We start from the raw sequence: 57671 nt of genomic DNA, 5'->3' as shown, positions 1-57671 counted from the left end.
GCAACAGCGTGGCCAATACCATGGAACGAATCGGCTTCATCGAGGGGCTCCGTCAGGTTTGCGACAGCGGTGGCCGGGTCTTGTATTCGACCGTTCCCACCGGAACTCGCGCCCAGCGGAATGGGCGGACTGTAGCAAACCGTCCGGATTTTTCAAAGGATCAGAATTGCCGAGGCGCGGCGCTTGCGCGGCGTGCGCGCTGTCGTGATGCGCAACGGCGGGAGATGCCGGCGCGAAGGCGAACCTCGCGAAACCGCTCGCGATGCGCGAGCAATTGCCCGATCGCAGTGGAAGCCCTGAGGTCCATCATTCTGAGTCGATGAGCGACGCTTGATCTTAAGTGTGCGCAGAGTATCAGACTGAATCGGGAACCGAAACTAGGCCCGGCCGGCTCTTGCCACTGCCTTTTCGGGGCAGGCCGGCCCAATGAACGCGTGCCGCGGCGCCGGGACGCCCGACGCCGCACCACTGCCAACCCGGTGCAACAGCCCCTAGCGCTCCACCGGATGCGGCTCCTTCCGCTTGTTAGCAACCCGCACCGCATCGAAGTAAGCCGAATTGGGCGGCCGCTTCAGATAACGCCCCGCGCCGCGCACCGCGCGCAATTCACCGTCGGTCCACGCGAGCGCGCCGCGCGTGAGCGTATGCATCGCGATGCCCTGCACCGTCATCCCTTCGAACACGTTGAAGTCGACCTTCTGATGATGCGTGTTCACGGAAATCGTTTTGCTAGCGTTCGGGTCCCACACCACGAGGTCGGCGTCCGCGCCGACACGCACCGCGCCTTTACGCGGATACAGGTTGAAAATCTGCGCGGCATTGGTCGACGTGATGCGCACGAATTCATTCGGCGTGAGACGCCCCGAATTCACGCCGTGATGCCAGAGCACCGCCATGCGATCCTCGACACCGCCGCAGCCGTTCGGAATCTTCGTGAAGTCCTCGCGGCCCATCGCCTTCTGCGACGCGCAGAACACGCAGTGATCGGTCGCCGTGGTGTGCAGTTGGCCCGCCTGCAAGCCACGCCACAATGCCTCGCGATGTTCGGCCGAGCGAAACGGCGGGCTCATCACGTGCGCGGCCGCGCGGGTCCAGTCGGGATCGCGGTACACGGCTTCATCGATCACCAGATGGCCCGGCAACACTTCGCCGAACACGCGCAAGCCCTCGCTGCGCGCACGCGCGATCGCATCGACCGCGTCTTTCGCGGACACGTGCACGATGTACACCGGCACGCCCAGCACCTGCGCGATGCGGATCGCGCGGTTGGCCGCTTCACCTTCAACTTCGGGCGGCCGCGATAACGGATGCGCCTCCGGACCCTTGAAGCCTTTGGCCAGCAACTGGCGCTGCAACTGGAACACCAGCTCGCCGTTTTCCGCATGCACGGTGGGCAGCGCGCCGAGTTCGAGCGAACGCGAGAAGCTGTTCACCAGCACTTCGTCGTCGGCCATGATCGCGTTCTTGTAGGCCATGAAGTGCTTGAAGCTCGATACGCCGTGTTCATGCACGAGCGTGCCCATGTCGCGATAGACCGACTCGTCCCACCACGTCACCGCAACGTGAAAGCCGTAGTCCGCCGACGCCTTCTCCGCCCAGCCGCGCCATTCGTTGAACGCTTCCATCAGCGGTTGCTTCGGACTCGGAATCACGAAGTCGATGATGCTGGTCGTGCCGCCCGACAAACCCGCCGCCGTGCCCGTATAGAAATCGTCGCTCGCGGTAGTGCCCATGAATGGCAATTCCATGTGCGTGTGCGGGTCGATGCCGCCGGGCATCACGTACTGCCCGCCCGCATCGACGATCGTCGCGCCCGCCGGCGCCTCCAGGTGCGCGCCGATCTGCAGGATCGTGCCGCCGTCTTGCGGGTCCGCACACAACACGTCCGCACGATATGTGTTCTCCGCGTCGATAATCGTGCCGCCGCGAATCAGGGTCGTCATGTTGCCGCCTCCTTATGAACTGCTGGTTTCGATGTTGCGTACTTCATCCGTACTCAGGCGCTCGCCACGCGTGCGCTCGGTCCCTTGCTCAGCTTCATCCACGCGCTGTATACGATCGACGCCAACGCGAGTCCGACGAACCACGCGTACGTATAGAGCATGTTGAAGATTGCCGGTACGTTCGGAAACGACGCCGGAAACGCGGTGTGCAGGAAGCCCGGCAGATTCGGCAGCACGCCGACGATCAACGCGACCACCGCGCCGATGTTCCAGCCGCCGGTGTAGCTGTATTCGCCCTGCTCGTCGAACAGTTCGCGCGTGTCGAGCCGGGTGCCGCGAATCAGAAAGTAGTCGACCATCAGGATGCCGGCCACCGGACCAAGCAACGCCGAGTAACCGACCAGCCACGTGAAGATATAGCCTTGCGTGGTGGCGAGAATCTTCCACGGCATCATCACGATCGCGATGGTCGCGGTGATCATGCCGCCCACACGATACGAAATGCCCTTCGGCCACAGGCTCGAAAAATCGTAGGCGGGGCCCACGAGATTCGCCGCCAGATTGCACGACATCGTGTCGAGCGTCAGGATGATCAGCGCGACGCCGACGCCGATGCCGGTCATGCGGCTCGTCAAGTCGATCGGGTCCCAGATCGCCTTACCGTAGATCACCACGGTCGCCGACGTCACCACCACCGAGATCACCGAGAGCAAAGCCATCGGCACCGGCAAGCCGATCGTCTGGCCGATGATCTGGTCGCGCTGCGTTTTCGCGAAGCGCGTGAAGTCGGGGATATTCAGCGCGAGCGTCGCCCAGAAGCCGACCATCGCGGTGAGGCTCGGCCAGAAAGTCACCCAGAACAGGCCTTCCTTCTTGCCGCCCGGCACGAATTGCGACGGCGCCGACAGCATCGAGCCGAGGCCGCCCGCCTTCGAGGTCGCCCACCACACGAGCGCGACGCACATCACGATCTTGATCGGCGCGGACCAGCTTTCGAGCCGGCGGATCGCTTCGGTGCCGTGCACGATGAAGTAGATCTGCAGCGCCCAGAACACGAGGAAGCACGCGAGTTGCGCGAGCGAGATGTCGAGAAACGGCAGCGCCTCGCCATGCAGCGCGTTGCCGGTGAGAATGTTCAGCAGCGTATAGATCGCGCTGCCGCCGAGCCAGGTCTGAATCCCGTACCAACCGCACGCGACGATCGCCCGCAGCAAGGCCGGCAGTTTTGCGCCGCTCGTGCCGAACGACGAGCGCACCAGCACCGCATAGGGAATGCCGTGCTTCGCGCCCGCGTGACCGATCAACAGCATCGGCACCAGTACGATCAGGTTGCCGAGCAGCACGGTGACGACCGCCTGCCACGGCGACATGCCCTGCTCCGTCAAGCCGGCGGCGAGCATGTACGACGCGATGTTCATCACCATCCCCACCCACAGCGCGGCGAAGTGATACCACCGCCAGGTGCGCTGCGCGGGACCGGTCGGCGCAAGGTCGTCGTTGTAAAGACCGCTGCCCTGCGCGCCGGCCGCGAACTGCGGATCGACGGAATGCGCTGTCTGCTTCATCGAAAGATCTCCACTGGATCGTTGAGGCCCTTGCGGCTTCTGCTGGCGCGTCGGGCCTTTGGGGAAAGACAGGTTCGGTACGGCGCTGCGTTGTTATGGCTGCTTCGTGTGTCAGGCTGCCTTGGCGGTATGCGCGGGCGCGGGCGCATCTGAATGCGCTGCGGCTTCAGCGGTTTCTGCTGCCTCTGCCGGCGCGTTTTGCGCCACACCCACCCGCGCCGGATTGTTCGGATGCGTGGTCCAGTTCGCGTACCCGCCGTTATCCACGCGCTCCATCGTGATGCACTGCTCGACCGGGCACACATGCATACACAGATTGCACCCGACACATTCGGAGTCCATCACTTCAAAATGCCGGACGCCATCTTTTTCTTTCATGATCGCCTGATGAGCCGTGTCTTCGCAGGCGATATGGCACAGCCCGCATTGAATGCACTTGTCCTGATCGATGCGCGCCTTGATGTCGTACTTGAGGTTCAGGAACTTCCAGTCGGTGACGTTGGGCACCGCGCGGCCGCGAATGTCGTCGAGCGTCGCGTAGCCTTTTTCGTCCATCCAGTTCGACAGGCCATCGGCGAGATCGTCGACGATGCGAAAGCCGTAATGCATCGCGGCCGTGCACACCTGCACGCTGCCCGCGCCGAGCACGATGAACTCGGCGGCGTCGCGCCACGTCGAAATGCCGCCGATGCCGGAGATCGGCAGATTCGGCGTCTCTACATCGCGCGCGATTTCCGCGACCATGTTCAGCGCGATCGGCTTCACCGCCGGCCCGCAGTAGCCGCCATGGGTGCCTTTGCCGTCGACCATCGGCAGCGGCGACATCGCGTCGAGATCCACCGCGACGATCGAGTTGATCGTGTTGATCAGCGACACGCCATCCGCGCCGCCTTTATAGGCCGCACGCGAGCCCAATCGAATGTCGCTGATGTTCGGCGTGAGCTTCACGAGGCATGGCAGCTTCGTGCCTTCCTTGACCCAGCGCGTGACCATCTCGACATACTCGGGCACCTGGCCCACCGCCGCGCCCATGCCGCGCTCGCTCATGCCATGCGGACAACCGAAATTCAATTCGACCGCGTCGGCGCCGGTGTCTTCGACGAGCGGCAGGATCCACTTCCAGTCGCGCTCATTGCACGGCACCATCAGCGACACGATCATCGCGCGCTCGGGCCAGTCGCGTTTGACTTGCGCGATCTCGCGCAGGTTGACGTCGAGCGGACGGTCGGTGATCAGCTCGATGTTGTTCAGGCCCGCGATGCGCTGGCCGTTCCATTGCACCGCGCCGTAGCGCGAGCTGACGTTCACCACATGCGGGTCGAGGCCGAGCGTTTTCCACACCACGCCGCCCCAGCCCGCTTCGAACGCGCGGTTCACGTTGTAGGCTTTGTCGGTCGGCGGCGCGGAAGCGAGCCAGAAGGGATTCGGCGAAGTGATGCCGGCAATCGTACAGCGCAGATCGGCCATGTTCGGCTCCTTGGGGACTGCTGTGTTTTGTCTGGTTGCTCAGGCGTGAATCGAGCGGTTCTATGCGACTCTATGCAGCCTTTGCGGCAGTGCGGGCGAACTGCGCGTCGATCGCGGCGGCGGCCACCTTGCCGTCCTGCACCGCCTGCACGGTCAGGTCGACACCGCCGGTCGCAGCACAATCGCCGCCCGCCCATACACCGGCAAGCGAAGTCTGCCCGTTCGCATCGACCGCGATGCGGCTGCCGTCGAGCGTCAACAATTCGCGTTCGACACCCACCGCGACCAGCGTTTGCCCGATCGCCTTGAGCACCATGTCGGCTTCGACCACGAAGCGTTCCTTTGCACCGTCGCGTGAAGTGCGCTCGAACTCGACACCCGTGATCACGCCGTCCGCGCCGAGCAAACGCACCGGGCTCGCATGCGTGACGAGCGTGACGCCGCAGGTTTGCGCGAAGTCGCGCTCGGCCCAGGTCGCGCTCATCGACTCGACGCCGCGCCGGTACACCATCGTCACCGAGGTCGCACCGAGCTTGCGGCTTTGCACCGCCGCATCCACAGCCGTATTGCCGCCACCGATCACGACGACGCGGCGGCCCACCGGCACCGTGCCGAGGTCGCTCGCGCTGCGAAGCTGTTCGATGAAGTCCACCGCGTTCATCACGCCGCTCAGGTCCTCGCCGTCCATGGCGAGCGCGCGCACGCCGGTAAGGCCGATCGCGAGGAACACCGCGTCGTGCTGCTGGCGCAATGTCGCAAGCTGAACATCGCGTCCCAGCGCGACGCCATGCTCGATCTCGATGCCGCCGACCGAGCACAGCCATGCCACTTCACGTTGTGCAAAATCGTCGACGGTCTTGTACGCTGCGATCCCGTATTCGTTCAGGCCGCCGGCTTTTTCGCGGGCGTCGTAGATCGTCACGCGATGACCCGCGAGCGCCAGCCGATGCGCACATGCAAGCCCCGCCGGCCCCGCGCCGACCACCGCGATATGCCGCCCGGTTTCGGAGGCGCGCTTGAAGAGCGGTTCGCCGCGTGCCATCGCGTGATCGGTTGCATGCCGCTGCAACGCGCCGATCGCCACCGGCTTCGCGTCCTGATGATTACGCACGCACGCGCCTTCGCACAGAATCTCGGTCGGGCAAACGCGCGCGCACATGCCGCCGAGCGGATTGGCCGACAGAATGTCCACCGCCGCGCCCTTCAGATTGCCGTTGCTGATCTTGCGAATGAAGCTCGGAATATCGATCCGCGTCGGGCACGCATTCACGCACGGCGCGTCGTAGCAGTAGTGACAGCGGCTCGCTGCCGCGGCCGCCGCGCTCGGGTCGAGCAAGGGCGCGATGTCGGAAAACTCGCATGAGAGCTGCTCGGGCGACAGGCGCTGGGCCGCAATGTCGCCGGTTTGCTTGATGGCCATACACGTTCCTTCTTCGATGTGAGGACGTAGCCGTACCTGCCGGCTGCGCTGAAGCGGAGCCGGGACGGCATGTTTTATGGGCACTACGGGTAAGGCGAGTAAAAAGCGACTGCAACCGCTAGGGCGTCATGAAACCGGCTCGCACGCTCGCTCCAGCATCGCGTGCAGCAACACGTTGGCGCCCGCTTCGATCCATTCGACGGTGGCGTCCTCGATTTCGTTGTGGCTGATCCCGTCGACGCACGGCACGAACACCATCGAAGTCGGCGCGACTTGCGACAGATAACACGCGTCGTGTCCGGCGCCTGACACCATGTCGCGATGCGAATAGCCGAAGCGCTCCGCGGCCGCGCGCACGGACTTCACGCAGGCGGCGTCGAAGGCGACCGGCGCGTAGTAAAAGATCTGTTCGAGTTCGGTTTCAAGCCCAATGCCGTCCGCGATTTCGGCCACGCCCTTGCGCAACGCGGTATCCATCTTCGCGAGCACCGCGTCATCGGGATGACGGAAGTCGACGGTGAAGAACACGCGGCCTGGAATCACGTTGCGCGAGTTCGGATGAACCTGCATCATGCCGACCGTCGCGCAGCCGAACGGCGCGTTATCGAGCCCGATGCGATTGACCAGGTCGACCACGCGCGCGGCGCCGAGCAACGCGTCGCGACGGCACGGCATCGGGGTCGGGCCCGCGTGCGCTTCCTGGCCGGTCAGCGTGATCTCATACCAGCGCTGGCCTTGCGCATCGGTCACGACGCCAATGGTTTTTTGCTCGGCCTCGAGAATCGGCCCCTGTTCGATGTGCAGTTCGAACGCCGCATGCAACGGCCGGCCGCCGCACGGCACATCGCCCGCATAGCCGATGCGCTTCAGTTCCTCGCCGATGGTCTTGCCGTCGACGTCCTTGCGCGACAGGCCGTAGTCCAGCGTGAACACGCCGGCGAACACGCCTGAGGCGACCATCGCCGGCGCGAAGCGCGAGCCTTCCTCGTTGGTCCAGATCACCACCTCGACCGGGTGCTCGGTCTCGATACCGTGATCGTTCAGACTCCGAATCACTTCAAGACCGCCCAGCACGCCGTAGATACCGTCGAAGCGGCCGCCGGTCGGCTGCGAGTCCGCATGCGAACCGGTCATTACCGGCAGCGCGGCAGGATTGCGCCCGGCGCGGCGCATGAAGACGTTGCCCATCTGATCGACCGTGACCGTGCAGCCGGCTTCCTTCGCCCAACTCACGATCAGATCGCGCCCCTCTTTGTCGAGGTCGGTAAGCGCGAGGCGGCAGACGCCGCCTTTGGGCGTCGCGCCGATTTTCGCCATCGTCATCAGGCTGTCCCACAGGCGTTTGCCATCGACCTTGATCGAGGTCGCGAGTTCTGCGCCCCCCGAGGGGGCATTCTTCTGAACCTGCTTCAGTGCTTCGGATACCGCGCTCATTCGTCTCGCTCCTTTCGGTGAACCGACATGAAACTGGTGCATCGGCGGCGGGTTTTGGGGCGTGCCCGCACGGCGGCGGTGCACGTTCGATGCGCCCGGTCGCCACTCATACAGAGGGCTAACCCTGGTCATCGCCCGCTCTCTCAATCCTGTCCAGTTGGACAGGTTGTAGCTGATTAAGCCCGCCAAATCAATGCCTTTTGTTCGATGACAAGCATAGCGAGAAGCGTGCCATTGCACTGCAGCACGACTGAACCGCACGCAAAAAAATGCGCGTGTGGACACCGCATCAACCGACTAGAATGAAGCGCGACGCGGCGCAGATGCCGCCGAAGGCGAATATGAGAGACGACGACGTGGCGGCCGGCATCATGGAAAACGACGAAACGCGCGCGCCTTTGCGGCGGCGCAAGGCGCACATTCGCGAGTCGAACGAAGCGCATCTGCTGGCGTGCGCCGAGGCGGTTTTCGCCGAACGAGGACTCGACGGCGCGAGCACCGCGATGATCGCGGAGCGTGCAGGCTTACCGAAAGCCAACGTGCATTACTACTTCCCGACCAAGCTCGCGCTATACCGGCGCGTGCTCGAAGACCTGTTCGAAGACTGGCACAAAGCGGCCGACACGTTCGAATGCAGCGACGACCCGGTCGAGGCACTCGGCGGATACGTGCGCGCGAAAATGGAGTTGTCGCGCCGCCGGCCGCTCGGCTCGAAGGTGTGGGCGAGCGAGATCATCCACGGCGCGGAGCACATGGAAGACATTCTCACGGGGCGCGTGAAGCCGTGGCTCGACAGCCGGGTCAAAGTGATCGACGACTGGATTGCGCGCGGCCTGCTCGCGCCGGTGAATGCGCAAACGTTGATGTACATGATCTGGGCCACCACCCAGCATTACGCCGACTTCGACGCGCAGATTCGCGCGCTCAAAGGCAAGCGCGCGCTGACGCAGAAAGCGTTCGACGCAACCACCGAGGAAGTGGTGCAACTGGTGATACGCGCCTGCGGTGCGGTGTCGCCTTCGCAGCACGAGGACGGGTCCGATCCGTCACGATGAAACACGAACGAAGGCCCTGCGAATCTTGCCGACTCGCGGGGCCTTCGTTGACTGTCTTCTCGTATCGGCGAACTGCGCGGGCGCTTCAGTTTCAGTACGTCTCCAGATGCAGCCGCCCTTCCCGCTTCAGCTTCGCCCACAGCGCTTCCCAATCCACCTGATGCTGCTCGCCGATCTCCTTGAGCGCTTGCAGCACACCGTCTTCCATGCCCTTCAAACCGCACACGTAGATATGCGTGTTGTCGTCCTTGAGCATGTTCGCGACATCGACCGCGCGCTCGCGCATCGCGTCCTGCACGTAGCGTTTCACCTGACCCGGCGTGCGTGAAAAGGCCAGATTCGTGTCGATGAAATCCTTCGGCAGATTCGTCAACGGCCCGAAGTACGGCAACTCTTCCTTGGTCCGCGCGCCGAAGAACAGCATCAGCTTGCCGGTCGCGCCTTTCAGACGCCTGCGCCGGCGATACTCTGTCATCGCGCGCATCGGCGCGGAGCCCGTGCCCGTGCAGATCATCAGCAGATGCGAGTTCGGATGATTCGGCATCAGGAAGGTGCCGCCGAACGGGCCGATCACGTTGACCACGTCGCCCTTCTTCAGATCGCACAGGTAGTTCGAGCACACGCCGTCGATCGCGTCGCCATGTTGCTGCGACACCCGCTTGACTGTCAGCGACACGTTGTTGTAGCCGGGGCGCTCGCCGTCGCGCGGACTCGCCACCGAATACTGACGCGCGTGATGCGTGCGGCCATCGGCGCTCGCGCCGGGCGGCAGAATGCCGATCGATTGTCCTTCCAGAACCGGAAACGGCATCGAGCCGAAATCGAGCACGATGTGATGAATGTCGCTATCCGTCGTGCTGTCGGTGAGCCGGTAGTTGCCGACCACCGTCGCGGTGGTCGGCGCCTTGTGCGTGTAGAGATTCACGTACGGCTTCGCGGCCGACCACGGCGGCACGACCGAGCCGCGCACCGTGTCCACTTCGATTCCGCTCGCGTCCGCGGGCGTGTCGCCCGATGCGCCCGCGCCCGACGCTTCATCCGCGGCGGGCACCGCCATGGTGTTCTGCTCCGGCAGCACGTCCCACGTGAACTGCTCTTCGATCGGATACGCGTCGGCCTTCAGCACGGTGCGCCAGTTGTCGATCGCGCCAGTGGGGCACGGCGGCACGCACGCCATGCAGCCGTTGCAGATATCCGCCTTGACCACATAATTGTTGTCGTCGTGCGTGATCGCATCGACCGGGCAAGTCTCTTCGCAGGTATTGCAGCGAATGCAGATTTCCGGATCGATCAGATGCTGCCTGAGAACTTCGATCGATACTGGGCCGTTCATCACTTCCTCCACCATGGTGTGCGGCGCGTCGCGTGCTCCGCGCCTGCCGTGCGTTCAGTTAAAGCGCACGTATTCGAAATCGATCGGCTGACGGTTCACGCCCATCGCGGGCGGCGCAATCCAGTTAGCGAACTTGCCCGCTTCGGTGACGCGGCCCATCAGCGACGCGACGAATGCGCGGTCTTCCGGCGACGCTAGCCACTTCGCCTCGTTGGCCGCCCATTCGGCTTCGCTGATCACGCGGCCATCGGGCGACACGCGCGTGCCCGCGAAGGTGCCGATCTGCCGGTTGAACGCTTTATGCGGCACCGTCATGCGGAAGTCGATGCCGGCCTTTTCGAGCACCTTGTTCCAGCGCCCCACGCCCGCCACCGAATCCTTGATGTAGTCGTCGCGCAGCACTTCGTTCATCGCGTTGAGCATCGGCACTTCGCGCTCGACCAGCTTGCCGTCCTGCACGTCGAGCAGCTTGTAACTCTGGCCGTTCAGCTGATGATCATCGTCGCGCTTGTTCTCTTCGTAGCGGCCTTTGAGCCCCGAGCTATAGAACGTCGCCGCGTTCGACGAGTGATCGGCGCCGAACAGGTCGATCGTCACCGAGTAGTGGAAGTTCAGATAGCGCTGGATGGTCGGCAGATCGATCACGCCGGCCGCGCGAATCTTCGCGACGTCGTCGGTGCCGAGTTCGTTCATCACCTGGGCGGTGCGCTGGATCACGCGCGACACGCCCGATTCGCCGACGAACATGTGATGCGCTTCCTCGGTCAGCATGAATTTCGTGGTGCGCGCGAGCGGGTCGAAGCCCGACTCGGCGAGCGCCGACAGCTGGAATTTGCCGTCGCGGTCGGTGAAGTACGTGAACATGTAGAACGCGAGCCAGTCCGGCGTTTTCTCGTTGAAGGCGCCGAGAATGCGCGGATTGTCTTCGTCGCCCGAGCGGCGTCCGAGCAATGCTTCGGCTTCCTCACGGCCGTCGCGGCCGAAGTAGCGGTGCAGCAGATACACCATCGCCCACAGGTGGCGCCCTTCTTCCACGTTGACCTGGAACAGGTTGCGCAGGTCGTACATGGACGGCGCGGTCAGCCCGAGGTGACGCTGCTGCTCGACCGACGCCGGCTCCGTGTCCCCTTGCGTGACGATGATGCGGCGCAGGTTCGCGCGATGCTCGCCGGGCACGTCCTGCCATGCCGCTTCGCCCTTGTGCTCGCCGAAGTGGATCTTGCGGTCCTGCTCGCCGGGCGTCAGGAAAATGCCCCAACGGTACTCCGGCATCTTCACGTAGTCGAAGTGCGCCCAGCCGCCCGCATCGACGCTCACCGCCGTGCGCAGATAAACATCGTAGCCGTGCGAGCCTTCCGGGCCCATATCGCCCCACCACGACAGAAAATTCGGTTGCCATTGTTCGAGCGCGCGTTGCAACGTGCGGTCGTCGGCGAGGTTGACGTTGTTCGGAATCTTTTCGCTGTAGTTGATCGTTGACATGGTCGGTTCCTTGTTCGGAAGCTGCAGTGCTGACGGTGAGAGGCGCGTATCGGGCGGGTGGCGTTGCGTCAGGTCGCGTTGCTTACGTGAAGCGCGCGCCGCGTGTTGCTCAAGTGCAGGCGCACGTTCACGCAGGCATCAAACGCGCGAAACGTCGAATTGCGCCTTGCTGCCCTTGCCGTACACCTTGAGCGCACCCTTCTCGCCCACTGCGTTCGGCCGGTTGAAAATCCAGTTCTGCCACGCGGTGAGACGGCCGAAGATGCGCGTCTCCATCGTTTCCGGGCCGTTGAAGCGCAGATTCGCTTCGAGGCCGGTCAACGCATCCGGCGACATCGCCGCGCGTTCTTCGAGCGCGATGCGGATTTCGTCGGCCCAGTCGATATCGTCGGGCGACGCGGTCACGAGGCCGAGCCGCTCGGCTTCGACCGGCTTGACGGGCTGGCCGATTCGCGAGCGCACGGCGTCGAGCGGTTCGGCCTCTTCATAGAAGCGCCGGGCGAGCCGCGACTGCTGCGTGACCATCGGATAAAGACCGAAGTTGACTTCCGACAGCGTGATGGCCGGCTCCTCGTCCTCGTTGTCCGGAAGCGCGGCCATGTAACTGCGGTCGGCGGCGAAGGCGAGTTCCGCGAAAGTGCCGGCAAAGCACGAGCCCGGCTCGATCAGCGCGAACAGCGAGCGCGACGACACGTCGATGCGCGCGAGGGTGCGGCGCAACAGCCCGATGGTCTCGCGCACGAACCAGTGACCCTTGTGCTGCAGCAGCGTGGCGTCGGCGGCGAGCAGCTTGCGGGCGTCGCCTTCGGTCTTGAAGACCCAGGTGCCGATTTCCAGTTCGTTGGTGCGCATCGACAGGATCGCGTCGTCGAGTTCGCGCGCGAATTGCAGCGGCCACCAGTTCACGCCCGCCGCGACGATCGCGTCGATCTGCGTGGGCGGCTCCGCGTGCGGGGCCTTGGCGGTGAACGTCGCGATGCGTTTCGCGCGATCGATCGTCACGTCGAGTGTCTGGTAAGTGAGCCCGTCTGCACGATCGGTGCGTTCGATGCGCGTGAGCATCACGCCAGGCGCGCCATCCGGACGGTCGCTCTGCGCGGCGAGTTCCAACGCGCGCGCCTGGATGGCCTGATTGAACTGGTTCGGCTTCACGACTTCATCGACCAGACGCCATGCCTTCGCGCGCTCGCCGCGCACGCCTTCAACCACCGTGCAGAAGATGTCGGCGCGATCGTGGCGCACGCGGCGCTTGTCCGTGACGCGTGTCAGTCCGCCGGTGCCCGGCAGCACGCCGAGCAGCGGCACTTCGGGCAGCGACACCGACGACGAACGGTCGTCGATCAGATAGATTTCGTCGCAGGCCAGCGCGAGTTCATAGCCGCCACCCGCACAGGCGCCGTTCACCGCGGCGAGAAACTTCAGGCCGGAATGACGCGACGAGTCTTCCAGACCGTTGCGCGTTTCGTTGGTGAACTTGCAGAAGTTGACCTTCCACGCATGCGTGGACAAACCCAGCATGAAGATATTGGCGCCCGAGCAGAACACGCGGTCCTTGAGGCTCGTCAGCACGACGGTTTTGACTTCGGGATGCTCGAAGCGGATGCGTTGTATCGCGTCGTGCAGTTCGATGTCGACGCCCAGATCGTATGAATTGAGCTTCAGCTTGTAGCCGTCGCGGATGCCGCCGTCTTCGGCGATGTCGATCGCGAGCGTCGCGACGGGACCGTTGAAGCTCAGCTTCCAGTGCTTGTACTGCGAGGGGTCGGTGCGATAGTCGACTGGGGCGACGGCGGTTTCTGCTGCGGACATGGGGCGTCTCCTGACTGGATGCAAATCTGTTTTTTGAATAATAGTGCACTGCCAATCCCATGTAAAGCACTTTAATGCATGTTTGCTAGTAAACCCTGACGCCTCGCTGCAGGTCAACCCACCCGCACGTCGTCGGGCGATTCCGCTGCGAGCCGCGCGGCGAGCCGGTCGCGCAATTGCAGATAGGCGTCGGCCAGCGTTTTTTCGCTGGTATCGAAGGTCATGTCGGCGCGGCCGTACAGCTCGCCACGCCCCGCGAGGATGCGCTTCAGGTCGTCCATCGCCTCCTTGTTGCCCGACATCGGCCGCAGATCGCCTTGCGCGACGACGCGGCGCATATGCTCTTCCGGCGTGGCCTGCAGCCACACGGTGAAGCAGTGCGACAGCAGCGCGTTGAACGTGCCGGCCTCCGACACCAGTCCGCCCGGCGACGCGATCACCGCGCGCTCGTGCTCCTGAATCACGGCTTCGAGCGCGCGATGCTCATAGCGCCGGTAAGCGCTCGCTCCATACAGCGAATGAATCTCCGACGGCGGGCAGCCGGCCATCTGCTCGATCACGCGCGTCAGCTCGACGAACGGCACCTTGCGCTCCTGCGCCAGCATCCTGCCGAAGGTCGATTTGCCCGCGCCACGCAGACCGATCAGCGCGATGCGGTTCTTGCGATTCGGGTCGCGCGGCGCTTGCGCGAACATCTCGGCGAGCGCCACGCGGGCGCGCTGCAACGCGGCCTGATCGCGGCCTTGCAGCAGTTCGCGGATCAGCAGCCATTCGGCGGACGCGGTGGTTTCGTCGCCGATCACCTCGGCAAGCGAACAGTTCAGCGCACCCGCGAGCTGCCGCAGCACCAGCACCGAAGCGTTGCCGACCCCCGACTCCAGATTCGCCAGATGCCGCTCCGACAGGCCGGTTTCGGTGGCCAGCGTCTTGCGCGTCATGCCGCGGCGCGCGCGCAGCAGGCGCACCCGTTCGCCCATCGCGGTCAGAAACGGATCGCGCTCTTCGCGTTCGCCGCCACGCTCCGCGGGCTCGGCGCGGTGCGTGTCGTCGGCGGCGGCCTCGTCCAGCGGTGCGGGGGAGTACTTTTGATTCATGTTTTACCACCTTGTGGCTGCGATATATGTACTATAGTGCTTGACACGCACCAGGTGAACGGTTAATTTTCGCCAAATATTGATCCAATAACAAACGCTGCCGAACGCCTTCGGCTGCGTCATGGAGACTGCGCGGCAATACGCATGCATTCGGGTGCCGAGGCACCCTGGCTGCGCGAGCGCGCTGATCTGGAGGCTCGCATGTCCCCACATGAATTCCAGCGCCTGATTGCGGGCGTCACTGAGCAACTCGCCGGCCGGACGCTCGACGACCAGCTTGCGACATGGCTGAACGACACCTACCCGGCCGACAGCGCGACCTTCCGCGAACTCGCGAACGCGTGCCGGATCGGCGTCGCGGAAGGCTGGCTGTGCAACCGCCAGGGCGGCGGCATTCGCTATGGCCGCATCTTCAAGCCGCTGCCCGAGACCCACGGCTTTTCCGTCGACGTCGTCGACATGCACGACATTGCCGGCCCGCATCACGTGCATCCGCACGGCGAGATCGATCTGATCATGCCGCTCACCGAAGGCGCGACGTTCGACGGCCACCCGGCCGGCTGGTGCGTGTACGGCCCCGGCTCCGCACATCGCCCGACCGTCGCGAACGGTGAGGCGCTGGTGCTGTATCTGTTGCCGCAAGGCGCGATCGAATTCACTTCCGCTTGATTCACTTCCGTTTGAGAAAACCATGACCGAACTTCTGAAGAACCATGTGACCGGGCAGTGGATCGCGGGCAGCGGCGCGGGCACGACGCTGACCGATCCGGTGACGGGCGAAGCGCTCGTGCGCGTGTCGAGCGAAGGGCTTGACCTCGCGCAGGCCTTCGGCTTTGCGCGCGACCAGGGTGGCGCCGCGCTGCGCGCATTGACCTACGCGCAGCGCGCGGCGCACCTCGCCGAGATCGTCAAGCTGCTGCAAGCAAAGCGTGACGACTACTACGCAATCGCCACGGCGAACTCCGGCACCACGCGCAATGACTCTGCGGTCGACATCGACGGCGGCATCTTTACTTTGTCGTACTACGCGAAACTCGGCGCGTCGCTCGGCGACGTGCACGCGCTGCGCGACGGCAACGCCGTGCCGCTGAGCAAGGATCAAACGTTCAGCGTCCAGCATGTGCTCGTGCCGACACGCGGCATCGCACTCTTCATCAACGCGTTCAACTTTCCGTCCTGGGGTCTGTGGGAAAAGGCGGCGCCCGCGCTGCTGTCGGGCGTGCCGGTCATCGTCAAGCCCGCCACGGCCACCGCGTGGCTCACGCAGCGCATGGTCGCCGATGTGGTCGACGCGGGCATGCTGCCGCCCGGCGCGCTTTCCGTGATCTGCGGCAGCTCCGCGGGCCTGCTCGATCAGATTCAGCCCTTCGACGTCGTGTCGTTCACCGGCTCGGCGGACACCGCCGCCACCTTGCGCGCGCATCCTGCTTTCGTGCGGCACGGCGCGCGTCTGAACGTCGAGGCCGACAGTCTGAACAGCGCGATTCTGTGCGCCGATGCGACACCCGACACACCCGCGTTCGACTTGTTCATCAAGGAAGTGGTGCGCGAAATGACCGTGAAGTCCGGGCAGAAATGCACGGCGATCCGCCGCGCGTTCGTGCCGGAAACCGCGCTCGAAGCCGTGCTCGACGCACTCAAGACGAAGCTCGCGAAAATCAGCGTCGGCAATCCGCGCAACGAAGCCGTGCGGATGGGCGCGCTCGTGAGCCGCGAGCAATACGAGAACGTGCTGGCCGGCATCGCCGCGTTGCGCGAGGAAGCGGTGCTCGCGTTCGACGGCTCAGCTGCGCCGCTGATCGACGCGGACCCGGCGACCGCGGCTTGCGTCGCGCCGCATCTGTTCGTGGCGAATGATCCGGACAGCGCGACGCTGCTACACGATCTCGAGGTATTCGGACCTGTCGCGACGGTGGCGCCCTATCGCGTCGCCGCCGACGCGAGCGAACTTCCTGAAGCGCACGCCGTCGCGCTCGCGCGACGCGGCCAGGGCTCGCTCGTCGCGTCGATCTATTCGAACCAGGACGCGCATTGCGGCCGGCTCGCGCTGGAACTCGCCGATTCGCACGGACGCGTGCATGCGATCTCGCCATCGGTCCAGCAAAGTCAGACCGGCCACGGCAACGTGATGCCGATGTCGCTGCATGGCGGGCCCGGCCGCGCGGGCGGCGGTGAAGAACTCGGCGGCTTGCGCGCGCTCGGGTTCTATCACCGGCGCTGCGCGGTCCAGGCGCCAGCCGCGGCCATCGACACGCTGACGCAAACGACTCACCCCGCCACGGCCTGACGGCACGAGGCGAGCTGCAAGCATCGCGCGGATCACGAGCACAAAACAGCCGGATCGCCCCCACCCATGGAGGAGACAGATGGAATCCCTGCTGGAGACAGCTGCAAATCAGCCCACTGCGCGGCCCACCGCGCAGTCCGCCGCGACGGTCGCGCCGCCGCCCCCGCTATTCAATTTCGCCACTCATCTGTTTCGGTTGAATGAAGCGCGCGCCGGCAAGATCGCCTATATCGACGACACCGGCTCCACCACTTACGGCGAACTCGAAGAACGCGCACGCCGCTTCGCGACCGCGCTGCGCACGCTCGGCCTGCATCCCGAGGAACGGGTGCTGCTCGTGATGCTCGATACCGTCGCATTGCCGATCGCGTTTCTCGGCGCACTGTATGCGGGCGTCGTGCCGGTGGTCGCGAATACGTTGCTCGCCCCCGCCGACTATGTGTACATGCTCACGCACAGCCACGCGCGCGCCGTCATCGCGTCGGGAGCGTTACTGCCGAACGTCACCGAGGCGATGGCTACCGCCGAACATGACGGTTGCCAGCTGATCGTCTCTGAACCGCTCGACGGCACGCCGCCTTCGGCGCCCCGACTGGAAGATCTGATCGACGACGCCGACCCGGCCATCAAGGCCTGCGCGAGCAGTGGCGACGACATCGCGTTCTGGCTGTATTCGTCCGGCTCGACCGGCAAGCCCAAAGGCACGGTCCACACACATGCGAATCTGTACTGGACCGCCGAGTTGTACGCAAAGGCGGTATTGGGGATCGTCGAAAGCGACGTGGTGTTTTCGGCGGCCAAACTCTTCTTTGCGTACGGGCTCGGCAACGCGCTGACCTTTCCGCTGTCGGTCGGCGCCACCGCCGTCCTGATGGCGGAGCGCCCCACCGCCGACGCGATTTTCGCGCGTCTCGTGCGGCATCGTCCGACCGTTTTCTATGGCGTGCCCACGCTGTACGCGAGCATGCTGGTGTCGCCCAACCTGCCCGCGCGCGATGATGTCGCGATTCGCGTGTGCACGTCGGCGGGCGAAGCCTTGCCGCGTGAAATCGGCGAGCGCTTCACCGCGCATTTCGGCGCCGAGATTCTCGACGGGATCGGCTCAACCGAGATGCTGCATATCTTTCTGTCGAATCGAGGCGGCGAAGTCGAGTACGGCACGACTGGCCGTCCCGTGCCGGGCTACGAAGTAGAGTTGCGCGACGAAGCCGGTCATCCGGTACCGGATGGCGAAATCGGCGATCTGTATATCAAGGGGCCGAGTGCGGCGCTGATGTACTGGAGCAATCGCGAGAAGTCCCGCGCGACGTTTCTCGGCGAATGGATTCGCAGCGGCGACAAGTATCGCCGGCTGCCGAACGGCTGCTACGTATACGCCGGCCGCAGCGACGACATGCTCAAAGTCAGCGGTCAGTATGTGTCGCCGGTCGAGGTGGAGATGGTGCTCGTGCAGCACGATGCGGTACTCGAAGCGGCGGTGGTCGGCGTCGACCACGGCGGTCTCGTGAAGACCCGCGCGTTCGTGGTACTGAAGCGCGACTTCGCGGCGTCTGAGATACTCGCGGACGAACTGAAGGCCTTCGTCAAGGCACGGCTCGCGCCGCACAAGTATCCGCGCGACATCGTGTTTACCGACGACTTGCCCAAGACCGCCACCGGCAAAATTCAGCGCTTCAAACTGCGCGAACTGTCATAAGGTGATCCATGCAGAACCCCACCCTTGCCGCCGATGCTGCTGCCGCTGCCACACCCACGGCCAGCAGTTTCGCTGAACTTCACGCTACGGCTTCGCATGGGCCGTTGCGCATCGAGTATCGCTGGATCAACCAGACAGCGGCCGATGCGCCGATCGCCGTGTTCCTGCACGAAGGGCTCGGCTCGATCGCCATGTGGCGCGACTGGCCGCAGACGTTGTGCGAGCGGCTCGGCATGCGGGGACTGGTTTATTCGCGGCCCGGCTATGGATTGTCCACGCCACGCGCGCATCACGTGAAATGGCCCGTCGATTTCATGACAGACCAGGCGCGCGACATCCTCCCCGCTCTGCTCGACGCGCTCGCTATCGACGCGCGCGAGCGCGAGCGCATGTGGGTCGTCGGCCATAGCGACGGCGGCTCGATCGCGCTGCTCTACGCGGCGCTCCATCCCGACGCGCTAGCGGGCGCGGTGGTCATCGCACCGCACGTGTTCGTCGAAGACATCTCGGTGGAGAGCATCGCGCAGACGAAGCAGCTGTACGAAACCACGGACTTGCGCGCGAAGCTCGGCCGCTATCACGCCGATGTCGATTCCGCGTTCTATGGCTGGAACGATATCTGGTTGAACCCCGCGTTCAGGCAGTGGTCGATTACGGCGGAACTGGCGTCGATCCGCCAGCCGCTCCTCGCGATACAGGGCCATGACGACAACTACGGGACGATGGCGCAGATCGATACGATCGCCGCTCGCGTGCCGCAAACGCAGCTCGTCAAGCTCGACGCTTGCGGACATTCGCCGCATCGGGATGCGCCCGGTAAGTTGAACGATGCGATCGCGGCATTTGTTTCGTCGCAGCACCAGTGACCATGACGACATTTAGTGCAAAGGTCGCTGCAACAGGAAACAGTCAACCACTCCACAGGCGAACCACCCGCAAACCCTGAAGCGCGCACCATCGCCACTTCTGAACTGCGACCGTCAAACCGCACTATCGCCGCCGCCCTCGCCCATCCAACGGGCAGCGGCATCAGCGCCCGCCTCTTTCTTACCCTTTCTTCATAAAAAATACACAGGTAAGCGACTATGCTCCCGCATCGCTGACCTGGGCAAATGGATGCCTTGGCGCCCATCCCCGTGCCGGAGACGTTGTCATGCCCTCTGTGTGGAAGTCCTCACGCGCGTTGCAGCGCAAACGTTTGGCTTCTGCGTTGATCGCCGCTTCGCTATGCGCGCTGATTAGCGCATGCAGCAACGATGCTGCCGACAACCATGCGGCAAACACAGGCACGCCCGCCTCGGCGGACAGCCTCGCCGATCACAACAACACAGCCGCGATGGCATCGGCGAATCCGTCGGAGGCCGAGTCCGCGCCGCCCGCGCTCACGATTCAAACCCCGGCACTACCCGCTTCAAATACCGGCGCGGCACTATCCACCGCCGCCACGGCACCGCTCGCCACGCCGGTGATCCATACCGTGGATTGAGTTCCGCGCCAGATGTATCGTTCATCAACCGAAGTTCGAAAGCAAGACCATGACCTCAAAAAATCGCCGTGATTTTCTGCGCTCCGCCGCGCAAGCCGCTGGTTCCGCTACCGCGCTGAGCATGTTGCCGCTGGGCATTCGCAACGCGCTCGCCATTCCAGCCAACAACCGGACCGGCTCGCTTTACGACGTCGAACACATCGTCGTGCTGATGCAGGAAAACCGTTCCTTCGATCACTACTTCGGCACGCTCAAAGGCGTACGCGGTTTCGGCGATACGCGCGCGATCAATCTGCCGAGTGGCCAGCCGGTTTGGTATCAACCGCTCGCGGCGGATGCCGCAAACGCAGAATACGTGCTGCCGTTCCATCCTACTGCGCCGAACCTGGGCCTGCAGTTCCTGCAGGATCTCGCGCACGACTGGGGCAGCACGCACGCGGCCTGGAACGGCGGCCGCTACGATCAATGGGTGCCCGCCAAGGGCGCGCTCACGATGGCCTACCTCACGCGCGACGACATCCCGTTTCACTACCAGCTCGCCGACGCGTTCACGATCTGCGACGCGTACCACTGCTCGACGATGACCTCGACGGACCCGAACCGCTACTACATGTGGACCGGCTGGGTCGGCAACGACGGCAGCGGCGGCGGCCCGGTGCTCGACAACTCGGAGCTCGGCTACGGCTGGTCCACCTATCCGGAAGTGCTGCAGAACGCGGGCATCTCGTGGAAGATCTATCAGGACATCGGCATCGGTCTCGACGGCAACGGTGCGTGGGGCTGGACGCAGAACCCGTACATCGGCAACTACGGCGACAACTCGCTGCTCTACTTCAACCAGTACCGCACCGCGCAGCCCGGCAATCCGCTCTATGACAACGCGCGCACCGGCACCAACGCGGCCAAAGGCGACGATTTCTTCGACATCCTCAAGCGCGACGTGCAGAACAACTCACTGCCGCAAGTGTCGTGGATCGTCGCGCCCGAAGCGTACTCCGAGCATCCGAACTGGCCTTCGAATTACGGCGCGTGGTACGTCGATCAGGTCTTGCAGGTTCTCACGTCGAATCCCGATGTGTGGAGCAAGACCGTGCTGCTGATCAACTTCGACGAGAACGACGGCTTCTTCGATCACATCGCGCCGCCTTTCCCGGCGGCGTCGAACGCCAACGGCCTGTCGACCGTCGACATCAGCAACGAAATCTATCCGGGCGATGCGAAAAATGCCGCAGGCCCCTACGGCCTCGGGCCGCGTGTGCCGATGCTGGTCGTGTCACCGTGGTCGAAAGGCGGCTACGTGTGCTCGGAAGTGTTCGACCATACGTCGGTGATCCGCTTCATCGAAAAGCGTTTCGGCCAGCAGCACAATCTCGGCGAATCGAACATCACGCCGTGGCGTCGCGCGGTGTGCGGCGATCTGCTGTCGGCGTTCAATTTCAGTAATCCGAACGACGCGTTCCCGACCCTGCCGAGCACGAACGCCTACGTGCCGCCCGATCAGAACCGCCATCCGGATTACGTGCCGCAACCGCCGGCCGCGCAGGCGCTGCCGAAGCAGGAAGCCGGCGTCCGCCCCGCGCGCGCGTTGCCTTACGAACTGTTCGTGCGCGTGCACGGCGACGGCTCGGCGAAGCAGTTGACGATGCGCTTCGTCAACACCGGCCGCGCCGGCGCGGTGTTCCTCGTCTACGCCGCGCAGGGTGGCGACGCGCCGCGCACCTATACGGTCGAAGCCGGCAAGCGGCTGCAGGATCAGTTGCCGCTGGATGCCGACGGCAGCTACGACTTCACCGTGCACGGCCCGAACGGTTTTCTGCGGCGTTTCGCGGGCAAAGCGGTTGCGCGTAACTGGTGGAACGGCTCGGACATCGCGCGGCCGGAAATCGCCGAGGGTTACGACGTAGCGAACGGCAATCTGCAACTGCGGCTCGAAAACGTGGGCAGCGCGCGTTGCCAGTTCACGATCGTCAACGCGTACGACGCCGGCAACGTGATCAAGCATTCGGTGCGCGGCGGCGATACCGAACAGCTCTACCTCGATTTGCGCAATGCGCACGGCTGGTACGACCTCGCGATCACGGTCGATACCGACACGGCGTTCGTGCGGCGCCTCGCCGGCCATGTGGAGACTGGCAAGAGCAGCATGAGCGATCCGGCGCTGGGCAGTTGAGCATTGATCACAAGGTTGACGGGTCAAATGAGCGGCCGCCGCCGGCTTCGCGGCGTAGCGTAGTAACGAACTAGTCGCGTTGTTGTCGGTTGAATACAGCGCTTGGCGAGCGTATGCCGCCGGGCGCTATTTCTTTCGGCGTCTGGTTCTTTCGGCGTCTGCTCAAGACATGCGGCGCGCGAAAAAAACATTCAGCGCCGCGCCGCCGCATGCGGCTCGCCAAACAACATTCACAGCGCGGTGTCCGCCTCACTGGTCGCTTCGCGCGGCGGCATGGTGATCGGCGAAGTCATCACGACGATGAGCGAGATCCAGCACGCGTCGGTGAAGATCGCCGACATCATCGGCGTGATCGACGGGATTGCGTTTCAGACCAACATTCTCGCGCTGAACGCGGCGGTGGAAGCCGCGCGCGCCGGCGAACAGGGCCGCGAAAGAGATCAAGGCGTTGATCGAAGCTACCGTCGCGAGCGTGACGTCGGGCTCGGGGTCAGATGCGCCAGGCCGGCGAAACGATGACGGAGATCGTCACCAGCGTCGCGAGCGTGACGACCATCATTTCCGAAATCACCCAGGCGGCTAACGAACAGACGCGTGGCATTCAGGAAGTGAATCGCGCGGTCAGCCAGCTCGACGAGATGTTTCAGCAGAATGCGGCACTGCTCGAGCAATCGACAGCGGCGGCGGCCGCGTTGCAAAGCCAGGCGGTGAGTCTCGCCAGCGCGGTAACGCAGTTCAAGCTGGATTAAGGCGGCGGCTGGTGCGCGGGCGCTATTGCTGGTTATCCGGTAGTGTGCGCTACGCGGCGCTCGTCATGCCGCTCACGCCGCTCACGACTCGAAGTCGAGTCCACCGAGTAACGTCACCGGTTCGCCCTGCGTGTGCGACAGGAAATCCAGTTCACGCGCGTGGGTCCACGCTGTCAGCTTGCGCGGCAGCGCGGCGAGATAGTTGGCGAAGCGCGTCTGCCCGTGCGCGCCCATCAACCGCTCGATCTCGTCGCTGTCCCAGGTCAGAAACAGATTCAACGGATGCGGATAGTGGCCCAGATCGTCGAGCTGCGTCGCGTAAATGCGCACGCGAGTGGGATGCCCAGGTCCGCCGTACGGCAGCACTTCGGTATGCACGGTGGCCGCGAAATACGCGGCAATCGCCTCGGCGATACGAGGCGCAAACTGTTGATCGAATCGGGCGGCATTCTCCGGACGCATCTGTGTCTCCGACGTTATGCTTTGCGCAATCAGCGGAGCATCGTAGCATGCGAGCGGGGCCGTACCTGTCGCGTATCCGCGGCGGCTTTGGTGGAAGGCGAATGCGCCGACGCCAATGCATAGCCGCCGCCTCGTCACACAACTCACGCGCATCAAACCGTCTTCAGAATTCGCGGCCTCGTTTCGTTCACCGCCCCTGCCAACTCGGGCATCGCATCAGGAACGCTCGCGCCCTTCTCCTTTTCCGTGCGCATCGACAGATAGCGCAGACAGCACACCCGCAAAAACGACGCGAAGTTGGTCGGCATCTCGCCGCGCAGTGCAATCAGCTCGTCATACAGCTTCACGGCGAACTGACTGGTCGTCATCCCTTCGCGCGCGGCGATTTCGCACAACACGTCCCAGAACAGATTTTCCAGCCGCACGGTCGTGATCACACCGTGAATCCGCAATGAACGCGTGCGCGATTCATACAGGATCGGATCGGCGTCGATATAAATCCCACACATGGCGTGCACTCCCTGTCTTGACTCGGATATGCCGTGGCTCGCCTCGCGCCGCCACCGCGCCCCGCCTTCGCCAACATACGCCGGCATTCTTCGCCGGGCAATCGCCCCGAACCCGAACGCCGGCCCCACCTCTTGCACCTCTTGCGCCTCTTGCGCCTCTTGCGCCCCTTACACCGCGCGTTTGCCCATCTGCGCCGCGATGTGATCGGCCTGGCGAATCGCCAGCGTGACGATCGTCAGCGTCGGATTTTCCGCCGCGCCGGTGGTGAACTGGCTGCCGTCCGAGATGAACAGGTTCGACACCTCGTGCGTCTGGCCGAAGCTGTTGCACACGCCGTCGTCGGCGCGCGCGCTCATGCGCGCGGTGCCGAGATTGTGCGTCGACGGATACGGCGGCACGCGATACACGGTCTTCGCACCGGCCGCCTCGTACACCGCGCTGCCCTGTTTGAACGCGTGCTCGCGCATCGCTTCGTCGTTCGGATGATCGTCGAAATGCACGTTGGGGACCGGCTGGCCGTATTGATCCTTCACGTCCGCATTCAACGTCACGCGATTGTTCTCGCGCGGCATATCCTCGCCGACGATCCACATGCCCGCCGTGTACGCGTACTGATCCATTGCCTGTGTGAACTTCGGTCCCCATGCGCCGGGGTCGAGAAAGGCCGCATAAAACGGCAGCCCGAGCGAAACGGTCTCCATGTGATAGCCGCCCGCGAAGCCGCGCTTCGGATTGAACACCGCTTCGTCCTCGATGATGCCTGCCATCGTGGTGCCCTTGAACATGTCCACCTTGTCGTTGAACACCGCGTACACCGAGCCCGTGGTGTGACGCATGTAGTTGCGTCCCAGTTGTCCCGAGCCGTTCGCGAGACCTTGCGGGAACTTGCTCGAATGCGAGTTCAGCAACAGGCGCGGCGTCTCGATCGCATTGCCGGCCACCGCGACGATGCGCGCCTTCTGCCGCTGCAATTTGCCGTTGCCGTCGTAGTAGAGCACCTCCTTCGCCTTGCCGCGCGCGTCGGTATCGATCCGCACCACGTGCGCCTGGGTGCGCAACTCCATATGTCCGGTGGCCTGCGCGCGCGGCAGCTCGGTGTAGAGCGTGGACCACTTCGCGCCCGTGCGGCAGCCCTGAAAGCAGAAGCCGCGCTGGAAGCAATGCGCGCGATCGTCGCGCACCACGCTGTTGATCGCCATGTGCCCGGTATTGCACTCCTTGTAGCCGACCTTCATCGCGCCGGCCGACATCACCTTGAAGTTGTTATTGGCCGGCAGGCCCGGCAGACCGTTGGTGCGCGTCACGCCCAACTTCTGCTGCGCGCGGTCGTAGTACGGGTCGAGCTCTTCGCGCGTGAGCGGCCAGTCGAGCAGATTGGCGTCCTTGATATCGCCATAGGTGGTCCTCGCCTTGAACTCGTGCGGCTGGATGCGCAGGCTCGCGCCGGCCCAGTGCGTGGTCGTGCCGCCGACCGTCTTGCAGATCCATGCGGGCAGATTCGGAAAGTCTTTGGCGACGCGCCAGCTGCCCGACGTGGTGCGTTTGTCGAGCCACGACAGCAACTGGAACGAACCCCACTCGTCGGTCGTGAAGTCGGCCTGCGTATGCAGCTTGCCCGCCTCCAGCACGACGACGTCGATACCCTTCTGCGCCAGTTCGTTCGCAAGCGTGCCGCCACCCGCGCCCGATCCGATGATCACGACGACCTTGTCGTCGTTGTGCGAAAAACGCACCTTGTTGTTGTCCTGATTCATGTCCTGTCTCCGTTGTACTGGTTATTCAGCTATCCGTAGGAATCGGGCCGCTCGCACCGGGCGGTGGATCAGGCAGCCACGACAGGCTGTTGAACCCGTGCGTCAGATAGCCGCCGTCGCCGGCCGATGCGCCGTAGCCGAAATGCGCATACGCCATCGTGTTGCTGTACAGCGAGACCACGGCCGTGCTGCGCACCGTGTTGAAGAACGGCAATCCCGCGAGCGCCGCGACGTCTTCAGCCTGCGCGGCGGGCGCTCGCGTGAGCCAGTTCGAACCGGCTTTTGCGTCGAGCTGTTTGACGCCGTCCGTGAGTTGCTGACGCACCGCCGGATCGGCCTTGGCTTTCGTGTCGAGGTCCTTGACCACCAGCGCGTAGACCGCGTTGTCGAGCGTCGGGTGCGGATAGAGCTGGCGCGTGAATGCAAGGATCACGTCGCCCTGATGTGTGTCGAGCCCTTGCAGTTCGAGCGCCCACGAGCGGCTCGGCGCGAGCGTCGCCAATACAGAAGAAAACGCCAGCGTGCCCATCAGCACGCCGCTGCCCTTCAGCAGTTCGCGCCGCGTGAGCGGGATGCGCAGCGCGGCGGCGCCAGCTTGCGCGGTGTGCTCGTCATGAGCGTGTTCGTGGGGATGCGCGGACTGTGCGTGATCGGACGCGACGATCGGAATGACCGTTGTCTTCATGTTTGTCTCCTTGTGGGGTGTTGCAACTGCTCGCGGCGGCCGCCTCTTTGACTTCTGCTATTGATAGTGGCCGTAACGTTCCAGCACTTCGATCTTGTAGCCGTCAGGGTCCTGAATGAAAAAGTAGCGCGCCAGCAATTCGCCGTTGTCGCGGTGGAATTCGCGCAGGTCGTTGGGCGTCATGCCGAGATCGAGCAGACGCTGCCATTCGCTTTTCGCATCGTCGACGCAGACCGCGACGTGACCGTAGCCGTCGCCGTGCGAATACGGTTCGGCGCGGTCTTTATTCCAGGTCAGTTCGATCTCGGCGTCGGCTTCGTCGTTACGCAGATAAACGAGCGCGAACTCCGGAAAGTCGAGCCGGTGCGCCACGTCAAAATTGAAAGCCTTTTGGTAGAACTCCAGCGAACGCGGCAGATCGCGCACGCGGATCATCGTGTGGATGAGTTTGGCCATTGGTGTCTCCTCCTGTGTAAATCCAGTTTAGAAGCCCGCCAATGCGTGTGGTAATGCACGGCTAAATCGCGCCAGGGACTTGCCCTATGTTGCACGCGCGTCGAGAGCATCGCTTTCGACGGCGCGTGGAGCGCGCATGCGGCGATGGACGTGACACCGCGCCTGGTTGCAATGCAACAGGCGCGGCTGGCGAGTGGCCATCTGCTGGCTCTCAGTTCTTTGCAGCGGGACCCTGCGCATCCCGCACGAGCCCCTCGCGCAACGTCTTGCGGATCACCTTGCCCGTCGCCGTCAACGGCAGGCTGTCGACAAAGCGGATCTCGCGCGGATACTCATGCGCGGCCAGCCGCGTTTTGACATGCTGCTGGATCTCGCGCACCAACGCTTCATCGCCGACGAAGCCAGGCTTGAGCACCACGAATGCCATCACGATCTCAGTACGCTCGCGATCCGGCGCGCCGATCACCGCGGCCATCGCGACGGCCGGATGACGCAGCAGCGAATCCTCGATCGACGCCGGTCCGATCCGGTAGCCGGCGCTCGTGATCACGTCGTCGCCGCGGCCGACGAAGCGGATGAAGCCGTCCGCGTCGCGCATGCCGAGATCGCCGGTCAACAGAAAGTTGCCGCGGAATTTTTCGCGTGTCGCCGGCTCGTTGCGCCAGTAGCCGAGGAACATCACCGGGTCGGGCGCGGCCACTGCGATATCGCCGATCGCGCCAGGCGGCAGTTCGTTGCCGTTCGCATCGACGATCGCAACGCGATGCCCCGGCACCGCGCGGCCGATCGCGCCGAAGCGCGGCTCGAACAGCGCCGCGCACGACGACACCACGACGTTGCATTCGGTTTGCCCATAGAACTCGTTGATCGTCACGCCCAGCGCCTTGCGGCCCCAGCCGATCAGTTCCTCGCCGAGCGATTCGCCGCCGCTCGCGACCGAGCGCAGCGCGAGCGTCCAGCGCTCGGGCCGCTCGACGCCGCGCATCATCTTCAGCGCGGTCGGCGGCAGGAACGTATGCGAAACTGCGTGACGCGCAAGCAGATCGAACGCGGCCTCGCCGTCGAATTTCGCAAAGCGGCGCGCAAGCACGGCGACGCCGTGATGCCAAGACGGCAACAGCACGTCGAACAGCCCGCCAATCCATGCCCAGTCCGCCGGCGTCCACATCAGCGTGGCGTGAGCGGGAAAGCCCTGCTGCGAGATCTCGACACCCGGCAGATGGCCGGGCAGCACGCGGTGTCCGTGCAACGCGCCCTTCGGTTTGCCGGTCGTGCCCGACGTGTAGATGATGATCGCGGGATCGTCGGCACCGGTGTCGGCCGGTCGGAAATCGGCGGAAGCGCTTTCGAGCGCGCGCCAGAAGGAACGCACGGGCGCGGCCGGGTCCACATGATCCTGTTCGGCGTCCACGCTAAACACGTTGCGCAGCTCGGGCAACGCCGCGCGAATTTCGTCGATCTTCTGCACGCCCGCGTGATCGGTGATCAGCGCGACGGCGCCGCTGTCGCCGAGACGATGTTCGAGCGCATCGACACCGAAGAGCGCAAACAGCGGCACGGCCACCATGCCCGCCTTGTACGCGGCGAGATGCGCGATGGCCGTTTCGATCGATTGTGACAGGAAGATGCCGACGCGGTCGCCGCGCTGCGCGCCGCTCGCCTGCAACGCGTTCGCGAAACGGTCGGACAGCGTCTTCAACTGATCGAACGTGTAATGCGTCGCGCGGCTGTCGGCGTCTTCGTAAATCAGCGCGAGCCGGCCCGAACCGTCGGCCCATTTGTCGCACACGTCGACGCCGATGTTGTAGCGCGCCGGAATGCGCCATGCGAAGTTTGCCGTCAGCGAATCGTAGGTGTGGCCTTCGAGGTTCATCGTGTCTCCTTCGTGTCGCTGTATGGTTTGCGCGTTCCTGGTGCACAAGTTGCGCCGCATGCACCGTTGAATTCGATCGTACGCTTCGCGCTTCGCGTCTGGGCGCATCGAGGTCGCGACGTTGCGTACCGAAACAGGGTACTCATGCGCCACTGAACTCGGCACGTATGACATTCGCTACTTGCTTTCAGACCGCGCTTGCTACTCGACCTCATCGTTTCGCGACAACGCGTGTGCGATTACGGCCTTCTGTCTGGTGAGTGCAATCCGCTCGCGTAGTATCCGGGAGAGTAGCTGTGCCCGGAGCCTTGCGCCTGTCATATCCGCAAGGCGGCGCGCATCCCGCGGAGTGACCTCTCTGGATACGCTATGAGCCAGGCAAGATTTGCGTCGTTTTGGCATGGCCCCGAACTCTCGCCGTACGAAGTGGCGAGTCTGCGTTCGTTCACCGCTTATGGCAGCGCGGTGTCACTCTACAGTTATGAGGCGATCAAGGATCTGCCGGCCGGCGTGATGGCGAAAGATGCACGCGAAATTCTCCCGCCTGATGCGCTGAACGATTTCCCGATTAAAGGCGTGCCTTCGATCGCGCATTTCTCGGATTACTTCCGTTTCGCGATGTTCACCAAGACGGACGAGATCTGGATTGATACCGACATGCTGCTGCTGCGGGATTTCGACCTCGATGCCCCCGGCGACCTGATCGGCAGGGGGACATCCAACAGCCTCGGCACGGCGCTGCTACGCCTCAGCCCGAAAGACCCTCGTTTACAGCAGTTGCTCCTGCGGATCGAGGCAATGAAGCGGACCAACGCCCGCTGGGGCGACACGGGTCCGCACCTTCTGACCGCCGTCTACAGCATGCAGGCCGGCCTGCCCGCAAGCCTCTTCTACCCCGTGCATATCGACGACTACTACAAGGTGTTTCTGCCGCGGCATCTGGACGAGTGTTCGGCGTGGTGCGCTGACTCATACGCACTGCACCTCTGGAACAATTGCCTGGTCAAGGCGGGAATCTTCAAGCGCATTGGACCGCCGGCCGGTTCGTTCCTGCATCAGCTATTTGCCGGAACAGGCGTGAACGCTTTATTCCGCGAGTTCTATCCGGCCGACGTGATGCAAACGATGATCAACAACGCGGTCGAGAAAGTCGGACGCGACGACGGCGTGCGCAAGCTGTTGCACGTAGGCGTGCCGTTGATCATAACGGCGATTGGACGCAAGCTTGGCGGGTGAGCCGGGGGCGCTTCGATTGCGACAAGTCACATCCAACGCCGCGCCGCCCCTTCACCTCCGCCATCCCTGGCAATCAGGCCGCCGCGCCCCGGCCGGTCCCATGCGCCTCTTGCAAGATGAACTCGATAAACGTCGCGGCCGCACGCGTGTGATGCCGGTTCGGCATATAGAGCATGTACATATGCGTGCCGAAAATGCTCAGGCGCCATTCATCGAGCGCCGTCACCACGTCGCCGCGTTTCAGATCGTCCTGCACCACGTAGTCCGGCACGAGCCCCACGCCAAGTCCCGCGAGCACCGCCTGGCGCAAGAACAGAAAGTTCTCGGAGATGATGGCCGGCTCCAGCAGCACTTCGTGCCGCTCGTCGCGCAGATAAGCGGCCACGCGTAACTGCCTGCCGACCACGGCCGCCGTGATCAGCGGCGCGGTGCGCAGATCGTCGAGCTTCGCGGGCATCCCGTGCGTATGCGCAAAAGCCGGCGACGCGCACGCCACGTAACTCACCGGCCCCATGTCGCGGGCGACCAGATTTTGCGGCGGCTCGGACATCACGCGCACGGCGATATCGACTTCGTCGCGCATCAGGTCCTCGACGCGGTTCTCGAACATCACGTCCAGCACGATGCCGGGATAAAGCCGCTTGAACGCGATCAGCCAGTCGGACATCACGAGTTGGCCGTAGCCGCTCGGCACACTGAGCCGCACGCGGCCCTGCAGGCTCTTGCCGAGCATCGTGACGGACTCGCGCGCGGCGAGCAGCGCGTTCTGGATGGTGCGGCCATGTTCGTAGAGCTGCAGACCGATTTCGGTCGGTTCGACCCGGCGCGTGGTGCGCCTGACCAGTTGCAGCCCGATCGAGCGCTCCAGCTGATTGAGGTGATAGCTGACGTTCGCGCGGCTCATTTTCAGCCGCCGCGCGGCTTCGCTCAGGTTGCCGGCGTCGAGGATATCCACCAGCAAGGTCAGGGAATTGACATCCATCGCGGCGCCTTTGTCAAAGTAATTTTGACAGTCTGTCAACCGTCCATGTGATTGTCAACAAACCTTGACCGATCCACAATCGGGACAATTCGCCAAGCCCCCGGTTGCCTCGCCCGAGGCGCGGTCCGATGTCCGCTTGAGCCCCTGTTTCAACCCGATAACAGTCAGGAGACGACACCATGCCCCCCAACCCCTCGGCCGACGTTGTCACACGTGAATTGTGCGGCAAGGTGCTGCTGGTGACCATCGATCACGCGCCGGTCAACGCGCTGTCCGCCGACGTGCGGCGGGGCCTGCTCGCCGCGATCGAAGCCGCCGACGCCGACCACGCCGTCGAAGCCGTGCTGATCGTCGGCGCGGGGCGCAACTTCATCGCGGGCGCGGATATCCGCGAGTTCGGCAAACCGCCTGTGCCGCCTTCGCTGCCGGACGTGTGCAACCGCATCGAGGCGTGTACCAAGCCGGTCGTCGCCGCGATTCACGGCGCCGCGCTCGGCGGCGGCCTGGAAGTCGCGCTCGCCGCGCACTACCGCATCGCCGTCGACGGCGCGAAGCTCGGACTGCCCGAAGTGCAGCTCGGCCTGCTGCCGGGCGCGGGCGGCACGCAGCGCACGCCGCGTTTGATCGGCGCGGCAGCGGCCCTCGATCTGATCCTCAGCGGCCGGCACGCCGGCGCGAAGGAGGCGCTCGCGCTGGGCCTCGTCGACCGGCTCGGCAGCAGCGGCGACATCCTCGCCGAAGGGCTCGCCTACGTCCACGAACTGCTGGCCGCGCACGCGCCGGTGCGCCGCGCGCGCGACGCCGCAGCGCTTGATGATGGTGCCGCGGATCGCGCCGCGAGCCTCGCCGCCGTCGCAACGGCGCGCGCGGAAACCGCGAAGAAGTCGCGCGGGCTGTTCTCGCCGCTGAAGATCGTCGAGGCCGTCGAAGCCGCGATCGAACAGCCCTTCGACGAAGGCCTGCGGCTCGAACGCAAACTATTTCTGCAATGTATCGACAGCCCGCAGCGCGCGGGGCTGATTCACGCGTTCTTTGCCGAGCGCGAAGTGCTCAAGGCGCCGGAAACGCGCAACGCCAAACCGCGCGCGCTCGACAGGATCGGCGTGGTGGGCGGCGGCACGATGGGCGCGGGCATCGCGGTCGCGGTGCTCGACGCGGGCCTGCCGGTGACGATGATCGAACGCGACGATGAGTCGCTCGCACGCGGTCGCGCGCACATCGAAAAAGTCTACGATGGCCTGATCGCCAAGGGCCGCTTGGGCGCGGAGAAAAAAGCGGACATCATGACGCGCTGGAGCGGCAGCACGTCATACGATGCGCTCGCCGACACCGACCTCGTGATCGAAGCCGTGTTCGAAGACCTCGCGGTGAAGCAGGCCGTGTTCGCCGAACTGGATCGCGTGTGCAAAGCGGGCGCGGTGCTCGCGACCAACACGTCGTATCTCGACATCGACGCGATCGCGGCCAGCATCTCGCGCCCCGCCGACGTGATCGGCCTGCACTTCTTCTCGCCCGCCAACATCATGAAGCTGCTCGAAGTGGTGGTGCCGACGCAGGTCAAAGCCGACGTGGTCGCCACCGCCTTCGAACTCGCGAAGAAGCTGCGCAAGACGCCGGTGCGCGCGGGCGTGTGCGACGGCTTCATCGGCAACCGCGTGCTCGCGGTGTATCGCAGCGCCGCGGACGCGATGATGGAAGACGGCGCATCGCCGTATCAGATCGACGCCGCCGTGCGCGCCTTCGGCTTTCCGATGGGGCCGTTCCAGGTGGTCGACCTCGCGGGCGGCGACATCGGCTGGGCCACGCGCAAGCGGCGCGCGGCCACCCGCAACCCCTCGGCACGCTACGTGCAGATTGCCGACCGCCTGTGCGAGCGCGGCTGGTTTGGCCAGAAGACCGGGCGCGGCTTTTATCTGTACCCCGAAGGTTCGCGCAGCGGCGCGCCCGACCCGGAAGTCGAGGCGATCATCGACGCCGAGCGTGCCCGCGCGGGCATCACGCCGCGCACGTTCACCGACGAAGAGATCGTGCGCCGCTACATGGCCGCGATGATCAACGAAGGCGCGAACGTCGTGCACGAAGGCATTGCGCTGCGGCCACTGGATGTGGACGTGACCTTCCTGTACGGCTATGGCTTTCCGCGTTATCGCGGCGGCCCGATGAAATATGCGGACATGATCGGCCTGCCGACGATTCTCGCCGACATCCGCGAATTCGCCAAAGAGGACCCGCTGTTCTGGCAAGCGTCGCCGTTGCTGGTCGACCTCGTGGAACGCGGCGCCGATTTCGCGAGCCTGAACCACACGGCCTGAAACGGCTCATCATCTAGCAGATCAGGACCGCTCGCGCATGGCGCGCACCGGTCCGCTTTCCGCTCACTCCGACACGGAACAACCCGCCATGGACCTGAACTTCACTCCCGAAGAAGAAGCCTTTCGCGCCGACGTGCTGGCGTTCCTGCGCGACCGGCTCCCGCAGCGTCTCGCCGACAAAGTGCACGGCGGCCGCCGTCTCACGCGCGACGACATGGCCGAATGGCACGCGATTCTCAATGCGCAAGGCTGGCTCGCCAACCACTGGCCCAAGGAGTACGGCGGCCCTGACTGGAACTCGGTGCAGAAATTCATCTTCGAAAACGAATGCGCGCTGGCCGGCGCGCCGCGGGTGGTGCCGTTCGGCGTCAACATGCTCGGCCCGGTGCTGATCAAGTACGGCAGCGAAGCGCAGAAGCGCCATTGGCTGCCACGCATTCTCGATGGCTCCGACTGGTGGTGCCAGGGCTATTCGGAACCGGGCGCCGGCTCCGATCTCGCGTCGGTCAAGACCAGCGCGGTGCGCGGCATCGATGCGCAAGGCGAGCACTACATCGTCAATGGACAGAAGACGTGGACCACGCTCGGGCACTACGCGAACATGATCTTCTGCCTCGTGCGCACCGCGACCGACGTGCGCAAGCAGGAAGGCATCAGCTTCCTGCTGATCGACATGAATACGCCGGGCGTCGAAGTGCGGCCGATCATCACGCTCGACGGCGAGCACGAAGTCAACGAAGTGTTTTTCACTGACGTGCGCGTGCCGACAGCGAATCTCGTCGGCGAAGAGAACAAAGGCTGGACCTACGCCAAGTATCTGCTCACCTATGAGCGCACGAATATCGCGGGCGTTGGCTTTTCGGTGGCCGCCTTCAATTGTCTGCGCAACATCGCCGCGAAGCAGCGCCGCAACGGCAAGCCTTTGGCGCAAGACCCGGCATTCGCGGCACGCATGGCGCGCGTCGAGATCGACCTGGAGAACATGAAGACCACCAACCTGCGCGTGATCGCGGCCGTGGCGGGCGGCGGCGTACCCGGCGCCGAAAGTTCGATGTTGAAGATTCGCGGCACCGAGATCCGTCAGGAAATCTCGTCGCTCACGCGCCGCGCGATGGGCCAGTATGCGCAGCCGTTCGTCGAGGAGGCCTTGCACGACGGTTTCGAAGGCACGCCGGTCGGCCCCGACGAAGCCGCGAGCGCCGCTTCGCTGTACTTCAACAACCGCAAGCTGTCGATCTTCGGCGGCTCGAACGAAATCCAGAAGAACATCATTTCCAAAATGATCCTCGGACTGTAAGGGGCGCACGTCATGAATTTCCAGCACACCGAAGACCGCCGCATGCTGGCGGATACACTCAACCGATTTGTCACCGAGCAATATCGCTTCGACACGCGCGACCGGATCGCGCGCTCGGTCCAAGGGTTCAGCAGCGATCTATGGAACCGCTTCGCGGAACTTGGCGTGATCGGCGCCCTGTTCGATGAAGCGGACGGCGGGTTTGGCGGCGGCGGCTTCGATATCGCGGTGGTGTTCGAAAGCCTCGGCCGCGGCCTCGTGGTCGAGCCGTTTCTCGATACGCTGATCGTCGGCCGCGCCATCGCGCTCAGCGGCAACGACGCACAGAGAGCGACGCTCGGCGCATTGATCGACGGTTCGCGGATCGTCGCGCTTGCGCACGGCGAGCCGGATTCCCACTATGAACTGTCTCGCGTGACGACGCGCGCGCAGCGCAGCGGCGACATGTGGCAACTGAACGGCGCTAAAGCGGTGGTCCAGCACGGCGAACATGCGTCGCACTTTCTCGTGTCGGCGCGCACCGCAGGCGCCGACGATGCGCAGGAAGGCGTCACGCTCTTTCTCGTGCCGCGCGACGCGAAAGGCGTCGGCGTGCGCGGCTATCGCAAGATCGACGGCGGACGCGCGGCCGAGGTCACGTTCGACAATGTGACGCTCGGCGGCGACGCGTTGCTCGGCGCGGCCGGCGTTGGCTTCGCGACGCTCGAATACGCGATCGGCTGCGGCGTGCTCGCGCTGTGTGCCGAAGCGCTCGGCGCGATGGATGTCGCGAAGGACCACACGCTCGACTATCTGCGCACGCGCAAGCAGTTCGGCGTGCCGATCGGCAGCTTCCAGGCGTTGCAGCATCGGATGGCCGATCTGCTGCTCGAAATCGAGCAGGCGCGCTCGGCGGTGATCAACGCGGCCGCGGCGCTCGGCGCCGAGCGCCGCGTGCGTGAGCGCGCGCTGTCGGCGGCGAAATACAGCATCGGCAGAATCGGCACGCGGGTCGCGGAAGAATGCATCCAGTTGCATGGGGGGATCGGCATGACGTGGGAGCTGCCGCTTGCTCACTATGCGAAGCGTCTCGTGATGATCGATCATCAGCTAGGTGACGAGGACCATCATCTGGAGCGGTTTGTGGCGCTCGGGGCTGCTTGATGAGCGCGTGACCGCCGTGTGAGCGCTCGCGCGGCGCGCGGGCCCGGCTGCCACTGCCTCCGCTGCCGTCAGCCGGCGGAAAAGAACCCAAGCCGTTATTCTGTTAGATTGTTACGCTGGAGCCGCGTCGCGAAACGCCGCTCTACTGCATCCGGAACACGCATCACAGCCGCAAAGACCAGCACGAGCCGAAGTCTGAACCGCTAGCGGAGGAAACGTGGATTTCCTGAAGACGCTTCTCGAGCATCAGCCGTTGATGACGTTGTTCCTCACCATCGCAATCGGCTATTTCATCGGTGAATTCAACGTCAAAGGTTTCTCGCTCGGCGTCGGCGCGGTGCTGTTCGTCGCGCTGGCTGCCGGCTGGTTCGCGCCGAAATCCGCGCCCGCGCCGATGGTCGGCACCATCGGACTCGCGCTCTTCCTCTACACCGTCGGGGTCCAATACGGCACCCAGTTCTTTCTCGGGTTGACCAGCGCGTCCGGCAGGCGCGCAAACCTCCTCGCACTGATCGGCGTATTGTGCGCGGGCGCGATGAGTGTCGCGATCCAGAAGATTCTGCAAATCAACCCGGGCTACGCGCTCGGTCTGTTTGCCGGCGCCGGCACCAGCACCGCCGCGCTGCAGGCGGCGATTGCGACGCTCGGCAACGACGATGCGGCGGTCGGCTATTCGGTTTCCTATCCATTCGGCGTGGCCGGTCCGATCCTGCTGCTTTACCTGGCGTTTCTGATCCGTCCGCAGAAGATCGCGACGGCCACGAACGCCGGCCTCGAACTTCTCGAAATCGCGCTACGCAATCCGGACTTTTGCGGCAAGACGCTCGCCGAAGCGCTCACCGCGCTGCCCTCCGACGTACAGATAGTCGCCGTGCGCAGCGCGCATCACAATGCGACGGCCTCGCCCGAACTCGTGCTGGCGGAGAACGACGTCGTGCTCGCCGTCAGTCCGAACGGCGCGGCGCTTGCCGAAACCCGCAAGCGTCTGGGCGAGACGGCGCCCGGCCGCATGCTGCGCGATCGCGGCGACCTGGATTATCTGCGCGTGTTCGCCTCGCGCGCAAGCGTGGTGGGCCGCGCGCTCGGCGAGCTGACACTGCCCGAAGGGTCGATCGTCGCGCACGTGCGGCGCGGCGACGCCGACATCATGCCGAACCCCGAATTCGTGCTGGAGTATGGCGACCGCGTCGGCCTGCTGACGAAGCGCACCGCGTTTCCGGCACTGCGCGCCTACTTCGGCGATTCGATCAAGGGCACCGCGGAATTCAGCTATATCTCGGTTGGCCTCGGCATGGCGCTCGGTTTCCTGGTCGGCGCGATCCAGCTTCCGCTGCCGGGCATCGGCAAGCTTGCGCTCGGTTTGTGCGGCGTGCTGATCGTGGCGCTCGTGCTGGGCAAAGTGCGCCGCACCGGCAGCATTCACTGGACCATGCCGCTGCCCGCTAACCTCGTGATGCGCAATCTCGGACTGACGATTTTCCTCGCGCAAGTGGGCATGTCGTCGGGACCGCGGTTCGCTGCGACGGTCTCGCAAACCGGTCTGCTGATGCTCGGCCTCGGCGCGCTCGTGCTGCTTGCGCTGGTCGTGCCGATTCTGATTCTGGGGCTGCTGGTGTACCGGCTGCCTTTCGATGAAGTGGCGGGCATCGTCACGGGCGCGTGCGGCAATCCGGCGATCCTCGCGTTCGCCAACAAGCTCACGCCGACCGACAAGCCTGACATCGGCTACGCGATGATTTTCCCGGCGATGACGATCGTGAAGATACTGTTCGTGGATATTCTTCCGGCGATCTGGTGAACGGTTGGTGAAGGTCGAGATTTCGCGCGCCCGAAAAAATTGCGCCGACCTCTTCGAGATCGGCGCGCGTGCAACAGGAACCGCAGTCGCTCAGACGAACCGCGCGTTACTTGCCCGCATCGCTCCAGTTGTTGCCGCCCTTGCAGTTCAGCTGCGAGCCTTGAGCCTGACACCAGGCTTCATAACCTGGCGAGTAGAGCCACTCGCCGAGCCAGTGCGGATTGACGTAAGGCTCGCTCTTCGGCGTATCGGCAACGAAGTTGGTCGCGTCGTCGGTGCTGCCCGAACCCGTGTAACGCGCGACCGCCGGATACGGGAACACCGGACGTGTGCGCGTCGTCTGGCCGGTCGAGCCGACGATCGACGCGACGATCTTGCCCGGCTTCGTGCCGCTCTCGGCCCACGCCATCACCGAGGTCACGATGTCGAACGTGTTCGGACCTTCGCCGCCACCGCAGTGCGCGACGCCGGGGAACAGGTAGAGCCGGGTGAACTGCTCGACCTTGTCGCTCCCCATCACGTTCCTCATCTGCTCGTAGTACCCGATCGTGCCCTCCGGCGTGATGTGCTGGTCTTCGAGCCCGTGCCACAGAATCAGCTTGCCGCCACGACGTGCGAACGGGCTCAGATCCGGGTCGGTTGCCGCTAGATAATTCGACGTCGGGACGGTCTTCATGAAACCCTCGATCGTGAACTTGAGGTCGCTCAGAGTCGCGGACGGCTTCGAGCCATTGAAGTAGTCGAGGTACGCGAGGAACGGCAGAACGAAGTTGATCGACCCGCTAGGCCCGGCATCGGTCGCCGGTACGAACAGCGACCAGTTCAGTTCGCCGCCCCATTCGCGGGAGATCGTCTGCTCGAGAAGCAAGCCGTTCGAATCGGTCGCGCCGTCACGAATCGCGCGCACGACGCCCGCTTCCGCCTGCGACAGGCATGTGGATGCATCCTGGCCTTTCGCACATAGCAGCGTCGATGGGTCGAAATGACAGACCCGCGGATTGTCGATCACGCCATCGGTCACGCCGTCGAGGCTGTCGCACGCCTTCAATGCTGCAGCATGAATCAGCGGCAGCTTGCTCGCGAGCAGAATGTACTTGCCGGTCTTCGGATCGGCGTTGATCACCGCGGGCCACGCGTGATGGAACGTGTTCTGGACGATCAGGTCATTGGCCGGCGCGCCTGCGGCGATACCGTCGAAGTCGTCCGGGAAACGCTGTGCTTCCATCAACGCCTCGCGGCCGCCATCGGAGCAACCGTCGAAGTACGAGTACTTCGCGGGCCGCGCGTAGAACTTGTTGATGATCGCCTTGGCTACCTGTGCGGTTGCGTGCTCGCCGCGATACGCGAAATCGATCTTGGCCTGCGGACTGAGTGCCCATGAGCCGTCGTTGCCGCCTTCGTGACCCATGTCGGTCGCGGCCATCGCGATCTGCCCATTGGTTACGGGCACGCATGTCGAAGCCATCGGCGCATTGACCGACAGGTTGCCGCAAAGGCCGCCACAACCGTCCTGCAGATAGCGCTGTGTCCAACCTTGCGTGGGCAACTGCAACTCGAACAACGACGCGCCCGGCCCTATCGTTCCCTTCACGTCGCACACTGGGGCGGGCAACGTGTTTTGCCCCACGGCCGTTCCGGCGGGAAGCATCGTCGCGGATGCAATCGTGACTGTGCCGTCGGTCACGCCACTGAGGTCCATGCTCATCACGGCTGCGCAGTTCATTGCGGGCATGACTGCGGGGAGGTTTGCCAAACCGGCTGAGTTGGCGTTTGCGTTGGGGTTGGAGTTGGTGGCGTTCGCACTGAATGGCATGCCGATCGTAAATGTCATTGCGAAGGCTGTGATTAGTCATGCGAATGATCGTCCGCTCGCGGGCAGATGCGGGTGCCTCCTATTTCGCAAGGCTCGCGACACAGCGAGCATGCCGCGTGTCGCCCATCCTGTTTGGAAAAGTACAGGCATCTTTGTCTCCTGTCATTGTCGTCGATTGATGCGGACACTGTCACCGCCGCTCGAAATGGGAACGCTTCGGACGCACCGCAAACGACCTCGTGCGCGCGTTCCAATATAGGCGGCAAGCTTGCGGGAAAGAAGGAGCGAGACCGTTGGTGACGACTCGTACAAAATAAGTTATCCGAAGCTTTCTATACAAAACATGGAATTACAGGCGTAGCGAAAACCTGGCTTTCAATTACAAAATATATAAAAATCAAAAGGGGTAGATTCAATGGATGAGCAACTACCTGCTCGTGAGCGGGTTCTGCTGCCAGCTTCTCCGCATCGCCGGGCGATAAGAAAAATAGATCGACTTGCTCGACTTTCGCAATCCATGACCGCTCGACATGAGCGTAATTCCATTGATGTCATGGACGACCGCTGCGGTGCGATGGCGGCGCCTGACTGTATCTCGTCCGATACGTAGAAACTGCTCTGCTGCGAGAAACAAGCGCGGCAGCGCTCGCCACGGCTTTGAAGCAAAGCGAGCGGGTTCGCATTTCGGCAACGTTCCGCCGTGTCCGTCGTGAGCTATCGCTCGATGCAGCGCGGCTATTGACCAACGTCATGAACCAATGAGACAGTAGTGCGCGGCGCTCGCGCCGTCACTCAAGCGCTTTTGAAAAACAGAGATCCCCACCCGCCCTTCCACGCAGAGGCGGGGCTCAATCGGCACTCCAACCTGTGGAGAAACATGCAATGAGCACGACCCTGGTTCCCGACAATACGTTGATCACCGCAACGCCGGAAGAAGGGCGTCAGCTTGCGATCAAAATGGCGCGCCTTGTCATCAAGGCAACCCAGCCCGATGACAGCATCCGTAGCAAGTTGCGGGACGTCTATGCCAACGACGCCGCCATGCTGATCCAGGCCGGCCACGTCGTCGCGATCGAATTCGCGACCATTGCGGCGGCGAACAATTATTGGCGGGCTTAGTTGCTTTGGCAAGGGGCGGCACTCGGACCAATGGCTGTCGAACGTATGGATGAATGTTGGGGCGGTGCGAGTACCTGCGCCGCGAGAAGCCACCGCTCGTTTTAGTTTCGGTAACTAATCAATGATCAAAAAAAGTCATCGAGGCGAAGCTTTCCATCAACGATGGTCGCTTGCGTCGCGCGGCATTGCGCGACGTTGATGAGGCAGCCCAAAACCATAATCGGCCGGGAAAAGAGAAAGGCCTCACAAGCGATGCTTGTAGGGCCTTGATTTCTTTGGTCGGGGCGAGAGGATTTGAACCTCCTGCCACCTGCACCCGATGCAGCCAGGCAATGTCCGAGAAAGTCGCGCCCGTTTTGGCATCTGACCCGCCCAGCAGTTTCGACCAACCGCAGTGCGGACAAACGTGCAGGAAGATCAAGACCTTCCGGCTTCCAAAAGGAACCAGATCCGTTCTTCCGCCTGGTCTATCCAGTCTTCAATCAAACTCGCCGTGGCCACGTCCTCTTTCTTGTCGCAGACCTTGTGCACTTCCCTCAAGAATCCGACGAACGATTCGTTGTCTTTACGCAGCTCGCTCAACATATTCTCTGGTGCAACGAATTCCACATTGTTGTCTTCGATGCGACTTTGTTCGGCAATTTGTCCAACTGATCGCAGCGTAGTCTTGCCGAGCTTTCGCACGCGTTCAGCGATGGGATCGATGATTGCAAAAATCGCCACTGCCTGATCGTCAAGGAGAAGGTGGTAGTCCCGAAAATGAGGTCCGCTCACGTGCCAGTGAAAGTTCTTGGTTTTGATATAGAGCGCGAACGCGTCAGCGAGCAGTGCGTTAAGACTCCTCGCGATCTCTTCCTTCGCATCGGGACCAAGGTCGGTGTGCGTTGCCAATTTGATGGACATAGAAGACTTTGTGCAAGTCATGATTTTCTCCGAGGGAAAAGTTGCCGGATAGACTCAAGCTGGAGCAAGAAATCTTGTCTCATCGCCTAGAAGTGTCCGGTCGGGTCGGCGGGTAACGTCAAATTCGTTCCACCAACCTGGTACGGAGAATCTTTGCGGCCGATTCGCTATCAATCACCTCCACGACGAGAGAAATACCATGCTCGCCAGCGCATTTCCAATTAAGAGAAACTCTGGAAGAGATAGGGAAGGCAGCAGGCCGAAACCTACTCCCCCAGGAAAGAGACCATTGCCACCTTGATGCGTTACGCCGCCTCATCAAGGGCGGCAGGCGGTTCCAGACGTAGAGCGGTGGCGGCAACGAGATTACGGCCGGCATCGACGGCTTGTCTCCGTCGGCCAACAACGTGCAATTGACGCACCCAGGAAAATGACCGTCGATTGCCAGATCGTTCGTACCACGCGTCGCACGGCTCCGGTGACCTGCTTCCTTCAACTGGACCAAAAGGCTTCCAGTAAAGGCCCGCTCAAGCCAGATGTCCGTCGTTTCGCCATAAAGCGGCATCTGCTACGGACTTCGATTTACCGCAAAGGACTCACCGCCACTATCAGAGCTATAAAGACAACCCATTTGCAGCCATGTGTCGCAAACAATAGTATTGCTGACAAGCCTTTCTGCCAACCCATCGTCCTAATATGCAACTGCTCTCGATCGGAATTAATCACCACACCGCGCCGGTCGCCTTGCGCGAACGAGTGGCGTTCCCGCTCGAACAGATCCGGCCCGCCCTGCGGACGCTGAAAGCCGCGTGGCGGAGGCACAATAATCCGCGCGGTGGTACGGTGCATACCGCGCCGGCGATGGGCAAGCTCGCGTTCAGCGGCGACGCGCTGTCTGAAGCGGCGATCCTGTCGACCTGCAACCGCACCGAAATCTACTGCGCGACAGATGACCACGCCGCGCCTGAGCACGCGATTGCGTGGCTCTCCGCATATCACGGCATTGAGGCTGACGAACTGGCGCCGCATGTCTACGCGCTGCCACAAACGGAAGCGGTGCGCCACGCGATGCGCGTCGCGTCGGGCCTCGACTCGATGGCGCTCGGTGAAACGCAGATTCTCGGTCAGATGAAAGAGGCCGTGCGCACCGCGTCCGAAGTCGGCGCGATGGGGACGTATCTGAATCAGATGTTCCAGCGTACCTTCTCGGCCGCAAAGGAAGTGCGCGGTCAGACCGACGTCGGCGCGCATTCGGTATCGATGGCCGCAGCAGCGGTGCGGCTGGCGCAGCGGATCTTCGATAAGATCTCTAGCCAACGCGTATTGTTCATCGGCGCGGGCGAGATGATCGAACTGTGCGCCGCCCATTTTTCGGCGCAGGCGCCGCGCGCTCTGGTAGTGGCGAACCGCACCCCCGAGCGCGGCAGCAAACTCGCCAAACGCTTCAACGGTCAGGCGATTCCACTTGCGGACCTGCCCGAGCGGCTGCATGAGTTCGACATCGTGGTGTCGTGTACCGCGTCCGCGTTGCCGATCATCGGCCTCGGAGCGGTCGAGCGCGCAATCAAGACGCGCAAGCACCGGCCGATGTTCATGCTCGACCTCGCCGTGCCGCGCGACATCGAACAGGAAGCCGGGCGGCTCCAAGACGTCTTCCTTTACACGGTCGATGATCTCAGCACAATCGTGCGCGACGGCACCGCAATGCGTCAGGCCGCAGTTGCCCAAGCCGAAGCGATCATCGAGACACGCGTTCAAGGGTTTATGCAGTGGCTCGACCAGCGCAGCGTGGTGCCGGTGATCCGACATATGCACACGCAGGCCGACGCGCTGCGGCGCGTCGAACTCGAGCGCGCGCAGAAAATGCTCGCTCGCGGCGACGACCCTGCCGCGGTACTCGAAGCACTGTCGCAGGCGCTCACCAACAAGTTCATCCACGGTCCGACACATGCGCTCACGCATGCTTGCGGCGGCGACCGGGACAAGCTCGTCGCTCTGTTGTCTGGATGCTATCGCCACTCAGCCTCGTCCGAGCGGTAGCCGCGCGCGCCGCCACTTCTCCATAGCTGCTCCGGTTGCTTCCGGCTGGAGCAGTTGCTGGGCGGGGCTTGCACCCACTGCAAAGTGTCACCTTTTTACGGCGCACACCCACAACGGTCGTTTATGCAAACCGGTCACTGAGTGCTGCCGTCTCAATCAGCCTCCCCTATGGGACAAATCGCCACTGCTCATCACTGAACGGTCAATCAGAGGCTGCCATCAGGTCGCAATCACCGGCGACCGTTGAGCGACCGGGATGGACTCTTTCTGGACTATAAGGTACGTGGACAATCGCGGTTCCAAGGGTGCCAGACTCTATCCTGAAGACCGCCCGGCGCTTGGATTGTGCGTTATCGCGCGAAATACCATTTCCTGGAATGGGATTGACTGCATGAGAAACCGACGGTATTTTTTGCTACGGGGCGTCACGCCCCCTGCGCCGCCTCACAGTTCATTTCGATTCCGTGCCGGCTGTGGACGCTCGTCGGCACGCAAACTCGGACCGAAGCCATGCGTATCTACTTCCAGAACGCGTCTATCCCGACGCGGGCCGCCAATCGGCTTAAATACCGCCTTTCTCTGAAGGAATCCCAGGCGCGACAGGTGACCTCCGAAGTCTTCGGCTATAGAGACTGGACCGACCTCCACAACGAGTTGGGCAGCAAAGTAGCTTCCGCGCTCGACGAGGTGTGTGACAGCGCGACACTAACCGAGCGACGCGTATATCAGGCGTCGCAATTGCTCGCATCGTCAGTTGATCTTCACGGTGAATCCGCGGACGACTTTGTTCGATGGTGGCAACCATCGGCCGCGCATGCGCACGAAGAGGGCCGGGACCCGACACCAACACCGTTTGCCGGCTCAAAAGAAGATCAGAGTTTTCAAGAAGCGCTTAGCACGTTGGCTCACGCCGCGCACCATCCCGTTGGCCAATTCGAACAAGCGCTCATGGCTGGCATTCACAGAACGGAAAACGAAAGCTCGCTGAGGCTTGTAGAATCGATTGCTGATGAGTTGCTAAGCGGCAACCGAAACCGGGAACCCGAAGTGGCTCGTCATCTCCTCGAGGCTTTGGCCTCGCGAGGGCTGCCCCGGTCGATACTGAACCTGGCGACGAGTTTGACGCTTGGCGATGGTGGGCCCAAAGACGAAAAGAGAGCCAGGGATTTGCTTGAGCAGTTGGCTGAATCTGCTTCAATTCCCAATGATCTGAAGCGGATTGCCGAATCGCGCCTTGGCAACCCCTAATCAATTGGCATCCCGCAGAAGCCAGTAGATCAATCGCTCTGCAGTTGCGGGAGCGGGCGGCCCAGACCGGCGGCGGCGCCGCTGCACTCTACGCCAGATCGTATCGCGACGCGCTTCACAAAAGAGGGATCGACCAGCAGAGCCGTGAAAGCTGGTCGGCCCTATCGGCTCGTGGCACCGAAATATGGCACGTGCCCGCTTCGACGAATCCCGGACACTCCTCTTACTTTTCCACCCAGAGCTGGCTGCCTCTCTCGCTAAAGGTCAGGCTCTCCTGAAGTTCTCAGACGACCATGGAAGCTCCTCTTTTATGACAATCCAGGTTCGGATCTTTTCCAAACGTCATTCATACAAGTTGAGTTGACTGCATCGTGGCAGCTATAGACAACGGAAACCGACCCATCCTGGACACCCGGATAAGTAGCAGACTGTCTTGAACGGTCACTCATGAGCGGCCTCTGGGTAGATGAGCACAAGTGCCCGCATACGAGATACATTGGGGGTCACGTCACCTGACCGGTCGAGGCCCCGGGAGCCGGAACGATGGCCCGAGAAAAGTGTTCTGAAGTCGGTCACTGGCGCGACCCCCTCCGCTGCCGCAGGAATCCTGCGAACAGCGATCTTCGAAGAAATGGCGGCGAGCCAAGGCAGCGCGGGATGAGCTTGGCGGCGAAGCGGTGTGAGCTGCGTGCCGCCGTCCCAGCCACCGCAAGGAGTCGCTCCGATGGTTGAAACAGCCGCCCTTGTCCCGGAGGATCAGCATTTCATCCTCTCGAGCTTGACGCCAGGCCGGGCGCAGACACGGCTTGCCCTTGCCGTCGTGCTCGCCTTGCTGGTCGCCTTTTTCGCCATAGCCGGGCGGTTCTCGGGCCTCCATCTGCAGCGGATCGATGCCTTCGTTCCGATGTATGCCACGGCGATGTTCGTGAACGATTCGATCACCGCCGTCCTGCTGTTTGCGCAGTTCTCCATCCTTCGTTCGCGTGCACTCCTCGTGATCGCAAGTGGATATCTCTTCACAGGGCTCGTCTTGATCCCGTGGACGCTGACGTTTCCCGGCATCTTCGCGCCAGACGGGCTCCTTGACGCCGGCCCACAGAGCACGGCTTGGCTCTACATCCTGTGGCACGCGGGCTTCCCGATGTTCGTCATCGCCTATGCCCTTTTGAAGGATGCCGATCCGGCCAAGCGGTTGTGGCGGGGCTCCACGGGTGCGGCTATCCTGTCGAGCGTTGCCATGACCGCGGCGATCGTGTGTGCAGCGACATTGATAGTCACAGTGGGAAATGCGCTGCTGCCCCGCCTGCTGGTCGATACGGTGCATCTTTCCACGCTCTGGTTTTATGCGGCCGGGGCCGCAGCGCTGATGAGCGTCGTTGCGCTCATCGTGCTCTGGGTCTGGCGGCGATCAGTGCTCTATTTGTGGCTGATGGTGGTCATGTGCGCGTACGTGCTAGAGATCTGTCTGATCTCTTTCCCGGTTCCGGCCCGCTACACGGTCGGCTGGTATGCTGGCCGGGTCTGCGGGTTCCTGTCCGGCAGTCTCGTCCTGTTTGTCCTGCTGTACGAGATAACGACGCTTTACGCGCAGCTGCTGCGCGCGGTCTTCGCACAACGCCGCGAGCGCGAGGCACGGCTGGTGACCGGGGAGGCAGTCGCGGCCACGATTGCTCACGAGGTCAAGCAGCCATTGTCGGCGATGGTCACAAATGCCGATGCGGGCTTGCGCTGGCTTAATCGCGCGACGCCCGATCTCGACGAAACGAAGGCGGCACTCGGGCAGATCGTCGCTAACGGCCATCGCGCGGCAGCGGTGATCCAAAGAGTTCGGACCATGTTCAGGACGGGTGAACTGAACAGAACCGCGTTTGACGTCAACGGTCTCGTCGGGGAAACCGTTGCCTTGGTGCGCGCCGACCTGCAGAAGCACCGGGTAATGGTCCAGACAGAACTGGCTGAACGGCTACCGAAGGTAACAGGGGATCAAATCCAGCTACAGCAAGTGCTTCTAAACCTGATCGCAAATGCCATCGATTCGATGGCGGACATGGATGAGCCGCGGGTCCTACGCGTGAAATCCGACGTCCACGACGAACGCGGGGTAATAGTATCGGTAACGGACACCGGAACAGGCGTCGGCCCGCATGACATCGACCGGATATTCGACCCGCTCTTCACCACGAAATCTGAAGGTATGGGAATGGGCCTGGCGATTTGCCGCTCAATTATCGAGGCACATAACGGCCGCATGTGGGTGTCCCCAAACAAGCCGCATGGCGCCGTCTTTCAGTTTGTCCTGCGCACCGAGTGTGCGACCTCGGCCGATACTCCACGAGGAGACCAACCCAACGATCTCCGGTCTAATTCGCGCCTCTGATACCGATAGATAATCGACGATCGAATCGACATCCTTCGGCTCGATTGGTGCTTTGTAGACAAAGCGCGCGTCTGCGATCGTCGGAAACTGCATATTTCCGGTTCTGTCGCAAGGTATGCAAGATGGACACGCTGCGCGAGGCATATGCGCTGGCCAGAAAGAACAACAGCGCTCCGGCTATCGACGAGGCCATCGAGGCGCAAGGCGTGGAGCCGTTTCTTGAGCAGATACAAGGCGACCTGATCGGGCGGAAAAGCCACTGAGCAAGTCAGTGGCCGCAAGACACACGCACACGAGAGATCGCTGCGCGAACCGCGATCATCCCCATTCATGGACGAAAAATTCGTCCCCTCCCGATCCGCTTCGGGTCCGCCGCAAAGACAATCCCGGTGGCGCCTCGGCAGAGTCATGTACATCTCAAGCCCGGTTAATTCGATCCCGGAAGTCACCGAGATTGGACTTCCGACAGGTTAAAGTCCGCGCAGTGGGCAAACGAACGGCGCGGTCCTCGGACATACCTACATTCGCGCCGTAAAAAGTGGTGCAACCTTGGCATCCGCCGCGACGCCATGCGCCATGCGCCAATCGCGCCACGCCAGAGGCGCTAGGTAATCAACGTTTGACTTGCCAGAACGGATAAAGCATGGCGCGTTCGACGCTCGAAGCGTGCACGACATGCCGACAGCGAAATCACCTCTTCTAGTGTCTTGCGTGCCGATCAGCTTCAGGAAGATTTTCCCGGTCGACGAGGCCAGCATTACTTTCCGATCCTTACTATCTCTTGCCACCCGACACCAGGATATACGCTTACGCGTTTCCCCGCTTTTTCCAACTGCCATTCCACCAGTTCAGTGGTGAAATTCGACACTTTGCCCACGTGACAAGCCTCCCAAACGTCGAACCGTTTTTAATTACATACTCCAAATTGTCAGCAGCGGCAGCCGGGCGATGCTTTGTCGGAGCCGACTTTGATGTGCTTAAGGCCTCAAGATCAACTTGGCGCAGACTTTGTTGTGCGCCAATATCTGCATCAAAGAAAGAACGATTCGACCAGGACTTCTTAAACAGTTCTAGCCATTGCAAAGGCCGTGCGCCGACGCACACTTGTATCTGAGCGCCCGTTTTATCCGTAGTCAGCTTAGCCCTGAGTACGCGCGAAGTTGTGTCGACGCGTACGACGCCGGACACTTCACGGACCAAGTGCCATTGAGGGAATCGCTCGCGACCCAGTGGGCCCGTTCGACCAGGGCTGCCAAAGGTCTGGTCGTTACCGGTCAATGACGAATCTGTAATCAACCGGCAAGCGTGCCGCCATCTGCCCGATCCAATAATGACCGCACGGTCTCAACGGTCCTCCTTGACTGCACAACCGTTCATGCCACACGTAAAAGGCGCCAGTGTCGCCGGGCCTTCTTGCCGCAGACGATTTGATTGTTACCGAATAGCTGGATTCATGAAAGCCAGCGCTCCCGTCGTTCTTTGCTACGGACTTTGCACATTGCGTCCTAAGTCACAAGAATGGCACTGGAATAGTAGTGGATAGCCATGGTCGCCCGGGGAATCGGGAAATCCGTCGAAAAGGATCACTCGACAGACGAATCTCGCGCTCGTATGAGGAGTTGCGGTTTTATAGCTAGTGAGCTTAGGTTGGTAAAAGATTGACACCTCTCTCGGTATATGTCCTCACTTACAATAGTGAGCGGCACTTAGACAAGGTTCTGGCGGCCGCGAAGCGCGTGGCGGATGATCTGCTGGTTGTAGATAGCGGCAGCAACGACGCAACGTTAGCAATCACTGCCAGACACGGTGCCAGAATAGTGCACCGCACCTTTGACAATTTTCGCGCACAGCGACTTTTTGCCAACAGCGTATGCTTACATCAGACTGTGATGTTTTTTGATAGCGATGAGATCGCCAGCGACGCATTGATTGATGAAGTAATGGCGCTAAAAGTAGCGGGGTTTTCGCACGATGCCTATGCTGTTCGCCGCGACTGGCTAGTAAGGGGCAGGGTCGTCCACGCTCTCATGCCCGCTGGTTGTCCTGACTACCCCATTCGCATATATCACCGTGATAAAACTGATTTTACGGAACACAGCGTTCACGAAACTCCTATCGGCTATGAAAGTGTTGGGCGCATCGAATCCCCATTGGTCCACCATACCTTTGAGACTAACTCCGAGCTGATGCGTAAGCTTGATCTATACACCGACCTGGCCGCAGCCGATTTACTCGACAGAGGGAAGTGGATTGGCATACTTTGGCTGAAGCAGTGGATCAGTCCAGTCGGGGCATTCGGAAAATGGTATATCCGTCGTGGAAATTGGCGCGATGGTCGAGTGGGATTAATATTGGCACTGTACGCCTTTACATATACACACCGCAAATATCGCAAAGCGTTTCTGATGATCAATTCCTGACTAACCCGCATTGGGCAATGAGCGGTATCGGGTGCGATTCAAGATAAAGCTCCAATATTGGCAACCCTCACACGCCCCCTGCACTGTGGTACGTCGAGAGAGGACGATGACCCTTGTACCTCGAAAGCCGCCGTTGGCCGAACGAACCGGCGAATGGCGAAGAAGGGTCGGGAGTCCGTATCCGCAGGCAGCGAAACCCGACGTTCGCAGTCGCGGAGGTCCGAATGGCAGAAAAGCAACCTGAAGCCGCCTCATGAACGGCGACAGCTGAACGTCGGTTCAGCCGATGAACGAGATCGTCTTTTACGATTGGGTGGCCGGTTACGGGGGCGGTGCCGACGCTTGAACGTCCGGTCGACGACGCATGTGAATGGCGGTTTGTGGCCGGACCCGGTCTCATGTCGAACTTCCGTAGACGACCCGTTGCTGCCCGTCGGTTAGCTTCTCCGTGGTGCCTCCAGCGTTGCCGTTGGTGCAGCGCCTTCGAACCCACGCGGCAAAAATGGGAGACCGTTCGCCCGAAGCGTACTTCTTCCCTTCGCGGCCCAACGGCCCGACCCGGTTCCTGAAATCATTATTCTCGCCTGCGACACAATCGGGCAGTCTGCCGCGAATGGCAGCAGCGCGTCCCTCGCAGGCAAACACCGCTCAGGCGCCGGCTTGCAGCCGTGTTGCCGCGTCTCGCAACGCCGTGCGCAACCCTTCCTCGACGACGGGGTGATAGAGCGGCATCCCGAGCATATCGTCGAGTGTGGCCTGCATTTGCAAGCTCCACGCCAGCAGATGACCGATATGTTCCGCGGCCGGCCCGAACCATTCCGCGCCGACGAAGCGCCGCGTCGCGCGATCGATGTACACCCGTGCGCGTCCGCGGTTCTTCAGCATGACGCGGCTGCGTCCCTGATCGTCGAAGCTCACTTCGCCGGCGACGAAGCTATCCGGTGCGAGATCGCGATGCCGTGCCCCAACCATGGCGATTTGAGGGTCCGAGAAAACGATGGCGAGCGGCGCGCGCCTCACCAGCGGCACGACATCGGGATAGCGCGCAGCGTTGCGGCCGGCGGCGCGCCCTTCGTCGGCGGCTTCGTGCAGCAGCGGCAGGATTCCATTCGCGTCGCCCGCAATGAAGACCGGATGTGCGCCCGCCTGCAGCGTGTCGCGATCGAAGCGCGGCACGCCGTGCCCGTCCAGTTCGAGAGAAGTGTTTTCAAGGCCCAGATGCGCAACGTTTGCGCGTCGCCCAGCCGCTGCGAGGACGTATTCATAGGTGCGATCGACATAGGTTCCGTCGGCGCGCGCATAGCGGATCCGCACGCCGTCCTCGACTGCGGTCGCGGCCTCGAGCGTACCCTGCGGCTCGAAGTGGAACGCTTCGGCAAACGTCGAACGCGCTTGCTCCACGATCACCGGGTCCGTCAGCGGGCCCACGCCACCGCGTGCGCCAAACACGCTCACCTCCACCCCAAGGCGCGCCAGCGCCTGGCCGAGCTCCAGCCCGATCACGCCCGGGCCAATCACCGCCACGCTGCGCGGCAGCGTCTGCCAGGCGAACACGTCGTCGTTCACGATGACGCGCTCGCCCACGCCAGCGAGAATCTCGGGCACCACGGGGGTCGAACCGGTCGCGATCACCACGCTCGCCGCATGCACGAGCGTATCGCCGCCGACTTGCAGCACCCGGTCGTCGATAAAGTGTGCGTGACCAACCAGCCGGTCCGCTTCTGGCAACGCGTAGACGCCATCCACGACGAAGCCGACGAAGCGGTCGCGCTCGCCGCGCACGCGCTCCATTACCGCCTTGCCGTCTACCCGCACGCCCTCGACCCGCACGCCAAACGGGTCCGCATGACTCGCGGCATGCGCGGCTTCCGCCGCCGCGATCAGCAGCTTCGACGGCATGCACCCCACTCGCGCACACGTCGTGCCGTATTCACCGCCTTCGATGATTACGGCCGTGCGGCCTTCGGCTTTCGCGCTGCGGTAGGCCGAAAGCCCGGCCGTACCTGCGCCGATGACGGCGACGTCTGTACGAATGGTGCGCATGGGAATCTCTCCTGTCGATGGCTGGGTGCTGCGAGCTGCGGGTTACTCGACTGCCGGGAAATCGAGCGTCGTGTCGTTCACGCGATTGACGAGATTCGTGAACGTAATCGACGCGATGGCGAGGTTGATTTCGATGAGCTGGCGTTCGGTATAACCGGCTGCGCGCACCGCATCGACGGCCGCCGCGGGCACCGTGCCGCGCGCACCGACCAGCGTGCGCACGTAGGTCACGAGCGCGTCGCGCTTCGCGTCGCCGGTTGCAAGGCCGGCACGCACCTGCTTCATGCCGTCGCTCGACAGGCCGGCGAGCTTGCCCATCAACGTGTGCGCGGCGACACAGTAGTCACAGCCCACGTGTTCGCTGACGGCCAGCTTGATGACTTCGATGTCCGCCTTGCCGAGCGTGCTGGCACCAACCGCTGCGTCGAACGCGAGCGCCGCGCTGAGCGCTTCCGGGCTGTGCGTGCCGACGGTCGCATACGCATTGGGTACCTTGCCGACGGCCTTCTTGATCTTCGCGAACACTTCGGCGGCCGCGCCGGTCGCGTCTTCGGGGCGAATGGTGGTCAAACGGGACATGATTGCCTCCTTCCTTCGGGGTTGATCGGGTTAGCCATGTCGTATGGCATGCGAGTCAGTGTAGGGATGCATAGCGAGTTCTTTAATGCCATACTTTCGCAACTTCATGCTCAAACGTCTCACATGGAACTTCTGGACCGACTGCTCTCGCTGATGCCGGTCACCGGACGGCTGGATGTCCGGTGCCACTTCGGCTCGCCGTGGCGGATCGAGCATCCAGAGTCGAACGAGTGGGAATTCCCCTATCACGTGCTGTTGCGCGGTGAGGCTGTCATCGAAGCTGCCACCGGCGGGAAAAGCGAACCGGCGCTTCGCATGCAAGCCGGCGATATCGTGCTGTTTCCCTCCGGCAGCGCTCATACGTTGCGCGACGGCAGCGGCAATCCACCCCGTGCGGTGCGCGAGCAGCACAAGGACGGATTGACGATTGCCACGAACGGCAGCACACGTCAGGGCGCCGACGTGTTGTGCGGGCGCTTCGTGCTGCCGGCCGTGCCGCAACAGCTAATGCGCGACCATCTGCCGGGACGTTTGCTTGTGAGCAGCGTGAGCGCGGGCGACGGACAGACGCGCGACGCCGCGTTTGCAGCAAGCCGGCTTGCGCGAGTCATCGAGTTGATGCGCGAGGAGGCGTTCGAGCAGCGCCCGGGCAGCGAGGCAGTCGTGAATCAGCTTTCGGGCGCCCTGTTTGCGCTGACCCTGCGCTGCGCCTCCGATTCCGACGAAGCGCCGCGCGGCTTGCTCGCGCTTGCGCAGCGTCAGCGGCTGCAACCGGCTCTCGCGGCCATGTTCGACGAAGCCGGCAAGCCCTGGACGCTTCCGAAGCTGGCTGAGCTCTGCCACATGTCGCGTGCCACGTTCGCACGCCATTTCGACGAAGCGATCGGCCGCTCAGCAAGCGACGTGCTCACGGAAATTCGCATGGCGCTCGCTGGACGCAAGGTAAGCGATCCATCAAACCCAACCTTGCGGCATAGCCGGCGCAGCCGGATGCTTCGTCCTGTGATTTCTGACACGGAGCGAACATGCAAGCGGGACTGGAATTCTGGGCACCCCACGTAGCGGCGATGGAGCAGGAGTCGGTGCCGACGGCGGAGTATGCGAAGCGCCACGGCCTGGCGTTGCACAGCCTGTATTACTGGCGGCAGAAGATAAAAACGGCGGCGGCGCAGACATCCGGCTCACCAGAGCGAAGCAGCACGTTCGTGGCGTTGACAGTCAGTGAGCGAGTTCCCGCGCAGCAGCCCGGCGGTTGCACGCTGGTGCTCGGTCCGGGCGTACGCGTGGAGTTACCGGCGCTACCCGCCCCTGAGTGGCTGGCCGCGCTCGGGCGCGCCATGCAGGGGGCCCGCTGATGCATCCGGGCTGCACGCTTACGCAAGTGTACCTGTGTCGTCATCCTGTGGACTTTCGCAAGTCGATCGATGGCCTGAGCGCACTGGTCGAGCAGGAGCTGGAGCTGAGTCCGTTCGGCAGCGCCCTGTACGTGTTCATCAACCGCCAGAAGGACAAGCTCAAGGCGCTGTACTGGCATCGCAACGGGTTCTGTCTGTGGTACAAGCGCGCGGAGAAGGAGAAGTTCGCCTGGCCACGCGAGGGCAGCGAGCCGACGCAAGTTGTGACGATGCAGGAGCTGCAGTGGTTGCTGGAAGGGTTCGATCTGTGGAACAACGGGCCGCATAAAACATTGCATTTTAAATCGGTATCCTAATCGATTATGGTGTTAACATGGTGGCATGCCTGCTGCCAGGAAGACACCTTCGATCCGACACAAGCTTGCGTTACCTGAAGTCAAGGCGACGCCGCTGCCGCCGCTGCCTGCGCAGTTGCCTGACGATGTGGAGGCGTTGAAGGCGTTGCTGCATGCCCAGCAGGCGGCGCATCAGCAAGCGATCGATCAGAGCGTTCAGCAGGCGGTCGTGCAGGCCCACGAACACGCGATGCGCCACATCGACCACCTGTACGAGCAGTTCGTGCTGCTGCGCCAGCGGCACTTCGGCGCGAGCACGGAACAGTCCTCGGGCCAGGCGCACCTGTTCGACGAAGCGGAGGTGCTGGCCGCCGCGAGCACACCCGAGCAGGACCAGGTACCCCTTCCATCGCAGGGTGACGCTGCGGCCGATGTCGGGAAGAAGGCCGCGGGCAAGCCCGCGCGAGGCAAGCGCGCGCCGCTGCCGTCCGGGTTGCCGCGCGTGGACATCGTGCATGACGTGCCCGAAGATCAGCGCCTGTGCCCATGTGGCACACCGATGGTCGAGATCGGCGAGGACATCAGCGAACAGCTCGACATTGTGCCGATGCAGGTGCGTGTGCTGCGCCATATCCGCAAGCGCTACGGCTGCCCGGGCAGCGAGCACGCGCCGATGGTCGCGGCGTTGCCCGCGCAGCCGCTGCCCAGGAGCAACGCGAGCCCCGATCTGCTGGCGATGCTGCTCACGGTCAAGTTCGCTGACGGTCTGTCGCTTGCACGCTTCGAATACGTGCTCGAGCGCGCCGGCGTCGCGGTGCCGCGTCAGACCCTGGCGCGCTGGGTGATCGGCGCGGCCGGTGTGCTGCAGCCGCTGCATAACCTGATGCGCGACGAACTGTTCAACGGTTCGGTCCTGCACATGGATGAGACCGTGGTGCAGGTGCTCAAGGAACGCGACAGGTCGCCTACCTCGCAAAGTTACATGTGGGTGCAGACCGGTGGCCCGCCTGAACGACCGGTCGTGGTGTTCGACTACGACCCGGGCCGTGGCGGCGCGGTACCGGTGCGGCTGCTCGAAGGCTACCAGGGCTATCTGATGACCGACGGCTACGACGGCTATAACGCGGTGGCCAAGACCGAAGGCATCGAGCACCTGGCCTGTATGGCTCACGCGCGAAGGCGCTTTGTCGAGGCGACGCGCGTGCAGCCCAAGGGCAAGCGCGGCCGGGCCGATGAGGCGATCGAGCTGATCGGCCGGCTGTACGGTATCGAGCGCGAATACAAGGAGGCGAAGGACGACGCGCGGCTCGTCGCGCGTCAAACGCGCAGCGTGCCAATCCTGGCTGAACTCAAGGCGTGGCTGGACACCACGCTGCCCACGGTCCCGCCGAAGACGGCGCTGGGCGAGGCACTGGCGTATCTGCACAAGTACTGGTCGCGGCTGGTGCGCTACACCGAGCGCGGCGATTTGCCCATCGATAATAACCGCTGCGAAAACAGCATTCGTCCCTTTGCCGTGGGCAGGCGCCGCTGGATGTTCTGCGATACACCCGCGGGCGCACACGCGAGTGCGGTGATCTACTCGCTCGTCGAAACGGCACGCGCCAACGGCCTCGAGCCGTACACCTGGCTGCGCCGGGTGCTGCGCGAATTGCCGGCGGCCCAGTCCGTTGAGGCCGTCGATGCGTTGTTGCCGTGGAATCTCCATCGCCAGGATTTAGCCAGCGAAATGACGCCCTGAACAGTCTGGGTTTGGTGGATCGCTTACGACGCAAGCTGGCGCAAACACGGTTGTCTGTCGCCGAGATTGGCGAAGCGGTGGGATACCAATCGGAAGCCGCGTTTCAGCGAGTTTTCAAACGGCAGGTAGGCATGACGCCAGCGCAGTGGCGCGCCCGTTCAAAGCGCGGGGAAACGGAAGAGGCGGGAGCATCTTAGGCATCCTCTGCGTTCCCGTTGCCCCAAGCAATTCCCTCACCGGCAGAAGGCGCTGACGTCATTCGCGCCGACATAGGTCCCATGTCCGCACAGTTTGGGACAATGAGGGGAGATTTTGGATGGTGCTGCGCTTGTGCTGCTGCCCACGCCATGACTGCTTCCAAAGCTACGCGATCGACCGGTTGAATCCACCGGGTGAGCCGACGTCTGAACGTCCGAGTGGACCGACGGGCGAATGACGCTTGCTGGCCGGTTCTTGCCCATATCGACATGAGAAATCTACCTGAACGCGACGCCCGTACCCGTCGTAGTAAGCCGGGGAAGCCGTGCAAAATCCTCGAGTCTTCTCAACGTCAGCAATTGGCCCTGCCTCTGTGTGTCGGCTAACGGCGGCACGAGGATCCGGAACGGCCCCATCATTCGGCGCAAAGCAGCCAATTAACGTTTGAGCTCGGGCTGCGGCCCGCTAAAGCCAACACGCCCGTCACGAAGCGCGAACGCCGCCCCCCGTTGAACGTCAATCCTCTAGGCGCCAATTTTATAGGGGCGGGTCATGACCTCAAGAAAATGACCGTCAGGATCGTCGAAATACATTCCCCGGCCACCGTTGTGCAGATAGGTTTCGCCGGCACGCTGTTTGCCAGGATCGGCCCAGTACTGAAGCCCTCTCTCACGAATACGGGCGAAGACCCGGTCGAATTCGTCCTCACTGATCAGAAACGCGTAATGCTGCATGGAAATCGCGCTGTCGCTTTCGAAGAAGTCGAGCGACACGTCATTTTCGAGCTGAACGACCAGCATCTGCCCGAACTCGATGGGACTCGACAGCCCCAGAATGTCCACGAGAAACCTTGTCGATTTCTGCTTATCGCTACACCAGACGATAGCATGGTTTAGTTGTACGCTCATGTTGCGCCCCTCATTGAAATGTGGCCGGGATGCCCTTCTGGAGAGGAAGGGTCTCCTGTCTCGCCATGAATCCAACATATCCGACACCTGATGGCATTCAAGTGAAATGTAACTGCGACCGGCAGCTGGTGGCCCAGAGCGTGTCAAAACGCCTGGCCACAGGGAATCGACGAAACCTGTCTCAGCGCAGGTCGCGACTGATGAGGTGCGGGAACACAAACGTCAAATCACAACCGCACATATTGCGCAGGCTCAACAACCCCATGCGGGCATCACGCCCGCATCGCCTTCATAGGCGTTTCTGAACCGAGTAGCTTGATCACCCGCTTCATGTTGTACGCGAGCACGTGCAAGCTCATCTCCGTGCTCACACGTTCGATGGTTCGTGTCAGGAAATGGGTTGCGCCCACCACGCCTTGATCGTGCCGAATGGATGCTCGACAGTCTGCGGCCGGATTCGCATCATCTCAGGGGCATGATCAAGTCGCGCCTGCATCTCTTCGAGCACGGCTTCGTGCTCCCAGCGTGTCACCCGGCGTTGAGGACCCGGCGTGCGGGCCTCTTTGAGCGAACATTGCTGGCGATTCGAACTCCAATACTTACTGACTTTCAGGCCGCGCTCAATGATTGAGAATCGACAGATGAGCCGCTCGCCTGCCGGACAGCGATATTCGTTCGTCTGTGGGTTGTAGATAAAATCGTCCTTGCTGAAGCGGCCATGAGCTGTTGCGCTTGAGGTCACTTTCTTCGGTACAAATGCGATGATTCCAGCCTCATGGCATGCGAGTATTTCCGCGCTCTTGTAGTCGCCGCGATCTGCAACCGCGGTGAGCTTGTGCCACAGAATGCAGAATCCCTGGAACGGCAAACCCTGCTGCCCGCATTCGACTGGTTTGACCGCATCGCGCCCTTAATAGAACACAATAACCACTGTCTATCGAACCCGGTCGATACGGGAAGCGCTGCGGTGCCGCTGTGGGTAATGCAAGCAGAAGTTACCAATTGACGCAAGTGTCAGGAGGCGACCAGAATCACCGGAATCCAGTCACGAACCGTCCATCGATAGTAGCCACCGCGAAGTTCGGGCCCTGATC

47 protein-coding genes and 2 pseudogenes (1 of these 49 running past the window's edge) are annotated in these 57671 nt (G+C 62.9%); 24 read left to right on the top strand and 25 right to left on the bottom strand.

The window, feature by feature from the left end:
* The 6 genes from P0D89_RS25790 to P0D89_RS25765 form a co-directional block, all read right to left on the bottom strand.
* Window positions 1-40, bottom strand: the 5' end (the start) of a protein-coding gene (locus tag P0D89_RS25790; protein ID WP_408357940.1) for an amino acid ABC transporter substrate-binding protein. It extends 764 nt beyond the left edge of the window; 40 of the gene's 804 nt are visible here — the first part of the coding sequence; its start codon is at window positions 38-40; the stop codon falls past the left edge of the window.
* A gap of 451 nt (window positions 41-491) precedes the next feature.
* Window positions 492-1943 carry a dihydropyrimidinase gene (gene hydA, locus P0D89_RS25785; protein WP_408357941.1) on the bottom strand — a complete coding sequence of 484 codons (1452 nt, stop codon included), beginning with the start codon at window positions 1941-1943 and terminating at the stop codon, window positions 492-494.
* A gap of 53 nt (window positions 1944-1996) precedes the next feature.
* Entirely contained in the window at window positions 1997-3508 is a 1512-nt protein-coding gene (locus tag P0D89_RS25780; protein WP_408357942.1) for an NCS1 family nucleobase:cation symporter-1, read from the bottom strand.
* Window positions 3509-3619: 111 nt separating this feature from the next.
* Complete coding sequence (gene preA / locus P0D89_RS25775; protein ID WP_408357943.1) at window positions 3620-4975, bottom strand: NAD-dependent dihydropyrimidine dehydrogenase subunit PreA; 1356 nt, start codon at window positions 4973-4975, stop codon at window positions 3620-3622.
* Window positions 4976-5045: 70 nt separating this feature from the next.
* The gene (locus tag P0D89_RS25770; RefSeq protein WP_408357944.1) at window positions 5046-6395 is read right to left on the bottom strand and encodes an NAD(P)-dependent oxidoreductase; all 1350 of its coding nucleotides are present in this window, start codon (window positions 6393-6395) and stop codon (window positions 5046-5048) included.
* 126 nt (window positions 6396-6521) lie between these two features.
* Window positions 6522-7829 carry a Zn-dependent hydrolase gene (locus P0D89_RS25765; protein WP_408357945.1) on the bottom strand — a complete coding sequence of 436 codons (1308 nt, stop codon included), beginning with the start codon at window positions 7827-7829 and terminating at the stop codon, window positions 6522-6524.
* Between the two features lie 302 nt (window positions 7830-8131).
* Here P0D89_RS25765 and P0D89_RS25760 point away from each other — a divergent pair, with 302 nt between their 5' ends.
* Entirely contained in the window at window positions 8132-8884 is a 753-nt protein-coding gene (locus tag P0D89_RS25760) for a TetR/AcrR family transcriptional regulator (protein WP_408357946.1), read from the top strand.
* Window positions 8885-8975: 91 nt separating this feature from the next.
* On the opposite strand, the gene boxA is transcribed toward P0D89_RS25760, so the two are convergent.
* The 4 genes from boxA to P0D89_RS25740 all read right to left on the bottom strand — a co-directional run bounded on the left by boxA (window position 8976) and on the right by P0D89_RS25740 (window position 14602).
* On the bottom strand, window positions 8976-10217 hold the full coding sequence (gene boxA / locus P0D89_RS25755; protein WP_408357947.1) for a benzoyl-CoA 2,3-epoxidase subunit BoxA: 1242 nt from the start codon (window positions 10215-10217) through the stop codon (window positions 8976-8978).
* Window positions 10218-10271: 54 nt separating this feature from the next.
* Window positions 10272-11699 (bottom strand): benzoyl-CoA 2,3-epoxidase subunit BoxB, encoded by a 1428-nt coding sequence (gene boxB, locus P0D89_RS25750; RefSeq protein WP_408357948.1) that lies wholly within the window; start codon window positions 11697-11699, stop codon window positions 10272-10274.
* 138 nt (window positions 11700-11837) lie between these two features.
* The gene (gene boxC, locus P0D89_RS25745) at window positions 11838-13508 is read right to left on the bottom strand and encodes a 2,3-epoxybenzoyl-CoA dihydrolase (RefSeq protein WP_408377436.1); all 1671 of its coding nucleotides are present in this window, start codon (window positions 13506-13508) and stop codon (window positions 11838-11840) included.
* Between the two features lie 113 nt (window positions 13509-13621).
* Window positions 13622-14602: a helix-turn-helix transcriptional regulator gene (locus tag P0D89_RS25740; protein WP_408357950.1), complete on the bottom strand. Its 981-nt coding sequence runs from the start codon at window positions 14600-14602 to the stop codon at window positions 13622-13624.
* Window positions 14603-14803: 201 nt separating this feature from the next.
* Between P0D89_RS25740 and P0D89_RS25735 the strand changes: the two genes are divergently transcribed.
* The 7 genes and pseudogenes from P0D89_RS25735 to P0D89_RS25705 all read left to right on the top strand — a co-directional run.
* Window positions 14804-15271: a DUF4863 family protein gene (locus P0D89_RS25735; protein ID WP_408357951.1), complete on the top strand. Its 468-nt coding sequence runs from the start codon at window positions 14804-14806 to the stop codon at window positions 15269-15271.
* A gap of 22 nt (window positions 15272-15293) precedes the next feature.
* Window positions 15294-16889, top strand: coding sequence for a 3,4-dehydroadipyl-CoA semialdehyde dehydrogenase (locus P0D89_RS25730; RefSeq protein ID WP_408357952.1), 1596 nt, complete (start codon window positions 15294-15296; stop codon window positions 16887-16889).
* 79 nt (window positions 16890-16968) lie between these two features.
* On the top strand, window positions 16969-18585 hold the full coding sequence (locus P0D89_RS25725; protein WP_408357953.1) for a benzoate-CoA ligase family protein: 1617 nt from the start codon (window positions 16969-16971) through the stop codon (window positions 18583-18585).
* Between the two features lie 8 nt (window positions 18586-18593).
* Window positions 18594-19451: an alpha/beta fold hydrolase gene (locus tag P0D89_RS25720; RefSeq protein WP_408357954.1), complete on the top strand. Its 858-nt coding sequence runs from the start codon at window positions 18594-18596 to the stop codon at window positions 19449-19451.
* A 287-nt stretch (window positions 19452-19738) separates the two neighbouring features.
* On the top strand, window positions 19739-20071 hold the full coding sequence (locus tag P0D89_RS25715; protein WP_408357955.1) for a hypothetical protein: 333 nt from the start codon (window positions 19739-19741) through the stop codon (window positions 20069-20071).
* A 49-nt stretch (window positions 20072-20120) separates the two neighbouring features.
* The gene (locus P0D89_RS25710) at window positions 20121-22241 is read left to right on the top strand and encodes a phosphocholine-specific phospholipase C (protein WP_408357956.1); all 2121 of its coding nucleotides are present in this window, start codon (window positions 20121-20123) and stop codon (window positions 22239-22241) included.
* A gap of 189 nt (window positions 22242-22430) precedes the next feature.
* A pseudogene (locus tag P0D89_RS25705) lies at window positions 22431-22990 on the top strand (methyl-accepting chemotaxis protein); the annotation flags it as partial.
* An 81-nt stretch (window positions 22991-23071) separates the two neighbouring features.
* Here the strand turns inward: P0D89_RS25705 and P0D89_RS25700 are convergent.
* The 6 genes from P0D89_RS25700 to P0D89_RS25675 all read right to left on the bottom strand — a co-directional run bounded on the left by P0D89_RS25700 (window position 23072) and on the right by P0D89_RS25675 (window position 28730).
* Window positions 23072-23452, bottom strand: coding sequence for a DUF5594 family protein (locus P0D89_RS25700; RefSeq protein ID WP_408357957.1), 381 nt, complete (start codon window positions 23450-23452; stop codon window positions 23072-23074).
* A gap of 152 nt (window positions 23453-23604) precedes the next feature.
* The gene (locus P0D89_RS25695; RefSeq protein ID WP_408357958.1) at window positions 23605-23961 is read right to left on the bottom strand and encodes a ribbon-helix-helix domain-containing protein; all 357 of its coding nucleotides are present in this window, start codon (window positions 23959-23961) and stop codon (window positions 23605-23607) included.
* A 168-nt stretch (window positions 23962-24129) separates the two neighbouring features.
* Window positions 24130-25716, bottom strand: coding sequence for a GMC family oxidoreductase (locus P0D89_RS25690; protein WP_408357959.1), 1587 nt, complete (start codon window positions 25714-25716; stop codon window positions 24130-24132).
* A gap of 25 nt (window positions 25717-25741) precedes the next feature.
* A complete protein-coding gene (locus P0D89_RS25685; RefSeq protein WP_408357960.1) occupies window positions 25742-26401 on the bottom strand; it encodes a twin-arginine translocation signal domain-containing protein in 660 nt (219 codons plus the stop codon).
* A 57-nt stretch (window positions 26402-26458) separates the two neighbouring features.
* On the bottom strand, window positions 26459-26857 hold the full coding sequence (locus P0D89_RS25680) for a VOC family protein (RefSeq protein WP_408357961.1): 399 nt from the start codon (window positions 26855-26857) through the stop codon (window positions 26459-26461).
* A 211-nt stretch (window positions 26858-27068) separates the two neighbouring features.
* On the bottom strand, window positions 27069-28730 hold the full coding sequence (locus P0D89_RS25675; protein ID WP_408357962.1) for an acyl-CoA synthetase: 1662 nt from the start codon (window positions 28728-28730) through the stop codon (window positions 27069-27071).
* A gap of 369 nt (window positions 28731-29099) precedes the next feature.
* Here P0D89_RS25675 and P0D89_RS25670 point away from each other — a divergent pair, with 369 nt between their 5' ends.
* Window positions 29100-29966 carry a hypothetical protein gene (locus tag P0D89_RS25670; RefSeq protein WP_408357963.1) on the top strand — a complete coding sequence of 289 codons (867 nt, stop codon included), beginning with the start codon at window positions 29100-29102 and terminating at the stop codon, window positions 29964-29966.
* 73 nt (window positions 29967-30039) lie between these two features.
* On the opposite strand, the gene P0D89_RS25665 is transcribed toward P0D89_RS25670, so the two are convergent.
* The gene (locus P0D89_RS25665) at window positions 30040-30948 is read right to left on the bottom strand and encodes a LysR family transcriptional regulator (protein ID WP_408357964.1); all 909 of its coding nucleotides are present in this window, start codon (window positions 30946-30948) and stop codon (window positions 30040-30042) included.
* A gap of 179 nt (window positions 30949-31127) precedes the next feature.
* Here P0D89_RS25665 and P0D89_RS25660 point away from each other — a divergent pair, with 179 nt between their 5' ends.
* The 4 genes from P0D89_RS25660 (at window position 31128) to P0D89_RS25645 (ending at window position 37498) form a co-directional block, all read left to right on the top strand.
* Window positions 31128-33260, top strand: a complete 2133-nt coding sequence (locus P0D89_RS25660) for a 3-hydroxyacyl-CoA dehydrogenase NAD-binding domain-containing protein (protein ID WP_408357965.1) — start codon at window positions 31128-31130, stop codon at window positions 33258-33260.
* A gap of 88 nt (window positions 33261-33348) precedes the next feature.
* Window positions 33349-34557: an acyl-CoA dehydrogenase family protein gene (locus P0D89_RS25655; protein WP_408357974.1), complete on the top strand. Its 1209-nt coding sequence runs from the start codon at window positions 33349-33351 to the stop codon at window positions 34555-34557.
* A gap of 12 nt (window positions 34558-34569) precedes the next feature.
* Complete coding sequence (locus P0D89_RS25650) at window positions 34570-35700, top strand: acyl-CoA dehydrogenase family protein (RefSeq protein WP_408357966.1); 1131 nt, start codon at window positions 34570-34572, stop codon at window positions 35698-35700.
* Window positions 35701-35917: 217 nt separating this feature from the next.
* Window positions 35918-37498, top strand: a complete 1581-nt coding sequence (locus P0D89_RS25645) for an aspartate:alanine exchanger family transporter (protein ID WP_408357967.1) — start codon at window positions 35918-35920, stop codon at window positions 37496-37498.
* A gap of 106 nt (window positions 37499-37604) precedes the next feature.
* Here the strand turns inward: P0D89_RS25645 and P0D89_RS25640 are convergent, their stop codons facing one another.
* Window positions 37605-39311: a tannase/feruloyl esterase family alpha/beta hydrolase gene (locus P0D89_RS25640; protein WP_408357975.1), complete on the bottom strand. Its 1707-nt coding sequence runs from the start codon at window positions 39309-39311 to the stop codon at window positions 37605-37607.
* A gap of 882 nt (window positions 39312-40193) precedes the next feature.
* On the opposite strand from P0D89_RS25640, the gene P0D89_RS25635 reads away from it, so the two are divergent.
* Window positions 40194-40430: a hexameric tyrosine-coordinated heme protein gene (locus P0D89_RS25635; protein ID WP_408357968.1), complete on the top strand. Its 237-nt coding sequence runs from the start codon at window positions 40194-40196 to the stop codon at window positions 40428-40430.
* 118 nt (window positions 40431-40548) lie between these two features.
* Here P0D89_RS25635 and P0D89_RS25630 read toward each other — a convergent pair whose 3' ends face one another.
* Both P0D89_RS25630 and P0D89_RS25625 read right to left on the bottom strand, forming a co-directional pair.
* Entirely contained in the window at window positions 40549-40851 is a 303-nt protein-coding gene (locus P0D89_RS25630; protein ID WP_408357969.1) for a hypothetical protein, read from the bottom strand.
* Window positions 40848-41333 carry a Dps family protein gene (locus P0D89_RS25625; RefSeq protein ID WP_408377434.1) on the bottom strand — a complete coding sequence of 162 codons (486 nt, stop codon included), beginning with the start codon at window positions 41331-41333 and terminating at the stop codon, window positions 40848-40850. Before P0D89_RS25625 ends, P0D89_RS25630 begins: the two co-directional genes overlap by 4 nt.
* Window positions 41334-42029: 696 nt before the next feature.
* Here P0D89_RS25625 and hemA point away from each other — a divergent pair.
* The 4 genes from hemA to P0D89_RS25605 all read left to right on the top strand — a co-directional run bounded on the left by hemA (window position 42030) and on the right by P0D89_RS25605 (window position 47261).
* Complete coding sequence (gene hemA, locus P0D89_RS25620) at window positions 42030-43373, top strand: glutamyl-tRNA reductase (protein WP_408357971.1); 1344 nt, start codon at window positions 42030-42032, stop codon at window positions 43371-43373.
* 510 nt (window positions 43374-43883) lie between these two features.
* Complete coding sequence (locus P0D89_RS25615; protein ID WP_408377432.1) at window positions 43884-44621, top strand: SEL1-like repeat protein; 738 nt, start codon at window positions 43884-43886, stop codon at window positions 44619-44621.
* 724 nt (window positions 44622-45345) lie between these two features.
* On the top strand, window positions 45346-46998 hold the full coding sequence (locus P0D89_RS25610) for a sensor histidine kinase (RefSeq protein ID WP_408377430.1): 1653 nt from the start codon (window positions 45346-45348) through the stop codon (window positions 46996-46998).
* A 122-nt stretch (window positions 46999-47120) separates the two neighbouring features.
* Window positions 47121-47261 carry a hypothetical protein gene (locus tag P0D89_RS25605; RefSeq protein WP_408369899.1) on the top strand — a complete coding sequence of 47 codons (141 nt, stop codon included), beginning with the start codon at window positions 47121-47123 and terminating at the stop codon, window positions 47259-47261.
* A 255-nt stretch (window positions 47262-47516) separates the two neighbouring features.
* Here the strand turns inward: P0D89_RS25605 and P0D89_RS25600 are convergent, their stop codons facing one another.
* Complete coding sequence (locus P0D89_RS25600; RefSeq protein WP_408369896.1) at window positions 47517-47756, bottom strand: hypothetical protein; 240 nt, start codon at window positions 47754-47756, stop codon at window positions 47517-47519.
* A gap of 900 nt (window positions 47757-48656) precedes the next feature.
* On the opposite strand from P0D89_RS25600, the gene P0D89_RS25595 reads away from it, so the two are divergent.
* Window positions 48657-49418 (top strand): glycosyltransferase family 2 protein, encoded by a 762-nt coding sequence (locus P0D89_RS25595; RefSeq protein WP_408369894.1) that lies wholly within the window; start codon window positions 48657-48659, stop codon window positions 49416-49418.
* Window positions 49419-50066: 648 nt separating this feature from the next.
* Here the strand turns inward: P0D89_RS25595 and P0D89_RS25590 are convergent.
* Window positions 50067-51461 (bottom strand): dihydrolipoyl dehydrogenase, encoded by a 1395-nt coding sequence (locus P0D89_RS25590; protein WP_408369892.1) that lies wholly within the window; start codon window positions 51459-51461, stop codon window positions 50067-50069.
* 42 nt (window positions 51462-51503) lie between these two features.
* Complete coding sequence (locus P0D89_RS25585) at window positions 51504-52040, bottom strand: carboxymuconolactone decarboxylase family protein (RefSeq protein WP_408369889.1); 537 nt, start codon at window positions 52038-52040, stop codon at window positions 51504-51506.
* 123 nt (window positions 52041-52163) lie between these two features.
* Here P0D89_RS25585 and P0D89_RS25580 point away from each other — a divergent pair, with 123 nt between their 5' ends.
* From P0D89_RS25580 to P0D89_RS25560, 5 genes are all read left to right on the top strand, one after another.
* A complete protein-coding gene (locus P0D89_RS25580; RefSeq protein ID WP_408377428.1) occupies window positions 52164-53102 on the top strand; it encodes an AraC family transcriptional regulator in 939 nt (312 codons plus the stop codon).
* Complete coding sequence (gene tnpA / locus P0D89_RS25575; protein ID WP_408370909.1) at window positions 53066-53395, top strand: IS66 family insertion sequence element accessory protein TnpA; 330 nt, start codon at window positions 53066-53068, stop codon at window positions 53393-53395. The genes P0D89_RS25580 and tnpA overlap by 37 nt, the downstream gene beginning before the upstream one ends.
* Window positions 53395-53751 carry an IS66 family insertion sequence element accessory protein TnpB gene (gene tnpB / locus P0D89_RS25570; RefSeq protein WP_408370907.1) on the top strand — a complete coding sequence of 119 codons (357 nt, stop codon included), beginning with the start codon at window positions 53395-53397 and terminating at the stop codon, window positions 53749-53751. The genes tnpA and tnpB overlap by 1 nt, the downstream gene beginning before the upstream one ends.
* Before the next feature lie 94 nt (window positions 53752-53845).
* Window positions 53846-55471 (top strand): IS66 family transposase, encoded by a 1626-nt coding sequence (tnpC, locus tag P0D89_RS25565; protein ID WP_408370911.1) that lies wholly within the window; start codon window positions 53846-53848, stop codon window positions 55469-55471.
* On the top strand, window positions 55426-55668 hold the full coding sequence (locus P0D89_RS25560) for a helix-turn-helix domain-containing protein (RefSeq protein ID WP_408377426.1): 243 nt from the start codon (window positions 55426-55428) through the stop codon (window positions 55666-55668). The genes tnpC and P0D89_RS25560 overlap by 46 nt, the downstream gene beginning before the upstream one ends.
* A gap of 525 nt (window positions 55669-56193) precedes the next feature.
* Here the strand turns inward: P0D89_RS25560 and P0D89_RS25555 are convergent.
* Entirely contained in the window at window positions 56194-56577 is a 384-nt protein-coding gene (locus P0D89_RS25555; RefSeq protein ID WP_408370999.1) for a VOC family protein, read from the bottom strand.
* 272 nt (window positions 56578-56849) lie between these two features.
* Window positions 56850-57409, bottom strand: a pseudogene (locus P0D89_RS25550) (transposase); the annotation flags it as partial.
* Window positions 57410-57671: the final 262 nt, after the last annotated feature.

Origin of the sequence: Paraburkholderia sp. RL18-085-BIA-A (assembly GCF_046027075.1) — a bacterium.
Classification (GTDB): Bacteria; Pseudomonadota; Gammaproteobacteria; order Burkholderiales; family Burkholderiaceae; genus Paraburkholderia.
The sequence above is the reverse complement of the archived record's forward strand: the minus strand, read 5'-3'. Positions and strand labels throughout refer to the sequence as shown.

What these genes read in the sequence shown, in the direction of transcription:
- P0D89_RS25765 (WP_408357945.1), bottom strand. Translation starts at nt 7,829, where the DNA reads ATGAGCGCGGTATCCGAAGCACTGAAGCAGGTTCAGAAGAATGCCCCC.
- P0D89_RS25665 (WP_408357964.1), bottom strand. Translation starts at nt 30,948, where the DNA reads ATGGATGTCAATTCCCTGACCTTGCTGGTGGATATCCTCGACGCCGGC.
- P0D89_RS25605 (WP_408369899.1), top strand. Translation starts at nt 47,121, where the DNA reads ATGGACACGCTGCGCGAGGCATATGCGCTGGCCAGAAAGAACAACAGC.
- P0D89_RS25680 (WP_408357961.1), bottom strand. Translation starts at nt 26,857, where the DNA reads ATGGCCAAACTCATCCACACGATGATCCGCGTGCGCGATCTGCCGCGT.
- P0D89_RS25585 (WP_408369889.1), bottom strand. Translation starts at nt 52,040, where the DNA reads ATGTCCCGTTTGACCACCATTCGCCCCGAAGACGCGACCGGCGCGGCC.
- P0D89_RS25625 (WP_408377434.1), bottom strand. Translation starts at nt 41,333, where the DNA reads ATGTCCATCAAATTGGCAACGCACACCGACCTTGGTCCCGATGCGAAG.
- P0D89_RS25590 (WP_408369892.1), bottom strand. Translation starts at nt 51,461, where the DNA reads ATGCGCACCATTCGTACAGACGTCGCCGTCATCGGCGCAGGTACGGCC.
- boxC (WP_408377436.1), bottom strand. Translation starts at nt 13,508, where the DNA reads ATGTCCGCAGCAGAAACCGCCGTCGCCCCAGTCGACTATCGCACCGAC.
- P0D89_RS25580 (WP_408377428.1), top strand. Translation starts at nt 52,164, where the DNA reads ATGGAACTTCTGGACCGACTGCTCTCGCTGATGCCGGTCACCGGACGG.
- boxB (WP_408357948.1), bottom strand. Translation starts at nt 11,699, where the DNA reads ATGTCAACGATCAACTACAGCGAAAAGATTCCGAACAACGTCAACCTC.
- hydA (WP_408357941.1), bottom strand. Translation starts at nt 1,943, where the DNA reads ATGACGACCCTGATTCGCGGCGGCACGATTATCGACGCGGAGAACACA.
- tnpA (WP_408370909.1), top strand. Translation starts at nt 53,066, where the DNA reads ATGCAAGCGGGACTGGAATTCTGGGCACCCCACGTAGCGGCGATGGAG.
- P0D89_RS25735 (WP_408357951.1), top strand. Translation starts at nt 14,804, where the DNA reads ATGTCCCCACATGAATTCCAGCGCCTGATTGCGGGCGTCACTGAGCAA.
- P0D89_RS25720 (WP_408357954.1), top strand. Translation starts at nt 18,594, where the DNA reads ATGCAGAACCCCACCCTTGCCGCCGATGCTGCTGCCGCTGCCACACCC.
- P0D89_RS25725 (WP_408357953.1), top strand. Translation starts at nt 16,969, where the DNA reads ATGGAATCCCTGCTGGAGACAGCTGCAAATCAGCCCACTGCGCGGCCC.
- P0D89_RS25640 (WP_408357975.1), bottom strand. Translation starts at nt 39,311, where the DNA reads ATGCCATTCAGTGCGAACGCCACCAACTCCAACCCCAACGCAAACGCC.
- P0D89_RS25600 (WP_408369896.1), bottom strand. Translation starts at nt 47,756, where the DNA reads ATGCTGGCCTCGTCGACCGGGAAAATCTTCCTGAAGCTGATCGGCACG.
- P0D89_RS25675 (WP_408357962.1), bottom strand. Translation starts at nt 28,730, where the DNA reads ATGAACCTCGAAGGCCACACCTACGATTCGCTGACGGCAAACTTCGCA.
- P0D89_RS25730 (WP_408357952.1), top strand. Translation starts at nt 15,294, where the DNA reads ATGACCGAACTTCTGAAGAACCATGTGACCGGGCAGTGGATCGCGGGC.
- tnpB (WP_408370907.1), top strand. Translation starts at nt 53,395, where the DNA reads ATGCATCCGGGCTGCACGCTTACGCAAGTGTACCTGTGTCGTCATCCT.
- P0D89_RS25685 (WP_408357960.1), bottom strand. Translation starts at nt 26,401, where the DNA reads ATGAAGACAACGGTCATTCCGATCGTCGCGTCCGATCACGCACAGTCC.
- P0D89_RS25700 (WP_408357957.1), bottom strand. Translation starts at nt 23,452, where the DNA reads ATGCGTCCGGAGAATGCCGCCCGATTCGATCAACAGTTTGCGCCTCGT.
- P0D89_RS25690 (WP_408357959.1), bottom strand. Translation starts at nt 25,716, where the DNA reads ATGAATCAGGACAACAACAAGGTGCGTTTTTCGCACAACGACGACAAG.
- P0D89_RS25770 (WP_408357944.1), bottom strand. Translation starts at nt 6,395, where the DNA reads ATGGCCATCAAGCAAACCGGCGACATTGCGGCCCAGCGCCTGTCGCCC.
- preA (WP_408357943.1), bottom strand. Translation starts at nt 4,975, where the DNA reads ATGGCCGATCTGCGCTGTACGATTGCCGGCATCACTTCGCCGAATCCC.
- P0D89_RS25780 (WP_408357942.1), bottom strand. Translation starts at nt 3,508, where the DNA reads ATGAAGCAGACAGCGCATTCCGTCGATCCGCAGTTCGCGGCCGGCGCG.
- P0D89_RS25660 (WP_408357965.1), top strand. Translation starts at nt 31,128, where the DNA reads ATGCCCCCCAACCCCTCGGCCGACGTTGTCACACGTGAATTGTGCGGC.
- P0D89_RS25710 (WP_408357956.1), top strand. Translation starts at nt 20,121, where the DNA reads ATGACCTCAAAAAATCGCCGTGATTTTCTGCGCTCCGCCGCGCAAGCC.
- P0D89_RS25635 (WP_408357968.1), top strand. Translation starts at nt 40,194, where the DNA reads ATGAGCACGACCCTGGTTCCCGACAATACGTTGATCACCGCAACGCCG.
- P0D89_RS25670 (WP_408357963.1), top strand. Translation starts at nt 29,100, where the DNA reads ATGAGCCAGGCAAGATTTGCGTCGTTTTGGCATGGCCCCGAACTCTCG.
- P0D89_RS25715 (WP_408357955.1), top strand. Translation starts at nt 19,739, where the DNA reads ATGCCCTCTGTGTGGAAGTCCTCACGCGCGTTGCAGCGCAAACGTTTG.
- P0D89_RS25610 (WP_408377430.1), top strand. Translation starts at nt 45,346, where the DNA reads ATGGTTGAAACAGCCGCCCTTGTCCCGGAGGATCAGCATTTCATCCTC.
- P0D89_RS25760 (WP_408357946.1), top strand. Translation starts at nt 8,132, where the DNA reads ATGAAGCGCGACGCGGCGCAGATGCCGCCGAAGGCGAATATGAGAGAC.
- boxA (WP_408357947.1), bottom strand. Translation starts at nt 10,217, where the DNA reads ATGAACGGCCCAGTATCGATCGAAGTTCTCAGGCAGCATCTGATCGAT.
- P0D89_RS25655 (WP_408357974.1), top strand. Translation starts at nt 33,349, where the DNA reads ATGGACCTGAACTTCACTCCCGAAGAAGAAGCCTTTCGCGCCGACGTG.
- hemA (WP_408357971.1), top strand. Translation starts at nt 42,030, where the DNA reads ATGCAACTGCTCTCGATCGGAATTAATCACCACACCGCGCCGGTCGCC.
- P0D89_RS25650 (WP_408357966.1), top strand. Translation starts at nt 34,570, where the DNA reads ATGAATTTCCAGCACACCGAAGACCGCCGCATGCTGGCGGATACACTC.
- P0D89_RS25695 (WP_408357958.1), bottom strand. Translation starts at nt 23,961, where the DNA reads ATGTGTGGGATTTATATCGACGCCGATCCGATCCTGTATGAATCGCGC.
- P0D89_RS25615 (WP_408377432.1), top strand. Translation starts at nt 43,884, where the DNA reads ATGCGTATCTACTTCCAGAACGCGTCTATCCCGACGCGGGCCGCCAAT.
- P0D89_RS25740 (WP_408357950.1), bottom strand. Translation starts at nt 14,602, where the DNA reads ATGAATCAAAAGTACTCCCCCGCACCGCTGGACGAGGCCGCCGCCGAC.
- P0D89_RS25555 (WP_408370999.1), bottom strand. Translation starts at nt 56,577, where the DNA reads ATGAGCGTACAACTAAACCATGCTATCGTCTGGTGTAGCGATAAGCAG.